This is a genomic window from Deinococcus psychrotolerans, assembly GCF_003860465.1.
Taxonomy (GTDB): domain Bacteria; phylum Deinococcota; class Deinococci; order Deinococcales; family Deinococcaceae; genus Deinococcus; species Deinococcus psychrotolerans.
In genome coordinates this window covers 334,540-380,000 of the sequence record NZ_CP034183.1, presented here as the reverse complement: position 1 = coordinate 380,000, position 45,461 = coordinate 334,540, and the positions used below count along the sequence as shown (strand labels likewise).

At 61.9% G+C, this 45,461-nt stretch carries 44 protein-coding genes and 2 tRNA genes (2 of these 46 only partly in view); 18 read left to right on the top strand and 28 right to left on the bottom strand.

The window, feature by feature from the left end:
• Both EHF33_RS01880 and EHF33_RS01875 read left to right on the top strand, forming a co-directional pair.
• Positions 1-317 carry the end of a DEAD/DEAH box helicase gene (locus EHF33_RS01880; protein ID WP_124867382.1) on the top strand. Its footprint begins 2,317 nt before the window's first position, so 317 of the gene's 2,634 nt are visible here — the last part of the coding sequence; its start codon lies beyond the left edge, outside the window; its stop codon occupies positions 315-317.
• Between the two features lie 17 nt (positions 318-334).
• On the top strand, positions 335-1,522 hold the full coding sequence (locus EHF33_RS01875) for a WD40 repeat domain-containing protein (RefSeq protein WP_124867380.1): 1,188 nt from the start codon (positions 335-337) through the stop codon (positions 1,520-1,522).
• A 127-nt stretch (positions 1,523-1,649) separates the two neighbouring features.
• On the opposite strand, the gene EHF33_RS01870 is transcribed toward EHF33_RS01875, so the two are convergent.
• The 4 genes from EHF33_RS01870 to EHF33_RS01855 form a co-directional block, all read right to left on the bottom strand.
• Positions 1,650-2,372: a 50S ribosomal protein L25/general stress protein Ctc gene (locus tag EHF33_RS01870; RefSeq protein WP_124867378.1), complete on the bottom strand. Its 723-nt coding sequence runs from the start codon at positions 2,370-2,372 to the stop codon at positions 1,650-1,652.
• Between the two features lie 198 nt (positions 2,373-2,570).
• Complete coding sequence (locus EHF33_RS01865; RefSeq protein WP_124867376.1) at positions 2,571-3,149, bottom strand: 3'-5' exonuclease; 579 nt, start codon at positions 3,147-3,149, stop codon at positions 2,571-2,573.
• Between the two features lie 61 nt (positions 3,150-3,210).
• Positions 3,211-4,092, bottom strand: a complete 882-nt coding sequence (locus EHF33_RS01860; RefSeq protein WP_124872712.1) for a DMT family transporter — start codon at positions 4,090-4,092, stop codon at positions 3,211-3,213.
• Positions 4,093-4,103: 11 nt separating this feature from the next.
• Positions 4,104-4,913, bottom strand: a complete 810-nt coding sequence (locus EHF33_RS01855) for a glucodextranase DOMON-like domain-containing protein (protein ID WP_241191211.1) — start codon at positions 4,911-4,913, stop codon at positions 4,104-4,106.
• A 124-nt stretch (positions 4,914-5,037) separates the two neighbouring features.
• Here EHF33_RS01855 and recD2 point away from each other — a divergent pair, with 124 nt between their 5' ends.
• The 3 genes from recD2 to EHF33_RS01840 all read left to right on the top strand — a co-directional run bounded on the left by recD2 (position 5,038) and on the right by EHF33_RS01840 (position 10,595).
• On the top strand, positions 5,038-7,152 hold the full coding sequence (gene recD2, locus EHF33_RS01850) for an SF1B family DNA helicase RecD2 (protein WP_124867374.1): 2,115 nt from the start codon (positions 5,038-5,040) through the stop codon (positions 7,150-7,152).
• A 208-nt stretch (positions 7,153-7,360) separates the two neighbouring features.
• Positions 7,361-8,983: an HD domain-containing phosphohydrolase gene (locus tag EHF33_RS01845; RefSeq protein ID WP_124867372.1), complete on the top strand. Its 1,623-nt coding sequence runs from the start codon at positions 7,361-7,363 to the stop codon at positions 8,981-8,983.
• Positions 8,984-9,026: 43 nt separating this feature from the next.
• Entirely contained in the window at positions 9,027-10,595 is a 1,569-nt protein-coding gene (locus EHF33_RS01840; protein ID WP_241191210.1) for a GGDEF domain-containing protein, read from the top strand.
• A 50-nt stretch (positions 10,596-10,645) separates the two neighbouring features.
• Here EHF33_RS01840 and EHF33_RS01835 read toward each other — a convergent pair whose 3' ends face one another.
• Positions 10,646-11,317 (bottom strand): hypothetical protein, encoded by a 672-nt coding sequence (locus EHF33_RS01835; RefSeq protein ID WP_124867370.1) that lies wholly within the window; start codon positions 11,315-11,317, stop codon positions 10,646-10,648.
• 187 nt (positions 11,318-11,504) lie between these two features.
• Between EHF33_RS01835 and EHF33_RS01830 the strand changes: the two genes are divergently transcribed.
• Together EHF33_RS01830 and sthA are read left to right on the top strand one after the other, a co-directional pair.
• Positions 11,505-11,807 (top strand): putative quinol monooxygenase, encoded by a 303-nt coding sequence (locus EHF33_RS01830; RefSeq protein WP_124867368.1) that lies wholly within the window; start codon positions 11,505-11,507, stop codon positions 11,805-11,807.
• Between the two features lie 165 nt (positions 11,808-11,972).
• Positions 11,973-13,502, top strand: a complete 1,530-nt coding sequence (gene sthA, locus EHF33_RS01825; RefSeq protein WP_241191209.1) for a Si-specific NAD(P)(+) transhydrogenase — start codon at positions 11,973-11,975, stop codon at positions 13,500-13,502.
• On the opposite strand, the gene EHF33_RS01820 is transcribed toward sthA, so the two are convergent.
• The 6 genes from EHF33_RS01820 to EHF33_RS01795 form a co-directional block, all read right to left on the bottom strand.
• The gene (locus tag EHF33_RS01820) at positions 13,499-14,671 is read right to left on the bottom strand and encodes an amidohydrolase family protein (protein ID WP_124867366.1); all 1,173 of its coding nucleotides are present in this window, start codon (positions 14,669-14,671) and stop codon (positions 13,499-13,501) included. The two genes, sthA and EHF33_RS01820, sit on opposite strands and share 4 nt — an antisense overlap.
• Positions 14,668-15,078 carry a globin domain-containing protein gene (locus tag EHF33_RS01815; RefSeq protein WP_124867364.1) on the bottom strand — a complete coding sequence of 137 codons (411 nt, stop codon included), beginning with the start codon at positions 15,076-15,078 and terminating at the stop codon, positions 14,668-14,670. Before EHF33_RS01815 ends, EHF33_RS01820 begins: the two co-directional genes overlap by 4 nt.
• A gap of 58 nt (positions 15,079-15,136) precedes the next feature.
• On the bottom strand, positions 15,137-15,922 hold the full coding sequence (locus tag EHF33_RS01810; RefSeq protein ID WP_124867362.1) for an ABC transporter permease: 786 nt from the start codon (positions 15,920-15,922) through the stop codon (positions 15,137-15,139).
• A gap of 43 nt (positions 15,923-15,965) precedes the next feature.
• Positions 15,966-16,784, bottom strand: coding sequence for an ABC transporter permease (locus tag EHF33_RS01805; protein ID WP_241191208.1), 819 nt, complete (start codon positions 16,782-16,784; stop codon positions 15,966-15,968).
• Entirely contained in the window at positions 16,781-17,809 is a 1,029-nt protein-coding gene (locus EHF33_RS01800) for an ABC transporter ATP-binding protein (RefSeq protein ID WP_124867360.1), read from the bottom strand. Before EHF33_RS01800 ends, EHF33_RS01805 begins: the two co-directional genes overlap by 4 nt.
• A 106-nt stretch (positions 17,810-17,915) precedes the next feature.
• The gene (locus tag EHF33_RS01795) at positions 17,916-18,671 is read right to left on the bottom strand and encodes an alpha/beta hydrolase family protein (RefSeq protein WP_124867358.1); all 756 of its coding nucleotides are present in this window, start codon (positions 18,669-18,671) and stop codon (positions 17,916-17,918) included.
• Positions 18,672-18,782: 111 nt separating this feature from the next.
• Between EHF33_RS01795 and EHF33_RS01790 the strand changes: the two genes are divergently transcribed.
• Positions 18,783-19,121: a c-type cytochrome gene (locus tag EHF33_RS01790; RefSeq protein ID WP_164473380.1), complete on the top strand. Its 339-nt coding sequence runs from the start codon at positions 18,783-18,785 to the stop codon at positions 19,119-19,121.
• A 22-nt stretch (positions 19,122-19,143) separates the two neighbouring features.
• Here the strand turns inward: EHF33_RS01790 and EHF33_RS01785 are convergent, their stop codons facing one another.
• The 6 genes from EHF33_RS01785 to EHF33_RS20985 all read right to left on the bottom strand — a co-directional run bounded on the left by EHF33_RS01785 (position 19,144) and on the right by EHF33_RS20985 (position 24,372).
• Positions 19,144-20,322 (bottom strand): class I SAM-dependent methyltransferase, encoded by a 1,179-nt coding sequence (locus tag EHF33_RS01785; RefSeq protein ID WP_124867354.1) that lies wholly within the window; start codon positions 20,320-20,322, stop codon positions 19,144-19,146.
• Between the two features lie 34 nt (positions 20,323-20,356).
• Positions 20,357-21,667, bottom strand: coding sequence for a Na+/H+ antiporter NhaA (gene nhaA / locus EHF33_RS01780; RefSeq protein WP_124867352.1), 1,311 nt, complete (start codon positions 21,665-21,667; stop codon positions 20,357-20,359).
• Between the two features lie 93 nt (positions 21,668-21,760).
• Positions 21,761-22,285 carry a hypothetical protein gene (locus EHF33_RS01775; protein WP_124867351.1) on the bottom strand — a complete coding sequence of 175 codons (525 nt, stop codon included), beginning with the start codon at positions 22,283-22,285 and terminating at the stop codon, positions 21,761-21,763.
• 113 nt (positions 22,286-22,398) lie between these two features.
• Entirely contained in the window at positions 22,399-24,063 is a 1,665-nt protein-coding gene (rsr, locus tag EHF33_RS01770; RefSeq protein ID WP_241191207.1) for an RNA-binding protein Rsr, read from the bottom strand.
• Positions 24,064-24,137: 74 nt separating this feature from the next.
• Positions 24,138-24,268, bottom strand: a tRNA-OTHER gene (locus tag EHF33_RS20990).
• A 31-nt stretch (positions 24,269-24,299) separates the two neighbouring features.
• Positions 24,300-24,372: transfer RNA gene (locus tag EHF33_RS20985), tRNA-OTHER, on the bottom strand.
• A gap of 426 nt (positions 24,373-24,798) precedes the next feature.
• On the opposite strand from EHF33_RS20985, the gene EHF33_RS01760 reads away from it, so the two are divergent.
• From EHF33_RS01760 to EHF33_RS01750, 3 genes are read left to right on the top strand one after another with little or no spacing between them, the layout of a single operon-like run.
• The gene (locus tag EHF33_RS01760) at positions 24,799-25,278 is read left to right on the top strand and encodes a GNAT family N-acetyltransferase (RefSeq protein ID WP_124867350.1); all 480 of its coding nucleotides are present in this window, start codon (positions 24,799-24,801) and stop codon (positions 25,276-25,278) included.
• 40 nt (positions 25,279-25,318) lie between these two features.
• On the top strand, positions 25,319-26,122 hold the full coding sequence (locus tag EHF33_RS01755) for a DNA/RNA non-specific endonuclease (protein ID WP_124867349.1): 804 nt from the start codon (positions 25,319-25,321) through the stop codon (positions 26,120-26,122).
• Between the two features lie 9 nt (positions 26,123-26,131).
• Positions 26,132-26,437: a YkgJ family cysteine cluster protein gene (locus tag EHF33_RS01750; RefSeq protein ID WP_124867348.1), complete on the top strand. Its 306-nt coding sequence runs from the start codon at positions 26,132-26,134 to the stop codon at positions 26,435-26,437.
• Here EHF33_RS01750 and EHF33_RS01745 read toward each other — a convergent pair.
• Together EHF33_RS01745 and EHF33_RS21705 are read right to left on the bottom strand one after the other, a co-directional pair.
• Entirely contained in the window at positions 26,413-26,625 is a 213-nt protein-coding gene (locus tag EHF33_RS01745; RefSeq protein ID WP_124867347.1) for a hypothetical protein, read from the bottom strand. The genes EHF33_RS01750 and EHF33_RS01745 overlap by 25 nt on opposite strands.
• 3 nt (positions 26,626-26,628) lie before the next feature.
• Entirely contained in the window at positions 26,629-26,763 is a 135-nt protein-coding gene (locus EHF33_RS21705; protein ID WP_277425526.1) for a hypothetical protein, read from the bottom strand.
• A 113-nt stretch (positions 26,764-26,876) separates the two neighbouring features.
• Here EHF33_RS21705 and EHF33_RS01740 point away from each other — a divergent pair, with 113 nt between their 5' ends.
• Positions 26,877-27,800, top strand: coding sequence for a LysR family transcriptional regulator (locus EHF33_RS01740; protein WP_124867346.1), 924 nt, complete (start codon positions 26,877-26,879; stop codon positions 27,798-27,800).
• Between the two features lie 16 nt (positions 27,801-27,816).
• Here EHF33_RS01740 and coaE read toward each other — a convergent pair whose 3' ends face one another.
• From coaE to EHF33_RS01720, 4 genes are all read right to left on the bottom strand, one after another.
• Positions 27,817-28,419 carry a dephospho-CoA kinase gene (gene coaE, locus EHF33_RS01735; RefSeq protein ID WP_124867345.1) on the bottom strand — a complete coding sequence of 201 codons (603 nt, stop codon included), beginning with the start codon at positions 28,417-28,419 and terminating at the stop codon, positions 27,817-27,819.
• A gap of 22 nt (positions 28,420-28,441) precedes the next feature.
• A complete protein-coding gene (locus tag EHF33_RS01730) occupies positions 28,442-29,983 on the bottom strand; it encodes a hypothetical protein (RefSeq protein WP_124867344.1) in 1,542 nt (513 codons plus the stop codon).
• Positions 29,980-31,587: a DUF3492 domain-containing protein gene (locus EHF33_RS01725; protein ID WP_124867343.1), complete on the bottom strand. Its 1,608-nt coding sequence runs from the start codon at positions 31,585-31,587 to the stop codon at positions 29,980-29,982. The genes EHF33_RS01730 and EHF33_RS01725 overlap by 4 nt, the downstream gene beginning before the upstream one ends.
• A gap of 157 nt (positions 31,588-31,744) precedes the next feature.
• Positions 31,745-32,284: a DoxX family membrane protein gene (locus EHF33_RS01720; RefSeq protein WP_241191206.1), complete on the bottom strand. Its 540-nt coding sequence runs from the start codon at positions 32,282-32,284 to the stop codon at positions 31,745-31,747.
• A gap of 240 nt (positions 32,285-32,524) precedes the next feature.
• Between EHF33_RS01720 and truB the strand changes: the two genes are divergently transcribed.
• Positions 32,525-33,484, top strand: coding sequence for a tRNA pseudouridine(55) synthase TruB (truB, locus tag EHF33_RS01715; protein ID WP_124867342.1), 960 nt, complete (start codon positions 32,525-32,527; stop codon positions 33,482-33,484).
• A gap of 84 nt (positions 33,485-33,568) precedes the next feature.
• Here the strand turns inward: truB and EHF33_RS01710 are convergent, their stop codons facing one another.
• Together EHF33_RS01710 and EHF33_RS01705 are read right to left on the bottom strand one after the other, a co-directional pair.
• Positions 33,569-34,342 (bottom strand): anti-sigma factor, encoded by a 774-nt coding sequence (locus tag EHF33_RS01710; protein WP_124867341.1) that lies wholly within the window; start codon positions 34,340-34,342, stop codon positions 33,569-33,571.
• Positions 34,332-34,931, bottom strand: a complete 600-nt coding sequence (locus EHF33_RS01705) for an RNA polymerase sigma factor (protein ID WP_241191205.1) — start codon at positions 34,929-34,931, stop codon at positions 34,332-34,334. Before EHF33_RS01705 ends, EHF33_RS01710 begins: the two co-directional genes overlap by 11 nt.
• Before the next feature lie 500 nt (positions 34,932-35,431).
• Between EHF33_RS01705 and EHF33_RS01700 the strand changes: the two genes are divergently transcribed.
• The 5 genes from EHF33_RS01700 to EHF33_RS01680 all read left to right on the top strand — a co-directional run bounded on the left by EHF33_RS01700 (position 35,432) and on the right by EHF33_RS01680 (position 41,405).
• On the top strand, positions 35,432-36,139 hold the full coding sequence (locus EHF33_RS01700; RefSeq protein ID WP_206431595.1) for a SinI family restriction endonuclease: 708 nt from the start codon (positions 35,432-35,434) through the stop codon (positions 36,137-36,139).
• On the top strand, positions 36,136-37,281 hold the full coding sequence (locus EHF33_RS01695) for a DNA cytosine methyltransferase (protein WP_124867340.1): 1,146 nt from the start codon (positions 36,136-36,138) through the stop codon (positions 37,279-37,281). The genes EHF33_RS01700 and EHF33_RS01695 overlap by 4 nt, the downstream gene beginning before the upstream one ends.
• 215 nt (positions 37,282-37,496) lie before the next feature.
• Positions 37,497-39,959 carry a DNA gyrase subunit A gene (gene gyrA, locus EHF33_RS01690; RefSeq protein WP_124867339.1) on the top strand — a complete coding sequence of 821 codons (2,463 nt, stop codon included), beginning with the start codon at positions 37,497-37,499 and terminating at the stop codon, positions 39,957-39,959.
• Positions 39,960-40,307: 348 nt separating this feature from the next.
• Complete coding sequence (locus tag EHF33_RS01685) at positions 40,308-40,907, top strand: helix-turn-helix domain-containing protein (RefSeq protein WP_143719945.1); 600 nt, start codon at positions 40,308-40,310, stop codon at positions 40,905-40,907.
• Positions 40,908-41,078: 171 nt separating this feature from the next.
• Positions 41,079-41,405, top strand: coding sequence for an HNH endonuclease (locus tag EHF33_RS01680; RefSeq protein WP_164473379.1), 327 nt, complete (start codon positions 41,079-41,081; stop codon positions 41,403-41,405).
• Positions 41,406-41,456: 51 nt separating this feature from the next.
• Here the strand turns inward: EHF33_RS01680 and EHF33_RS01675 are convergent, their stop codons facing one another.
• The 3 genes from EHF33_RS01675 to EHF33_RS01665 form a co-directional block, all read right to left on the bottom strand.
• Complete coding sequence (locus EHF33_RS01675; RefSeq protein ID WP_124867338.1) at positions 41,457-42,536, bottom strand: quinone-dependent dihydroorotate dehydrogenase; 1,080 nt, start codon at positions 42,534-42,536, stop codon at positions 41,457-41,459.
• Between the two features lie 48 nt (positions 42,537-42,584).
• Entirely contained in the window at positions 42,585-43,040 is a 456-nt protein-coding gene (locus EHF33_RS01670) for an RrF2 family transcriptional regulator (RefSeq protein WP_124867337.1), read from the bottom strand.
• 81 nt (positions 43,041-43,121) lie between these two features.
• A protein-coding gene (locus tag EHF33_RS01665) for a heterodisulfide reductase-related iron-sulfur binding cluster (RefSeq protein WP_124867336.1) crosses the window boundary here: on the bottom strand, positions 43,122-45,461 show its 3' portion. It continues 768 nt past the right edge of the window; 2,340 of the gene's 3,108 nt are visible here — the last part of the coding sequence; its start codon lies beyond the right edge, outside the window — the gene reads right to left on this strand; its stop codon occupies positions 43,122-43,124.

The following is a 45,461-nucleotide window of genomic DNA, read 5'->3' as shown; positions in this document are numbered from 1 at the left end:
TCATTGCCACAAGCGAGACGCCAAACGCTGGGCCGATTTCCTGGGCAGCTCAGGCCCGCGAGTTGCTAGATTTGCAGGGCCTGTCACTGCCAGAAGTCAGCGCCCGCCTCGGCATTCCCAGCCGCGAGATTCAGAAGGTGGTGGCCAAAACCAAACCGCTGCGGCTGAGGCACGCCAAATTTGGCGATGGGGTGTTCACTCAGGGCTTTCACCAGGGCGACAAGCGCGAAGTGCTGGTGTACTTTCCGGGCGTGGGGCAAAAACGCCTGATTTTGAAATACGCGGGGCTGACGGTGCTGGAAGAAGTGGCGGGTTGATTCTTTTAAACTTAGGGATGCATCAAATCCTACGCAAAATCTTTTGCGGATGTTTGTCATTGACATTGGGAGCGGGCGAAGCGGAGAAGATCGTTTCTCTCCATGCTCCCATCTCGGCACTTTCACCTGACGGTCATAGTGTTTACAGTTATGTTTACAGTGCGCTTGGCAGAGGATTCAGGTACTTAGATATCTACGATTTTAGAGATTTTTCTTTAAGAACCTTGGAATTGAGCTCTGACGGCAGAATCGGCGAAGTGCATCATTTAGATTTTCTCGACGAGGCGCGATTAAATTTAATGACTGATAGATCTTCGCTATCCCCTGTCACTTTTGATAAGAGTGGCAGATTCGCCATAATAAACTCCAGACTGTACAGTATCGGCACAGACGAAAAGATTATGCCCAATCCTATTTCGAATAGACGCCTCAGTGGAAATTTTACTGGGGACAGTCGCTATTTGGTCATCAGCGGCTTGTGTGAGATAGAATTTCTTAAACTAGAGAATCTAAAATTCAATGACAAGCTACAAATCTGCAACCCGAAAAACGTATCAATTGGTTGGGAGTCTGCTGATGCGAGACTCACAAAAAATGGAAAAATATTTGTCTTTTCAGTAGATGATGTAAAAGTCTATAGATCGGGAATTACAGAATCGCCAACTAGATCGATAAATTTCACGCGAAAACCAATCTACAAGACAATTGATGAGCGAGATAATAGTATTGGAGCAGCCTTATATCAAGGCGATTTTGTCTCAAGTTCAACGTCAGTCAGTCCAGATGAAAGATTGGTCGCCGGGGGTCTAGTCATTTATCTTCAGCCTAGACCTGTCAAGGTTAACAGGCTGTCATCGGCTGGCTGGGTGCGAGACTTCGATACGGGAAAAATTCAGTACCAACTCACAGGTCAGAAACTTGGCATCTTCCAGACTGTCTTCAGCCCAGATGGACAGTACCTGGCTACACGCGGAGATGTGACAGGAGACGCGGTTGGAACCAGCCGTTGTTCGGCTTCCGATAAACCAGACGATCTACCAGAATCAAAATTCGGCGACGGCACAATCGCACTCAGAGACTCAAAAACAGGTAAGATCCTAAAGAAATATCCAAATGCCTGTTATGGGCCGATATTCAGCAAAGACGGCAAGAAACTGATATACAGCGATTATCAGTTGAGAATGCATGTCATAAAAGTGCCATGAAGATTTAGAACGGCATCTAAATTCCACCATACCGCAGAGTGACATTCATCCTTTCGCCTACAAACTGTCACCCAAATCAAAGAGCGCGGCCCCCGAAGGAACCGCGCTCTTGGTTCGAAAGTAAGGCTTACTCTTCGCTGGCTTTGCTGGAGTCGTCTTCGCTTTCTTCCTTGGCCACTTCCTCGCTGCTCTCGGCTTTGGCTTCTTCCAAGCTGGTTTCGCCTTCCAGAACAGCTTCGGCGGCGGCTTCGCTGAGTTCGCCGGACGCGACCATGCCCGCAACCTGCGCGGCCTGGGTTTCGGCTTCGGCTTCCTCGGCAGTCAGGCGCGGCGGCAAGACGCTGATGATCATGATGCTCTCGTCGACGGCCAGTTTGACACCTTCAGGCAACTTGAGATCGCCTGCGGTGATGTGATCGCCGATGTTGAGCTTGCTGACATCCACCACGATTTCTTGGGGAATCCGGCGCGGGCCGGGGGCAATGATGCTGAGGCTGTGGGTGACGATGTCCACCAAGCCGCCCATGACTTCGCCCTGGCTCTTGCCTTTGATGTGAACCGGCACGCTGGCTTCAATCGGCTGGCCGTACGTGACCATGAAAAAGTCGACGTGCTGCGCGACGCGCTTGCGCTTGTCCATCTGCACGGCTTTGACCAGTGCGGGGAAGGTTTCGCCGCCTTCGATGGTGATATCGAACAAGCCCGCCGTGCCCTGAGCACGGAAAGCCCGGTCAAAGGCTTTGAGGTCAATGGTAAACGAGACATTGTGCTCTTTGTTGTAAGCGACGGCGGGGATCATGCCCACCGGCAGCTTGTCTTGGGTGTTTCTGGGGGTGGCTTTCAGTTCCATAGTGTATTTCTCCCTCTGGGACGGGTTTGCCGCTCGCGTTCTTGCTTCCTGCGCTTGGTGAGTTGGGTTCAAGCTGGCAGGGCGAGGCGGCAACCGTGCAACTTTAGCAGTGTAGCAAAGAGGGGGCGGGTTCTGGAAGGGGTAAACAGGGGGCAGCATGAACAGCCTTGAACGTGCCCGGCTCCACCAAACTCCGCCTCACCAGGATTTGAGCTTTTCTCTCTCCCCTGTTCCCACCGTCTCCAGCATCTGCATGAGTTGCACGAACGCCTGAGCCGTCAGCTGCACGTCCCCGAAGCTGCGGTGGCGGCCTCCGGGAGCAAATTCGAGATTGAGGCGCTGGGCCAGCACCCCCAGGTTATGCGCCCGCTCACGGGGAAAGGCGCGGCGCGAGAGCTGCACCGTACACAGCTCACGCGCAGGTGTCCAGCTCAGGCCGTGCCGACGGGTCGCCACCCGCATGAAGCCGCCGTCAAAGGAGATGTTGTGGGCCACCACCGCTGCGCCGCCCACGAAAGCCAGAAAGTCGGGCAGCACCGCGCCCAGCAGCGGCGATTGCGCCACCATCTGGTCGCTGATGCCGTGAACGCGCTGGGCCTGCCAGGGAATCGGCATGGCCGAGCCGTCGGCCCGCTGGGGACGAACGAGTGACTCGAAACGCTCGCTTTCCCGAACTTGGCCGTCTCTGATTTTGAGTGCGCCGATTTCTACGATGGCGTCTTTTTCGGGACTCAGGCCCGTGGTTTCGAGGTCAAAGACCACATATTCGTTTAACACCCCTGTATTTAACACCACCGCGCCCGCTTCTTCCTGTCGCCGCTTACCTTGCCCCAACCTTTTATCCCGCCGCCGGGTGCTGCACTTTGGAAGCGGTGCTGAACAGCAAAGCCGCGCCGATCACCAGCGCCGCACCGAAGAGGGCCGGAGGGCTGAGGCGCTCGGCAAACAGCAGGGCGGCCAGCACAGACGCCACCACCGGCTCCAAGCTGGCGATCACGCTGGCGCGAGTGGGATTGAGCCGCCGGAGGCCCAAGCTGTAAGCGGTATAAGCGGCGAAGGTACACAGCAGGGCAATGCAGCCCAGGTTAAACCAGGCGACGGACGTTTTGGCAGCAAAAGGCACGAACGGCAGCAGACCCAGCGCCCCCACGGGCAGCGCCACCGCGTAAAGGGCTTGCGGATCGTAACGCTCAAAAAAGACCCGCCCGTAGAGGTAATACAAACTGTAGGTCAGGCCAGCCGTGAGGCCCCACCCCAGCGAGAGCGCCGACACCTGCACGCCCGAGCCGCCACCCAGCGAAATCAGCGCCACGCCGCCCAGCGTCAGAACCACTGCGCCGAGTTCACGCGGCCCGAGGCGCTCTTTCCAGAACAGCCAACCGGACAGCGCCACGAACGCGGGAGCGGTGTAGAGCAGCACTGAGGCCAGACTCGCCCCGCCTGCCCGCACCGCCAGTTGGTAACTGCCGTAAAAAATGCTGACGCCCGCCAAGCCGAACAGAATCGTCAGAAGCAGATCGCGGCCACGCGGTAGGCGGGAGCGGCGAAGCCCGGCGCTGAGGGCAAAGCAGGCCCCGCCCAGCAGCGCCCGCCAGAAGGCCACTTCCAGCGGCCCGAGGCCCTGAGCCTGCGCGAACTTACCGAAGATACCCAGCAGCCCCCACAAAAAAGCCGCCAGCAGCACCCAGCCCGCGCCGTTTTGAGCACTTTTGAAACTCAGCTTGCCAAGCCTCAAGCGCCGCGCCGCCACGCCAGGACACTCAGCACAGCCGCCGCCAGAAGTCCGGCAATCGCCAGCCCCAGCAAAATCACGGAGCGGGTGTCACGGATTTGACCGACAGCGGGCAAAACACCAGTCGCGTAGACCTGTTTTTGATCGCCGCTCAGCAGCACATCCACTGGAACAGGCGTGCCTTCGCGGGCGCTCCGAAGGCCGCTGGCCGAAGTGTCGCCGCCGGGCCGCAAAAGTCCGTCGGGACTGAAGGGGCTGTAGACGCTGCTGGTTACCCAGTAGCTGTACTCGCCCGCTTTGAGGCCAGTGTCCAAGGTCAGCTCAGTGCCTTGCAGCGTGACTCGCGGCGCGTCGGGAGCGAGGACGGGGCGCAGGGGTTGGGCGGCAGCTTGGTCAGTTTGCGGCGGAGCGCTGAAATGCTGCACCTGAAAACCGTCGAGGCGGTAATGTTCCTGCCAGCCCGACGACCCCGCCACCCGCAGGCCCAGACCCGTCAAGTCACTGACACCGCCCGGAGCCGTTTTGACAAAAATATCCAGCACCGCGCCGGAGTAGCCAGCGGGCGCGTTCCAGGGATTGCCAACGGCCCCGAACGACACACTCAGGCGCAGTTTGCCGCCGATGTTTTCAGCCTTAAACAAGCGCAGATCAAGTGTCGAAGCGCTGAGGGCTGGGCGAGTGGGCAACTGATAACTGCCGTCGCCGCTGGCGTCCCCTGCCGGATCAGGCACGCTCAGCAGCAAGGCCGGCGGCGGAGCAACGGCCGCAGCGGGAAGAGGCAGGAGGAGGGCGGCAAGCAGCGAAAACACGCCGGTCAGTATAGCGGCGCGAGCTGAGGCGGCGGCTAGCCAGCAGATGAGCGGGCGGCAGCGACCTTGGCGACCCCAATCGGTTGACTCTGAGATCGGTTGACTCTGATATGCTGACAACAGAATGAACGCCGCCGACCCCACCCAGCAACACCTGACTCCCCAAGCTCAGCATCTGCGGGTGTCGGGCAGCGTCAACAAAGTCCGTTACCGCGCCGACAGCGGCTTTACCGTGCTATCGGCGACCCTCAAAAACGAGGAAGGCGAGGACGACGACGCCACTGTGGTGGGCTTGATGCCGCCGCTGGACGTGGGCGACAGCTTCACCGCCGAAGTGAGCATGGAAGAGCACCGCGAGTACGGCTATCAGTACAAGGTGCTGAACATGGTGCTGGAAGCCGCACCCAGCGACCTCACCGAAGAAGGCGTGGCGGCCTACTTGGAAGCCCGGGTGGGTGGCGTCGGCAAGGTGCTGGCCAAGCGAATCGCCTCGCACTTTGGTTCCGCCACCTTCGAAGTGCTCTCGGAGACGCCAGAAAAAATGCTGCAAGTGCCGGGGATTACCCAGGCCACTCTCTTCAAGATGACCCAGAGCTGGAGCGTTCAGGGCGGCGAGCGGCGCTCTCTGGCGGCGTTGCAGGGGCTGGGCCTGAGCATCTCGCAGGCGCAGCGGGCCACCAAGCACTTTGGCGAAGCGGCAGCCGAGCGCCTCAGCGCCGATATCTACGCCCTGACCGAAGTAGAGGGCATCGGCTTTTTGACCGCCGACAAACTGGCGCAGGAGCAGGGCATCACCAGCGACGACCCGCGCCGCCTGACCGCCGCCGCCGTGTACGCCATTCAGCAGGCCGCTCAGCAGGGTGGGCACAGCTTTTTGCCGCGCACCCGGGCTGAAAAAGGCGTCGGCCACTACGCCCGCGTCTCACCGGAACAAGCCATGCTGGCGCTCGACAACGCCATAGAGCTGGGCCGTCTCAAAGACGACGAGGGCCGGATTTATCTGCCGCCGGTGCTGCGGGCCGAGCGGCGGCTGGCGGGCGTGATCCGCACCCTGATCGCCACGCCGCCCACCGGCGAATGGAATGTGCCGGGAGGCGCGGACAAGGGGCTGTCCGAGGAGCAGGCCACCGTGCTACACCTCTTAGAAGATAACCGGCTGGTGGTGCTGACCGGCGGCCCCGGCACCGGCAAAAGCACCACCACGCGGGCAGTGGCCGACCTCGCCGAATCGCTCGACCTGGAAGTGGGATTGTGCGCCCCCACCGGCAAAGCGGCGCGGCGGCTGGGCGAGGTCACGGGCCGGAGTGCGAGCACCATTCACCGCTTGCTCGGTTACGGGCCGGAGGGCTTCAGGCACAACCACCTCGAACCTGCGCCCTACGACCTGATTATCGTGGACGAGGTGAGCATGTGCGGCGACGCTCTGATGCTGAGCCTCCTCAATGCCGTGTCGCCGGGAGCGCGGGTGCTGCTGGTGGGCGACACCGACCAGTTGCCCCCAGTGGACGCCGGATTGCCGCTGCACGCCATCACGCAGGTTGCGCCCACTATTCGGCTCTCACAGGTCTACCGGCAGGCCGCCAAAAATCCGATTATTCAGGCAGCGCACGGCCTACTCAGTGGCAAAGCGCCGGAGTGGGGGCCAGCCGAATTGCACTTTGTGGCCACCGACGCCGACGTGGGGGCACGGCGGGTAGCCCTGCTGGTGCGCGAACTCGGCGGCCCCGGCAAGGTGCAGGTGCTGACCCCGATGCGCAAAGGGCCGCTGGGAGTGGAGACGCTCAACCACCATTTGCAGGGCATTTTTAATCCTGGAGTGGGCGGCGTCCGGATTGCCGACGGCGAAGCGCGGGCGGGCGACATCGTGGTGCAGACCAAAAACGATTATCAGAATGAGGTTTTTAACGGCACGCTGGGCACCGTCTTGCGCGAAGACCGGGGCAAGTTACAGGTGGACTTTGACGGCAACGTGGTGGAACTCGCCGGGGCCGAACTGTTCAATTTGCAACTCGGCTACGCGCTCACCGTCCACCGCGCTCAGGGCAGCGAGTGGGACACGGTGCTGGGTGTGCTGCACGAAGCCCACATGCCGATGCTCTCACGCAACCTCGCCTACACCGCCCTGACGCGGGCCAAAGAAAGATTTGTCAGCGTAGGGTCGCAGAGCGCCTGGGTGAGAGCAGCGAGCAAGCAAAAAGACGAGCGGTATACAGCCCTGCTGGAGCGGATTCGCGGGTAAAGTCGCTCCAGCACAAGACAAACTTCATTTTCTGGGGAGAGAGACAAATCACCTGTTTGTTTTTCGGCCCACCCTTCCGAGTGAATTGACCTGTCTTCACAATGAGAAGCCTGTAAGATGGCACACGTATACTGGGGCCAATGCCTCGCCGCTTTTTCTTCTTTTGTGTGGGTCAACGGCTCTGCCGGACACGGCAAGGGAGGCGGACTTGAAATCTACCCTCGTCAAGTCTGCCGCCCCGAATCGGCACCGCTCCTCCGGGCCGCACCGTCCCAAGCCCGGTGTGGAGGCGCAGACAGTGGTGCTGCTGGCCCAGTCTTCCGAGGATGTCTTTCGGCGCTGCGTCAGTCTGGCGCTGGAGATCACGCGGGCTACCACCTCGATGGTGCTGCTGCACCGGCCCGGGCTGGACGTGTTGGAAGTGGTCGCCGCCAGCGGTCATCTGGCCGAGGAGGCCACCGGACGGCAGTTGAGGCGCGGTGAGGCGCTGGGCTGGCGGGTCTTTGACTCGGGCGAGGTGCAGAGCGTTGAGCGGGCGCAGGACATAGCCGAGGCGTATTTCGTCTCTGGGCGTGCTCAGGCGGGTATGTACCTGGGAGTGCCGCTGCTCGACCCGGAAGGTCAGGTGCTGGGCGTGCTGTCTGCCGATACCACCGACAGCCCAGAGCGGCTGGACGCGGCAGACGCTCTGGCGCTGCTGCTGCTGGGACAGGCGGCTGGAGTGGCCTACAGCCGCTGGCTGGCGCTCGAACACGCTCAGGTCACCGCGCGGCAATTCGAGCGCCTCGCCACCCTGACGCCGGAGCTCGACCGCCTGACCCGGCCTGAAGAGATTGCCCGGCTGGCTTTGCAAGCGCTTATTGAAGTGAGTGGGTTTACTTCCGGAGCGGTGTTCGGCATCGATTCCCAGGGGCAAGCCACCTTGACGGTGCTGGAGGGTGAAGAGTATGAGGGCCCACCCAGCGCTGCCCAGTTACGCGAGCCGCATCCACCGGCGGGCCTGGTGGCGGAGGTGTTGCGAACCGGCAGCCCGCAGTTGGTGCCCGATTACATGAGCTGGAGCGGCGCACGTGTTCACAGCATTTACACCGCCGCCGCCGCGCCGCTGCGTTCACGCGGGCAGGTCGTGGGCGTGATCGGCCTGATGCATACCCGTCACCGTCACGAAGCCCCCGGCGAAATCATGACCCTGCTCGGCATGGTCGCGGCCCGCATCGATCAAGCGCTGGAACGCGCCGCCGGACTTGAATATCTGCATCAGACGCGCGAAGCGGCTTTACGGGCGCTGGGCCGGGTGCTCGAAGGCCGTGACGGCGATACCTTCGGCCACACCGACCGTGTCACCACGCTGGCGCTGCAACTGGGGGAAGCGCTGGGGCAGTCGCCAGAAGACTTGCAGCATCTGCGCTGGGGTGCTTACCTGCACGACATCGGCAAGGTGGCGGTGGGTGACGACGTACTGCGTAAGCCCGGTGAATTGACGGCGGCGGAGCGGCGGCTGATGCAGCGCCATGTGGTGGTCGGAGACGACATGCTCCGGGACGAGGTGTTTGTGCCGCGTGCGGTCAGGGAAGTGGTGCGCCATCACCATGAGCGCTGGGACGGCTCTGGGTATCCAGATCGGCTGGCAGGTGAGGCGATTCCGCTGCTGGCCCGCATCTTCAGCGTGGTGGACGTTTACGACGCGCTGGTCAGCGAGCGGCCCTACAAACGGGCCTGGCCCCAGTCGGAAGCGCTGGCCGAGCTTGAACGCTGCGCGGGCAGCCAGTTCGATCCGCAGATCGTGGAGGTGTTCGTGAATTTGGAGCAAGCATGTTCGGTGTTTCTGTGATGCAGCGGCGTTGCGGCGTTGCGGGGCGGCTGGCGTGAACGGCATGTCGACCCGCTTAATGACCTTGTCCCGGCGCACAGCCCTGCAAGAGGTGGAGAAGAAGCTCACCCAATCGGAAATCAGTGCTGCCGAGCGTACTCTGCTTCACCGCGACGCCGTTTACATCGCTATCGATCTGGGAGAAGCCGCCTGCGCCATGACGCACGCCCTGAGTGCGCTGGAGCTGGCCCGTGCCTGCCAGGACGGTCCCTTGCAGGTCAAGGCGCACGTGGCTCTGGCGCTGGTGCAGGCCGAATCCTACGACGACCTGGGGGCGAGCGTGCAATTTGCGCTGGCGGATGAGCTGGCCCGCGAACATCACGATGACCGTGGAGTGGCATTGGTCGCCGTGAATACCTCGCACTACGAACTTGAGCGCCGCAACTACGTCGAGGCCGTGCTGGTGCTGATCCGGCTGCTGCGCTCCGAGCATGTCCGGGGACTGGCGCTGCCCGAGTCGGTCGGTCTGCTCAACACCTTCCACATCAACTTTGTGGTGGGAGCTGCCGAGGCGCTGCTGAGCGCTCAGATTCCGCTCGCCGAGCAACCAGAAGCGGCGGAGCAACTGCGGCTCTCGGTGGCGTTCCTGCGCGGCATGGAGCGTGAGGGCAATGACGTACCTTCACTGGAAGCCACCGCCGTTCTGGACGCCCTGACCCGCTACGCGCTGTGGCAGGGCGATTTGAAGGCGGCTCAGCAACTCGCTGACGAACATGTGCGCCTGACCGGGCAGGCCGACGTGCCGGTGCTCTATGGCCGTGCCTTGCTGGATCGCAGCCGGGTGCGCGGGCAGATCGGCGATTTGGAGGCGGCGATTGATGACGCTCAGCAGGCCATTGAGCACTTCAAGGCGGCGGCCAACGGCCTGTGGGAGACACGCGCCCGCGAAACACTGGCCGAGGCTTACGCCCACGCCGGACGCTTTGAGCAGGCGTTCGAGACGCAGCGGGCAGTGACGCGCGGGGTGGAGCGGCTGTTTCGCGATTACCACCAGCAGCGTGCCTTGGTCGGTCAGATCGCGCAGCAGGCCCGTGAGGCTAAGGTTCATGCTCAGGCGATGGCGCAGGCGGCCCTGAGCGATCCCCTGACCGGCATTCCGAACCGCACCCAGGCGATGCAGGTAATGGCCCGACTGCGTGACCGTGCGGCGAGCGGCGGCCCGGTCAGTGCTATCGCGCTGATGGACCTCGACCACTTCAAGCGTGTCAATGACCTGTACGGGCACATCACCGGAGACGCCGTGCTGACCGAGGTCACTCGCCTGCTCACGGCGGAATTGCGAAGTGACGACATGCTGGCCCGGCTGGGCGGTGAGGAGTTCGTGGTGATCCTCACCGGAGCGCCGCTCGACGAGGCCGTGCGCCTGTGCGAGCATCTGCGCGACACCCTGCACCGCGCCAACTGGGAACACATCGCGCCGGGGCTGAACATGACCGGCAGTTTCGGAATCACCGTACTGAGCGGCGAGCTTGATTTGACAGCCACACTACAGGCCGCAGACCATGCCCTCTACGCGGCCAAGGCGGTTGGGCGCAACGCCGTGCAGGTGGCCCCTCAACTGCAATGCGTATGAGACGAAGTGTAAAGTGCTCGCTGCCGGAATGACAAACGCTCTGGTTGCACTCAGGGGGCAAGCTGCGCCCGCAGACTGTCCACATCTGTCCACAAGCTGCCTGGCAAGGCCGCGCCGTTGCCCACCGTGCCGCCGACGCTGATGCCGCCAAAACCCAGCGAGCCGGTGATGTTGATGGCCAGCGTGTTCCAACCCGCCAAAGCGTCGATACTGACCTGCACGGTGGTCGGGTAGCCGGTGGCCGCCGAGCAGTTGAGCGGCCCCTCCAGCGTAGTGGCTTTATCGGCGTAGAGGTAGGCCCGGCCTTTCAGGGTGCGGGTGGTCAGGGTTTTGGTTACGGTAGCATCGGCGTATTCCTTACCGTTGCCGGCGGTCAGGGTGGCAAAGGCGTACCCTTTGGCGCTGGGATCACCGAGCGTCAGTACCCCTGTGCAGCCCAGATCGGCCAGCAAGCCCGCTGTCAGCGAGGTCTTGTCACCCGAAAGCTGCGCGGAAGTCGGCAGCGTCAGGGTGAAGTTGCCCCCCGCGTCCACCGAGGTCACGGCCAGCGTTTTGCTGTTGCCACTCAAGCTGGCGGTGGTGTTGCCTATCCCCACCAATTGCCCACTCAGCACAGGCGTCACTTCGGGAGTGGGGGCAGGCTTGGGCGGAGTTGCGCTGTTACAAGCACTCAGCAGTGCGGCGGAAAAGCCCAGCACAGTCAACGAACGAAGCGAAATCATAACTTAGGGTATGACTCCAGACCAATCTCAATCTGATGACGGCCTGATGGCAAGCGGGGCGCTCTGAACTCACGCAACCGCCTTCACAGACTCCAGAGGGAAGCCGCGCCTTAACCACTTCTGCGTATCAGACCAGCTAAACTGGAGGTCAGCAACTCAGCCACAACCTATCCTCGGAGGTTTCAGCATGATTCTTTCACACGGCACTTTGACGTTTCCGGCAGCCCCCCTGGACACTGCCCGCAGCATGATGCGCGACCTCGCCGCCCAGACCCGCACCGAGCCGGGCTGCCTGCTTTATCAAGTTTCGGAGAATCTCGAAACGCCCGGCGGATTTATCATCAGCGAGCAGTGGGAGAGCATGGACGCCATGCAAGTTCACCTGAATCAGCCAGAAGTTGGTGAGTTGGTGGAAAAGGTCAAGGGAATGGGCGTCAACGATCTGAGCATTACTGCTTGGTCGGCGGGTGAAGCGACAAAAATCATGTAAGTGCCGACTCTCACAAGCAACCGCCCTCAGCGGCACTCGGCACGACACAATAAAAGACGGTGTGCTGCTGGGCGGCTTTTGTATGGCTGACCTTTGCGTGAAGTTGTTCGTGTAAGCTCAGCTCCGTCTGCTTCGTCTCCTCCACTCACCTGCCAAGAGGTCGCCATGACGCCAGTGCCTACTCACCCTTCGCCTGCCAACACCCCACTGCCGCCCCACACCGCCCACCCGGAAGAGTTCACTTACGATCTGCTGGTGATCGGCTCTGGCCCCGGCGGGCAGCGGGCGGCTATTCAGGCAGCCAAACTCGGCAAAAAAGTGGCGGTGGTCGAGCGCAAGGCGGTCATCGGCGGGGTGTGCATCAACACCGGCACCATCCCTTCAAAGACCTTCCGCGAGGCGATCATGCACCTGAGCGGTTACAACGAGCGCGGTCTGTACGGCTCCGCCTACGCCGTCAAAGATGACATCACCGTGCAAGACCTGCTGCTCAGAACCAGTAGCGTGATGTCACACGAGCTGGACGTGGTTCGCAATCAACTGCACCGCAATCGGGTGGAGAGCATCAACGCCGAGGCTTCATTCATGGGGCCGAACACCGTGCGGCTGCGCGACGTGCGCGGCCACGGCGACGGCTGGCGTGACGTGACGGCCCACACCATTGTCGTCGCGGTGGGTACCAAAGCGGCCCGCGACCCCAAAATTCCCTTCGACGGCCAGAAGATCATTATCAGCGACGACATTTTGGATTTGCAGAACTTGCCGCGCACGGTGACCGTTATCGGTGGCGGCGTCATCGGCTGCGAGTATGCCAGCATGTTCGCCGCGCTGGGGGTGCGCGTCACTTTGATCGACAAGCGCCCACGCCTGCTGGAGTTCGTGGATCACGAGATCACCGACGTGCTGGCCTACCAGATGCGCCAGAACCGCATGACCTTGCGGCTGGGCGAAGCGGTGAAAGTGGTGGAAAAAGTCCAAGACCGCCTCGGCGAGCGGGTCAAGGTGACGCTGGCCAGCGGCAAGGAAATTCTGAGCGATATGGTGCTGTACGCGATTGGCCGGGTGGGAGCCACCGAGCGCCTCAACCTGGAAGCAGCGGGCCTCAGCGCCGACGAGCGGGGCCGCATCAGCGTCAACGGGCATTACCAGACCAGCGTGAATCATATCTACGCGGTGGGCGACGTGATCGGCTTTCCCAGCCTGGCCAGCGTCAGCATGGAGCAGGGGCGCTTGGCGACCTGTCACGCTTTCGGCGTCCCGACTCAGAGCGTGCCGGAGCTGTTTCCCTACGGCATCTACACCATTCCTGAGATCAGCACCGTCGGCAAGAACGAGGAAGAACTGACCTCGGCGGGCGTACCCTACGAGATCGGCAAGGCCCAGTACCGCGAAATTGCGCGGGGCCAGATCATCGGCGACGAGCAGGGCACCCTCAAGCTGATCTTCCACCTGGATACGCGGGAACTGCTGGGCGTGCATATCATCGGCACCGGGGCCAGCGAACTGATTCACATCGGGCAGGCGGTGATGGCGTTTGGCGGCACGGTGGATTACTTCGTCAACACGGTTTTCAACTATCCCACGCTGGCCGAGTGTTACAAGACCGCCGCCTTTGACGGCATCAACCGCCTGGGCAGTGCGCCCTTGCTGGAGCCGAAACTGGAACCAGCTAAAGAAGTGGGGGAAGTGATCTAGGCTTCCGGCCAGATAAACCCTTCGCTCCACGCTTCGCCCCGCCGCAGAAACGGCACTTTCGTTCCCAGCACCCGGCTGCCTCCCTTGACTGCTGCCCGCACGATCAGGCGGGGGTCTAAGTTGGCGTGAATGCGCCGCGCCGCCGCGATTTCGTCAAAGATATTCAGCGTTTCGCCGCTCGCCACGCTATCGGTGCCCAGCGCCACGTCCACGCCCGCCGCCACGAAAGCCGTCCAGCGGAAAGTGCCGCATTCCAGATTGGCATTGCTGCGCGGACAGGTCACGACATTGGCTCCAGCCTGCGCCACCGTGCGGATGTCCTCGTCGGTGACGTTGACCATATGGATCAGGGTGGGCTTGGCGTCCAGCACGCCCAATTCGGCCAGATACGAGACGGGCGTCAGGTCGGGACTGGGAGCGCGGCCCAGCACTTCGGGCAAGGTCAGGTCGGGCGAGGTAAACGAAATCATGCGGGCAAAGCTTTGGGCAAGCGGGCCAGTGCCACTTTGAACCAGCTCCACTTCACTCGGATGCTCGGCCACGTGGATTTGCAGCGGCAGGTGTTCACGCCTCGCAAAGTTGGCCAAGAGGCGGTGCAGCTTGGATGAAACGGTGTGGGTGGCGTGCGGCGACAGGCCCAGCCGCATCCCGCCGGGGCGCTCCAGCTTGCGGAAACGCTGCACGTCTTGCATCACCTGAGCGAAGGTGGCGTCAGCGGTGGCCGGGTCGGGGTCGAGCACTTCCCAGTAAGCCACGCCGCTGAGTTCAGCTTCGCTCAGCAACCACTCCATCACTTCCGGCGCTCCGGGCCAGACGATGTCCCCCAACGCCGCCACGCCGCTGTGTTGGACTTGGGCCAGACCCTTTTTGGCTCCGGCTAGACCGCGTGAGAGCCGCCCAGCGATCACCACTTCAGGAATCCACTGGAAATACGGCAGCGCCTGAAAAGCATAGTCGGACATATCCAAATGCGCATGGGCGTTGATTGGCGGCGGGGCAATTACGCCCACTGTACGGCGCAGATCGGCTTGCGGGTACTGTCGGCGCAGCGTCTCCAAGTCGCCCGCTGCTGCGATGGTTTGGCCTCCCGTGACCACCGCGCCGTCCCGAATAGGAAGGCCCATGCCGGTATAGAGAATGTCGGCGTGAATCAGTTCCAACTCGCTCATGCGGGTTCCGGCGTGTTGACCATCGCGGCGGCGGTGCGACTCAGGGCGGCGAACAGTTCGGCGGCAGCGTCGGGCGCGAGGTCGGGAGTTTCGTGTATAGCCGTATTCATGCAGGCCAGCCACGCTCGCGCCCGCGTCGGGGTGATTTCAAACGGCAAGTGCCGTGCCCGTAAGCGGGGGTGTCCAAACTCCTGATGGTAAAGCGGCGGCCCACCCAGAAAGCCGCTCAGGAAGGCCTCCTGTTTGCGGGCGGTGAGGCTCAGGTCAGCGGGGAAAATGGGAATCAGGTCGGGGTGCTGGGCGACGTGGCCGTAAAATCGGGTCACCAGATCGTGAAGCACCTCGGGGCCGATACGCTTGTACAGCGTGTCCTCGGGCGAGGCGGCCAGTTGGAGGGGAGCGGTCATACTCTGAGGGTAGCGCAGGCAGCGGAAGTCGTTTGAGAATGTTCCAACCAACAGAGCCTCAGCTGCTGGCACTGGTGTAGCTGCCCAGCGCCCGCAGCCAGAACACCCGGCACAACACCAGCAGCACCAGCGCCACCAGCGGGCTGAACAGCGCCGCCTGTCCCAACTCGCCGCGCAGAGCCTGAGCCGGAATGGTCGTGATGAAGGCCACCGGAATCACGAAGGTCAGCACCGGACGAATCCACAGCGGCAGCGCTTGCAGCGGGTAGCGGCCTGCGCTGAAGACCCCCTGAAACAGCTCGGTGACGTTCTGAACGTTGACCAGCCAGAAGGCCGAGGTGTTGAGAATAAACCAGATCGCGTAGACCATCGCCACCGCGCTGAGATAGAGCACGGCAGCCAGTAACGCCCCGCCGAGTGTGACCGTACCCAGCGCCGCCGCCGACCAGACGATCAGGCCGAAGCCCAGCAGCATATCCGGCAGCCGCAGCAAATTGAGGTTGCGGGCCGAGAGCTGAAACTGCGCGTCCACCGGCTTGAGCAGCAAAAAGTCCAGCGTGCCGGTGCGGATACCTTCAGAGAGCTGAGTCAGGTTGGGCCGCAGCCAGACACTGATCAGTCCCTCGGTGAGTGTGAAGAAGCCCACCACCATCAGCGCTGCCTCCAAGTTCCAGCCGCCAAGCTCCTTGATTTCGGGGCGGCTGTAAAACAGATACACGCCCAGCAAACCGGTGGCGAGGTTGGCAAAGCTGCTCAGTAGAGCCGCGAAGAAGTTGGCGCGGTAAGCCAGTTGCACGCTGAGACTGGCAGAAAGGTAGATTTGCAGGAGGCGGAAGAATCTCACTTCATAGCCCTGATGAGAGGAACTTTGCTGCCCTCACCGCGCCTCACGCGCCCACCGCTCCGTATTTCCGCACGCCACGCCGCCACAGCACCGCCCGCAAAGCCGCGAATGTTAGCGTCCAGCCCAGCAAAATCAGCCAGCCGCGCAGAGCGTCGCCCAGATCGGCTTTGCCAGTCAGCAGGTTGCAGGGCAAGCTCAGCATGTACGGAAACGGTGTGGCGTAGGCGATCGTCTGCACCGCTGCCGGATACAAGCTGATCGGGGCCAGCAGCCCGCCCAGCGCGGCGTAGAGCACCCAGATGAGTTCCTGAAAGTTTTCGGCGGCCTCAAACCAGAAGGCCAGCAGGCCAATGGAATATTCCAGCAAAAAACGCAGGGTGAAGGCCAGCGGCACCAGCATCAGGTACGCCAGCCAGTGCGAAACGTCGGTGGTGTAATGCGCTCCGGTCAGCAGGGCGAAGATGACCAGCAGCACGAACATCAGCGGCAGACGGACGATGCGCTCGGCCCAGTGACCGACGTAGTGCATCCAGAACGGATCAATCGGGCGCAGCAGCTTGGGCGAGAGCGTGCCCTGCCGCACGTCGAAACTGAGTTCCCAGGCCACCCACACCACCAGAATCTGCGCCGTGCCCCAGGTGGCGATGAAGTAGGAAGCAAAGTCCTGGGCTGTGTAGCCGCCGATTTCACCCTTTGGCGACGACGACGCCTGCTGCATCCAGATCAGGCCCATAATCAGGCTGAGCGTGCCCGACAACATCCAGATCACGATTTCGGCGCGGTAGACGGTCATGTGGGCAAACTGCACCGCCATCAGCACCTTGAATTTTCGCCAGATATGGTGCGCTGAAGAAGAGTTCACGCCAGTTCCTTCACGAGTTCAGGCTTCTTCTCGCTTCTGAACAGTTGCCCGATCACCTGCTCAATCGGCGGGTCTTCCACAGTCAGGTCGGCCACTTCAAAGTGGGTCAGCAGGGCGGCGGCGCGGGCGCTGACTTCGCTTCGGGGCACGGTCAGTTCAGCGTCCAAGCCGTCCAAGCGCACCACCTCACCGTAGCGGGCCAGTTCCTCGGCGGTGGCTGGTCTGCTGAGTTGCAGGCGCACAGTTTTGCGGGCGTCGGGGCCGGTGGTCAGGCCCGCCAGATCGCCGTCAAAGACCAATTCGCCGCCGTCGATCACCAGAATGCGCTGACAGAGGGCAGTCACGTCAGCCATGTAGTGACTGGTCAGCATCACGGTGGCCCCAAAGCGGGCGTTGTACTCACGCACAAACTCGCGGATGCGCTCCTGCATGTTCACGTCCAAGCCAATGGTGGGTTCGTCCAGAAACAGGACTTTGGGGCGGTGCAGCAGCGCGGCGGCCAGCTCGCATTTCATCCGTTCGCCGAGACTGAGTTTGCGAACCTGCTTGCTGAGAATGCCCGACAAGTCCAGCACCTCGTCGAACTCACGCATGGTGGCTTTGTAATCGCTGTCAGAGATTTCGTAGATCGCTTGATTGACCAGGAAGCTGTCCTGAGCGGGCAAGTCCCAGATAAGTTGCTGCTTCTGGCCCATCACCAGCGTGATCTGTTTGAGGAAGGCCGCCTCACGCTTTTGCGGCGTGTGGCCCTGCACGCTGGCCGCGCCGCCAGACGGGTGCAGCAGGCCCGAGAGCATCTTGAGGGTGGTGGTTTTGCCCGCGCCGTTGGGGCCGAGAAAGCCCACCATCTCGCCGCCGGTCAGCTCGAAGCTGACGCCCCTGACCGCTTCCACCGTGCGCGTTTTGGGCCGAACGAAGGCCCGCAGGCTGCCCAGAAAGCCCGCTTCCTTTTCAGTGACGGTGTACGCCTTGCGGAGATGGTCGGCCCGCACGGTTATGTCTGGGTCGGAGCGATTAGACATCATGGTGCGTTACAGCTTAGCGGGTCGGGGCAGGGAGGTCAGTAGGCATGATGGCGGAGACGGACAACGGCAACAAAGTGGTCGCCACCCTACACCGTCTGGCCAAAACTCACCCTCCCAGCAAAAACGCCGCCGTTGCCTTATACAGCGTCTCGGTGCTTTCCAAGCTCTCGAAGGTGTGGGTGCCGCCCGGAATGGCAATGCAGTCGCAGCCGAGCGCCTCGGCGTAGCGAACACCGTACTCCGGCGGACAGGTTTTATCGGCGTCCCCGTGAAAGACGCGGGCCTGCCCACCGAATTGCCCGGCGGCTTTGAGCGGATTCAGGCGCGGCATTTCCAAAAAGAACTCGCGGCTAATCGGCCAGCCGCCCTGATCCATGATGGCGGGCGGCACAAACCCACCGGGTAGCATTTTGAGCCACAGCTCGGGCAAAGCCGGTGCCCACAGCGCCAGCCGGTGCGGACGCACTTGCGGCGCAGCCAGCGCGGCGACCAATCCGCCCATCGAGAAGCCCAGCAACATCACCCGCTCGGGGTCAATTTCGGGCAGGTCTTTGAAGTACTCAAAAGCGGCTACTGCGTCTTCCACTTCGCGGCTGACGGTCATTTCTGAGAAGTCGCCCTCGGATTCGCCGCTGCCCCGAAAGTCAAAGCGCAGCGAGGCGATTCCGCGCTCGGCCAAGTAGCGCGAAAGCAGCGGCAGCAAACGGTGATCGCCGCCCCGGTTGCCGGTAAAGCCGTGCAAAATGACCACGCCAGCAAAGCCGTGCTGAGGTTTGGGAGTGCCGGTCAGATCGGGTTCGGGCAAGTGAACCATGCCGTAGATTTTTTGTCCGCCGACTTTGAAGGACGCGAAGGTTTCCATAGCCAGAATTCTAAGCAAGAAAGCGGGGCCGGAAGCGGGACAGATCAACCGGGCGGCCCGTTCACGCTGCTCCTTTCATCTGAGTGTTATCTTTGGCGCATGAGCTTAAGTATGCGACTTCCCATTCTTGCCGCCGCCGCGCTGCTCAGCGCCGCTTCCGCCGCTTCTGCCGATCTCAAACAGGGCCAGAGCATTTATCAAACCAACTGCGCGGCCTGCCACGGAGCCAAAGCGCAGGGCGGCCTCGGCCCCAAGCTGTCGGGCGAGGTGGCCAACTGGAGCGCGGCGATCTTCCAGCGGGCACTGCTCAAAAATGTAGATGACCACGGCAAAATGCTCAAAGCGCCGATGCCGTTTTGGGGCAAGGTCGGCTTCGCGGGCGACAAGGGCAAAGCGCCAACCAAAACTGAGCTGGTGGCGCTCCAGGCTTACTTAAAAACCTTCAAGTAAGCGTCCGGCTCAGAGCACCAAATTACTTGCGCACCGCCCTGAGCACTTTGAAGCCGCCCTCCCGCACCACCTCTTCTACGGTGGCCCAACTGGAGAGCGGCTTTTCGTAGGGCAAGAAGTCGTTGGCGACAAAGTAAGCTGTGCCCCCGGCATTTAAGCGGCGCTGGGCGGTGGCCAGAAATTCGGCGGCCACGTCCAGCACCACGCCGCGCCCCACGTGAAAGGGCGGGTTAGACAAAATCAAATCGAAGCGGCGTTCACCCAAATCGGCGTCCACGTCGCTGTGAATGACGTCGCCCGTGAGTTCGTTAGCCGCCAGCGTTTGCTCGGCGCTCCTGACGCTGCTCAAATCGGCGTCGGCCAGCGTCACGGCAGCGCCCTGCTTGGCCGCCCACGCGCCGATCACGCCCGCGCCGCAGCCCAAATCCAGCACGGTTTTGCCGCTCAGTTCTAGGTCAGCCAGCGTTCTGAGCAGCAGCGCAGTGGCCTTGTCTATTTTCGCCGCGCTGAACACGCCGGGCAGGGCAACCACTTTAAGGCCGTCATGATCGTAGGTTTCGGGTGCGGGCTGCGGCGGCGTGGGGCCGGGACGGCGCACCAGTTTGGCGACCCGTAGTCCGCCGTCCTTGGCGATGGTTTCGCCAATGCCAAAGACGGCCGACGCCGCCCGAACGTAGCGGTCAAAGCCTTTGTCTTTATCGCCGGCCAAGTACAGGATGCCGCCCGGTGGCGTGCAGGCGTGCGCCCAGGCCACTTGCGCCTGAATATAAGCGTTGCCCCTGTCACCAGCCAAAATCAGGGTGACGGTGGGCGAGCGCTCCAACGTGTCACCGGGAGCGGCCACTTGCGGGCTCAGGTTGGCTGCGCTCAAAGCGGCCAGCGCGGGGGCCGAACCCTCCACCGCCCGCAAGGTCACGCCGGTCAAGCTGGCGAGCAGGCCGCCCAGCGCCGTCAAATCCAGCACCTCGCCTTTGACCCGCTGGCGCATCAGAGTTTCAGTCAGGAGCGCCTGAGCGCCGTCAATACCCGGAGCGCCGCGCACGCCGGATTTGGTCAGGGCCGTCAGGCGGTCTAAGCGCGGCGGCAATTCGGCGGGGGTAATCTCAAAGTAACCCGCTTTGGGAGCCGCCGGAGCTTGCGGCTCGGGGCGGCGCAACTTAAGTTTTCGGGTTGGGTTGGACGTTTTGCGGGGGCCGGTCATGCGCCGAGTGTACGGGATTGAGGCGGCGCTTGGCCTACTCCGCGCTCACTGCCCCGTCCAGCGCTTCGCCTTCCACGCCGGATTTGCTGACCACCAGCAGCCAGCCCGCGCCCAGCACCGCCGCCAGCACCGAGGCCAGCAGCACACCGAGTTTGGCCTGGGTCAGCAATGCCTCATTGCCAAAGGCCAGATTGGAGACAAACAAGCTCATGGTAAAGCCGATGCCTGCCAGCAGCCCCGCGCCGACCATGTGGCCCCAGTGGACGCGGTCAGGCAAAGAAGCCAGCTTAAAGCGCACCGCCAGCCACGCGAAGCCCACCACACCCAGCGGTTTGCCGAGCAGAAGCCCCAGCAGCACGCCCAGTGACACCACACCCAGCCCCGCGCCGCCACCAATGGCGACCCCAGCATTCATCAGGGCAAAGGCGGGCAGCACCGCGTAAGTCACGAACGGGTGAATGGCGTGTTCGAGTCGGTGCAGCGGGCTTTGGGAGCGCTCCAACAGGTCTTCGAGGTCGAGCAGGCGGGCTTCTTCTTCCTCGCCTTCGGTGGGCCTCGGCGCGGCATTCAGCGAGGCCAAGTAACCAGCCGGATCGGGCCTGCGAATCGGCACCGCCAGCGCCAGCAGCACCCCAGCGAGAGTGGCATGTAGGCCAGATTCCAGCACAAAAAACCACAGGAACGCGCCCAGCACCGCATAGATTTTGAGGCTGAACAACCCGCGCCAGCCTGCAAAGAGGGCCAGCCCCCAGGTCAGGGCGGCCAGCGCTAAAAAAGCCAGATTGAGGCCAGCAGTATAAAAAAAGGCGATGACCAGCACTGCGCCCAGATCATCTACGATAGCCAGCGCCGTCAAAAAGATTTTGAGGCCCAGCGGCACCCGTGAGCCCAACAGCGCCAGAACGCCCAGCGCGAAGGCGATGTCGGTGGCCATCGGCACGCCCCAGCCCGACGCGCCCACGCCGCCACCGTTGACGAGCGCATAAAGGCCCGCCGGAAGCAGCATTCCGCCTGCGGCGGCGGCCACTGCCAGGGTCGCTTTCCGGCGCGAGGCCAACTCACCGATCAAGAGTTCGCGCTTGATCTCTAAGCCCACCAACAAGAAAAACACCGCCATCAAACCGTCGTTGGCCCAGTGTTCCAAGGAAAGTTTGAGTTCTGAGCTGCCCAGCGTCAATTTGAAGTAGGTGGAGCGCAGATCGAAATAATTGGCGGCCCAGGGCGAATTGGCCCAAGCAAAGGCGAAGATGGCCACGCAAACCAGCAGTACGCCTGCGAACGCTTCATTTTGCACGAACCGAATAAAGGGTGTCAGCGCGGGTTTAAGGACGGACGGTAAACTCATCAAATCTCCAGAAGAGGCAACACCAAATTAAGAAATCCCGCGTTGATTGCTGGTTGGGGCAATGCAGACGCGGGACTTGGGGCAAGTCAGTAATTACTTGGTCGGCAGCGGCGGCGGATTGGTGGGCGTGGCGGTGCAGGTGCCGACCAAAACTGTGGATTCGCTTTGCCGCTTGAGGGTCAGCACGCCGGTCAGCGGCAAGCTCTCCACGTTCTTGGACAAGCACTCGTAGCGGTTGACGCCGCCGCCAGCCGCCGCTTCATTCCACACGAAGCTGGCTTTTTTGAGCTGGTCGCTGTTGGTGTACGACACGTACTGGTAACTTCCGCTCGGCACCTGCGCGGCGGTGGCCTGGTCAGCCACGCTGAGGGTGCCGCTGCCGTCCTGAACTTCGACCAGCGTCGGCACCGAGAGCGTTTTGCTCAGCGAAGTGCCGGAGAGCTGCCCGCTGATGGCCCACGTCTGACCGACGATCAGCGGCCCGGCGCTCTTGCGCGAAGGCGAGGTATCGATCACATTGCCCAGAACGGGCGCACAGGAGCTGAGCATCAGGCCGCCCAGCAAAGCGGGCAGACCCAAACGGGCGACGTTCTTATTCAAGCTGTTCTGGCTAGACATACGCTCAGCATACGGGGATTTGGTGAGGAGCGGCGCACGTCGGTCAATGACGCCCGATGAGGAGGTGGGCCGCCCGGACGAGTCTCCAAGCGGCCCAGCTCTGTTTAGCGAAATTAAACCTCGCCCCGCGCAAACGCGCTCATCAGGGTGGGAGCAGCGGTATCGAAGCCCACCACGTCGAGCATGTCGCTGCGCTGCGGATCGGCGATGCTGAACTCGGTGGCGGTCAGGCCCACGACGATCAAGCGGGCGGCGGTGCCGGTTTTCTGGCGGTAGCGGTCTAAAGCGACTTTGGGGTGAACCTGGCCCGCCCACGTTTCGTTGTCGGTGTAGATGACAAAGGTGTCCACGTCCACGCCTGCCCCCGCCGCCCACAACATAGGCTGGGCGCAGTCGGTGGCCCCAAAGCTGGCAGACTGCGCCTTTTTCATGGCCGCTTCCAGCGTGTCGCGGGGAGTGATGCCCAGCGCCCGAAACTGATCCGCAAAGCCCATCGTCAGCGCTTCAGGCTCGCTCCGCAGGGCCAACATGCTCATGGCCGCCGCCGCCATGTTGGGCGTCAGGTTCGGCACGCCCGCGACCTGGCCGCCGGTCATCGATCCGCTGATGTCCAGCGCCAGCAAATGACGGGTTCCGGCAGGCTGCACCGCACCGAAGGAAGTATAAAAGGCGTCTTCCAGCGCGTCCACGATGCGGGGAACTGGCAACCAGGTGCCGCTGCCGCGCACGCCCTGACCCGCCGAGTAGACCAAACGGGCCTTGAGCGCGTCAAGCGGGTGAATGCGGCCACGCTTGAGCGCGGCGGGGTCGGTCAAGCGGGCAATCAGCGCGTCGATCAGGGCGCGGTCGTTGACGGTCAGCACCCCCACGCGGCTGAGGTTGCCGAGGTTACGCAGCAGCCAGGTCAAACCGCCGGTCTGGGTGGCTGCCCGGTAAACTTCTGCGCCGCGCAGGTGGGTCGGCACGCCCTCCATCGGCAGACCGTACTCCAGCATCAGTGCGGCCGCCTCGGCGTCGCTGGTGGCTGATTGGGCCAGCACATGCCCCTCGATGACGCGCAGGGCTGGAGCCGTATCGCTGTCCACTCGGTCGCCTTCCATTTTGTCGCCTTCTATTTTGTCGCCCTTCACTTTCAGTTCACCGCTCACCATGAACTTCAGCACGGCGTTGCGAATGGGATCGGCGGTTTTTGGGTGGGCCAGCCGCAGAGCGTCAGCCTGCGCCCAACCGTCGCGGCTCTTGTACTTGACCGCCCACAGCGCCAGCTTCTCTACGCTCAGTGTTTCGTAGACATTGGCCACGCCGCGGCGGGTCAGCCGTCCCCAGCCGCCCAGCGCCCGCGTGAACGCCAAAAAGTGCAGCAGCATGGTGCCGGTGCGGGCCAGTTCCGGCAGCGCGTTCCAAGCCGCTTGCCGGTCGGCCACGTTGGGCGCAGTCTTGGCGATGAGCGCCAGCACCAGCAGCGCCGGGTCAGGCTTGGGTGCGCGGCCAGCGCGGGCCACCTCCAACGTTAAGCGCAGGGCCAAAGCCGCGTCGCGCTGCACCAAGTCGCGCACGAAGTCGGTGGCCTGCACGGTGTGGGCCTTTGCTCCGGCGTAGAAGGTGCCGCCCTCGGTGCCCAGCACCAAAAAGCGGGTCAGGCGGGAGGCGTCGCTGAGGGCGTAGACAAAGCCGCCCGCGTTGTTTTGCACCTGAGAGGCGTCCAGCTTCTGGCGCTGGTGGCGCTGGAGGGGGTTGACGGCGCTGAGCAGGGTTTTCATGGCGGATGGGTTTTTCATGGTTGCGGCCCTCCTTATCAGGGCAAAAGGGTGAGGCGGGCGCGGGGTTCAGGTCGCACCGAGATGCAGGGAAGTGGTGGGGCGGGTGGGATTCGAACCCACGACCGTGTCATTAAAAGTGATAATCCTCGCGGCTTCGGCCCAGTTCGTAAGCAGGGCAAGGAAATGCCAGAGGAACATGCTCTACCAACTGAGCTACCGTCCCAGGTGTTGTGCTTGAAGCACGCAGAAAATAAAGCAGGCTGAGCGGAGTTGCACCGCCGTCTCCCGACGGGTTGCCGGGCGTCTTGACTGCTGGACTAAACCTGCACGCCGCACCAAACCCAAAAGGAAAGATGCTGAGGACAAGGGGTTTGGGCCACGGTAAAGGGCCATTTCAAGCCAGGAATCGAACCTAGAGCAGTTGAACGTTCTGCTTCCGCCCCAAAAGTGCCAACGTGGCGATCAAAAAAGGGGGTGTGGGTGAAATAACCGTGACCGCTTCGGCCCTCAGCGCCAGTTCACAGAAAAATTGGCCGGACAAGGAATGGAGCAGGGGGGATTCTTTTCATGAAGATAACCCTGAACCTTCGGCCCGACCAACTTGGTTTAGGTTTGAATCAGGGGCCATTTCGGAGTGTCTACACCGCGCTTTGCCCCTGACTGCTTACTCAGTCTAGGGGCTGTTGGCGAGCTTGCCTATCGGCTGTCTGGCGCAGGAGCAGGCTAAGCCAAACGGCGCACTAGACTGCGCTCATGCCGCTGCTTACGCTTTCCATTGACGATACACGCGCCCACGCTTTGATGCTTCAGCAGCAGCGCGAACTCCGAGTCCTCTACGACGACACCGACGAGCGCACCGAGCCGTTTGATCCGGCAGCGCTGGCGGGCGGCGTGCTGCTCGGGTACGAGGAGAACGGCGAACTCCTGGCCATTGGCGGCCTCAAACCCTTGGGCGACGATTTCTTGTTCAAGACAGCAGAGATTAAACGGATGTACACCCTGCCGAGCGCCAGAGGCCGCCAGTTGGGCCGCGCCGTGTTGAACGGACTACTCGGGTGGGCACGCGAAAGTGGCCTGAGCCGCTTGGTGCTGGAAACCGGCGACCTCCAAAAGGAAGCGCTGGGCCTCTATGAAAGCGCCGGATTTACACGGATTGCCAACTTCGGTTATTACGCCGGGATGGAAAACAGTTTGTGTTACGGGCTGGATTTCTCAGCCGATGCCCCCGCCTAAAGCGACACCTCAGGGTCTGAGCCGCTAAACTGGCCAGTACATGAAGCCTCCCCTATCCAAACCTACGGCCAAGCAGCTTTGGAGCGCTGCTGGACTCGTTTTGCTCAGCGCCTTATTGGTCGGCTGCCCCAAAAAAACGGCGTCGGGCGGCGGCGACAACTGCACCGACGAGTTTGCCGCCGGACAGCCGCAGGCCAATGTCGATGTCATCAAGCTGTGCCGCAACGAATACATCAGCGTCTACGACCCGCAGCGCAAAGTCCCGTTGGTGGTGGCCGAGAAGTTGCAGCCCAATGAGTTTGACGGCTCAGTCAGCCGCGCCGATAACTTCAAGCCTGATCCCGACCTCAGCGCCCCGCAGAGTGCGTCGCTCAACGACTACCGGAAATCTGGCTACGCACGCGGCCACATGGCCCCCGCCGCCGACTTCACCAGCAGCGACGAGGCCATGAACCAGTCGTTTTATCTGTCCAACATGGTGCCGCAGGACTCGGGAATGAACAGCGGCATTTGGGCCAGCTTGGAGAGTGCCACCCGCTCGTGCGCCAAGCAGCTCGGCAGCCTTTATGTGATGACCGGCCCCATTTTTGAAGGCAAACCCAAGACCATTGGTGACGACCAAGTGGCGGTGCCGAGTTCCATTTACAAAATCGTGGTGTCCGGCAATGGAGCGCGGGCGTTTATTTTGCCCAACCGCAAATTGCCGCCCGCCCGCAGCAACTTCCTGCGCTACGCCGTCACGGTGGACGAAGTGCAGCGGGCCACCGGCCTGACCTTTTTCCCGAATGGCGGCGTCAATTTGCAGGCGCACGCCAGTTTTTGCGGCGGCAGCTACGGCAGCTAAACCGGCGAAATGACCCGCGCCCACGACCTTTTTACCGCTCCGAGTGACTTCGCACCGCGCAGCGCTTGGCAGCGGGAGTGCAGCGGCTGCGGCGCTTGCTGCGCGGCCCCCGACATCGCCGCCCTCAGCAAGCCGCTGGGCGTGCCTTGCCAGCATCTCGGCGCGGGCTGCTTGTGCCAGATTTACCTGGATCGCCCCCCGGTTTGCCGCAACTACGCGCCGGACTGGGTCTGCGGCGAAGTCTCGGCGCTGCCGACCTTAGCAGCGCGGGTGGCGAGGTTTTTGGCGGTTTATGGATTGGGGAAAGGCGAGTGAGCTGGGCAGCGCAAGGCGGGCGCTTGAGGCGTGGCCGCTACAGGCAGACCTGCTGACAGCAAATCAGGCCGCAGACGCACACCCAGTGGGGTCAGGCCCGCCGCCCGCAAGCCGGCCAAGAGTTCGGCAACCCGCAGCGGGCCAGCGCTGGGCCGCGCTTCCAAAGTTTGGTCGCCGAGGCGGGCCACCGACTACAACCGAGTGGTAAACCCTGTCAGGCACACCGCCGAGCCGCTGGGGTTGAGGATTTCTACAAAGGCGCTGCCAAAAATCGCTGCACCCGCCGAGGCCCGCTGATCTAAAACCTGATGGTCTAAAGTTGTCATGCCCAAAGTCTGCGCCCAGCCGCCGTGGGAGGCCATCGGCAAACAAGGCGGCGCAATGAGGTGGCCTTCGGCATTTCCGATAGGGCCAGCGGCGCACCCCCTAAACTGCTGCTATGGCCGGTCCTTCCCTCTCACAACTGCGGGTCTTTTTGAGTGTTGCCGAGCAGGGCAGCTTTTCCAGCGCTGCTGCCGAACTGGGCATGTCGCAAAGCAGCCTCAGCGAAGCGGTGCGCTCGCTTGAAAAAGCACTGGGCAAAACCTTGTTTAAGCGCGGACCACACGGCACTTTGCTGAGCGAGGCTGGAGAAAAATTCTTTGAACACGCCCTGAGAAGCGTGCAAGCCGCCGACGATTTGGAAAAAGCCTTGCAGGGCGGTGAACACGGCAATAAGCTGAGCGGGGAGTTAAAACTGGCGACCTTTCGCAGCATCGGCACCTACGTTTTGCCCGCCATACTGGCCCGCCTCAAACAGCTTTACCCAGCGGTCAACGTCACTGTGCTGGCCGTTTCCAGCGATTCGCACGCCCAGCAACTTTTGCAACGTGGCCAAGCCGACGCCGTGCTGACCTCGCTGCCGCTCTCGGGCCCGCTGCTGAGCTGGCCGCTGCTCAGCGATCCATATGTGCTGCTGACTTCCAAACAACGCGGCCCTCACCCCTTTCAGTTTGCCGAGCTAAGGCATACGCCGCTTCTGCTCCCATCTGAGCACGATTCGTGTGCTGTCAAAGTCTTTCAGTATTTGCAGGCGCAGAGCGTCAGCCCATCGGCAGTGCAGCACATCGATGAAGACAGCGTGGTGTTGGGGATGGTACAGCACGGGCTGGGCGTCAGCATCATGTCGGTGCTGACTGCCCAGCCGCTGTTGCCCGGCATTCAGGTGCTGGCTTTACCCGCGCCACTTGAACGCTCCCTGGGGTTATCGGTATTGGCCACGCGGGCCAGCTTGCCGCTGCTGCAAGCACTGGTGAAGGTGGCAGGCGAAACAGCTGAGCGCACGTTTAATGTGCCTGCCGGTCAGCTTTATCCGGCGGTGTAATCAAGGTTCTAACCGCTCACGGCCTCAACGCCAGCCGCGCCAGCACTTCGTCCAGTTGCGCGGCGAGAGCGGCCTCGTCTCCCCCGTTGTCGAGCACCGCGTCGGCCAGCTCACGCTTTTGCGCGGCGGGCATTTGGGCCGCGTCTCGGGCCAGGGCCGCCTCGCGGCTGAGGTTGTCTCGGGCCAGCACACGCTCTAGGCGAACTTCAAGCGGCGCGTCGACCAGCAGCACCACGTCAAACAGGTGCTGGCTGCCGCCCTCGAACAGCAGCGGCACGTCTTGAAAGATGGTGCCTGCGCCTGCTGCGGCGGCGGCTTGTTCCAGCGCGGCCATTCTTGCCCTGACACGGGGATGAACGATGGCGTTGAGCTTGGCAAGTTCTTCAGGATGGCCGAACACCCGGGCCGAGAGGGCGGGGCGGTCAAGTTCTGCGTCCACCACCACGCCCGCAAACGCGGCTTCAATTTCGCGGAGGGTCTCCGGCTCACGGGTCACCAAGCGGGCCTGCTCGTCGGCGTCCAGTACCGTAAAGCCGCGCTGACGCAGCAAGCGGGCCAGGGTACTTTTGCCCGCGCCAATAGAGCCAGTCAAACCGATGCGCCGAGGGGAAGGGGACATCCCTTGAGTGTAGCGGCCAAGCTCAGCGGTAGGTGCTCAAGTCACTTAAAGCGTCGTCGCACAGCAGCGTGAGCGTCAGCGTGAGCAGCAAAAGAGGCACCCACCAATTGACCGACGAGGTGGCCAGCAGGCCCGCGCCGGTCAGCCACATCGCCGCCAAGCGGGGCCACTGATGCGGCTGCCGGGCCAGCCAAGTACTTTGCAGCAGGGCCGCGCTCAGCACCGCCGCACCCCAGAGGTGTACTGGCTGCGTCTCAGCGCTGATCAAGCCCAGCCAGCGCAGGGCCGTGCCGAGGAGGCCGCTGAGCAGCAGCAGCAGCAGCGGCGCACCGAACGCGGGCCAAAGTGCGCCGCGCCGGAGCTTGGACGGATCTTGGTGACGCTGAGCCAGTTGGCGCAGACGGGCCTGCATCAGCGCCGAGAGCCATTCCAAAGCGCCGAACAAGAGCAGCGGCAGCACCAGCACGCCGCTCCCCACCCGCCACGCCAGCGCCACGAAAGCCAGCGCACAGGCCCAGCCGTAGCTGATCAGCGGCCAAGCGCTGAGGCCAGAGAACTGATTTTGCAACTCGGCCCAGCGGGCACCCAGCGGCAAGGGGAGCGCGGCGGCCTGCACCGGAGCGCCGCCTGCTTGGTCGGCTGGCCGGCCGCCCCACTGCGCCGGATTCCACTGTACTGAACCTCCCTGTGCCGAACCCTGCTGTGCCGAACTCGGTTGAGTGGCCCACAACGCCGCTCCCACTGCCGCGCCCACCAGGGCCAGCAGGAGGACGACCCCCCAGTCCATACTCCCCCAACCGCTGCCGCCGAGAGCGGGCGAAGACAGCACCGAGGCCAGCACCCAAGCTGCGCCGAACACCACGACCACCAACGGCCAACGCGCCAGCGCCAGTAGTACGCCCGCCGAAATGAGAGCGGCGCTGTAGCCGCCGCCCAGCAGCGCTCCCAACACGGCACTGGGCAGCGCGGGCGTCTCCGGCGAGGCTCGGCCCAACAGCAGCGTCGCCAGCGCCCCCAAAGCGCCGCCCGCCAGCGTTCCCCACAGTAAGCGGGGGCGTAGCCGCTGGGGAGCGAGCTGCGAGACTTGCCGCAGCCACGAGAGCCGCAGGCCGGTGCCCCAAGCCGCCACCCCTGCAGCGGCCAAAGCGCTCAGCGCTTCCCGCAGACCCAAAAGGTGAGCGCTGCCCAGCGCCGCGCCGCCGATCAGCAGCAGCAGCGGCCCGCGCCACAGCCAGCGACGAGACGGCAGCGAAAGAGCGATTAAACTCGCCGCCCGGCGCGGGCCGATTTTGAGGGCGTACAACTGCTCGGCGGTGTCGAACAGTCCGCCGAGGTTGTAGCGTCCGCGCAAAATTTCGTCGCTGTAGCCTTCTTCTTCCAAAACGGCCGCCAATTCCTCGGGGTCGGCGGCTTGGCGGCGCTCAAGGCGAAGCTGCTTTGCCAGCGCCCGCAGCAAGTCGTTGGGCGGCGGCTGGTCAAGATGCAGCGGCTCAGCTTCCTGAGGTGATTCGGGCAGCGGCGAGGTTTCCAGGGTATCGGGCCCGCGCCGGCTAAACAAACTCACGAATTTCTTCCGAAGTCAAAATCGCCGAGCTCAAGGTCGTCGGGAAAACCGAGATCGAGTTTCGTCTCCGCCCAGGGCTTGTGGCCCCAATCGGTTTCGGCGGCGCTGCCAAAGATCTGTTCGCACAGTTCCCGCTGCAAATCCAGCCAGCCGTCGGAGGAAAAGAGCACTGAGCGGGCGCGGGCCGCTTCCCCCAGCGTGCGCCGCAGCGGAGGGTTTTCCAGCAGCCGCAAGATGTGCGACGACAGCGCCAGCAAGTCCTGCGCCGCGCACAGCACGCCCGCTTCGCCCAGCACTTCCGCCGAGCTTTCCTCACGCGGAGCGATGATGGCCCGGCCCAGCGTCATGGCTTCCAAGAGTGCTGAGGGCACTTCATAAGCCGAGCCCGTCAGCACCACCAGTTGTCCGGCGCGGTAGACCTCGGCCCGGTCGGTGGGTAGCGCTTCCAGCGTGACGCAGCGCTCAAGGCGCAAGCTGGTAATCAACTCCCCAACCCAGGCCCGGTAAGCGGGAAAGCCCGCCACCGGCTGACCAAACAACTTCAGGCGGGCGTCCAGCCGCTGACGGCGCACCAGATCAAAAGCCCTCAGCAGCGTCTCGAGCTGCTCTTCGGGCCGCCACTCGCCGCACCACACCACCGCCGCTTGTTCCGGCTCAGGGCTGATGGGCTGGGTTGCCCAAGCCGCGCGGGTCAGTTGCAAGCCGCCGCTCCTGAGCAGCGTGCGGGCTGGAGGCGCACCCAGATGCTCTTGCCAGCGCCTCACCCGCGCCGAACCGGCCACCACCTTGCTGGCCTGCCGGTACACCGCCCGCGAAAGCAAGCGCTCAAAGCGCAGTTGCATGATTTTTTGGCCCAGCGGCACGCGGCGGCGGCGAAATTCGAGGTAATGCTGGCGCAAAGTGGCCTGCGGCTCCAGCAAGATAAACGGCGTGCCGCGCCGCCACAGGCCGTGCAGCGCCGCCAAACCTGCCGCGCCGCTGCCCTGCGCCTGCGCCAGCTCGGCGGCGGGCGGCGAATACGCCAGAGGCCGCAGCGCTCCGCAGAGCCACTCGGCGAGGGCCAAGGCGTCGGTGATGCTGGGCACCGGCAAGCGCGGGCGCAAATTGGGGCGGGCCACCTGCTGCCAGGCCCACAAAATTTGCCGCGCCGCTTGACCGCTCAGCAACATGGCCGTCAGTGAACCTGAACCGGCCAGCTCGCTCAGAGCCTGCAAACTCTCGGTGAAGGCGGTGGCGTCCGGCACACACAGGCCCGTGACCAAACTGGCCAGGGCATCTTCGACTTCACTTTTTTCGGCGGCTGAAAAAGTGGGGCGCTGCGGTTCCGGCGCAAAAAGTGACCAGATTTGAGCTTCGGCTGCGTGTGGCAGCGGCTGGTTGAGCAGAACAGGCAAGGGCGCAGCCGTGTGGCCCGGGGCAGTGCGGGCCAGCAGCCGCACTTGAAAATGCATCTCCGGCATTCCTGTCAGAAGCTGACGGAGCCAGCCGCCTTCATCGGTGAGCGCGGCGGCCTCCTCGGTGTAGAGGGTGATGACGCGGCGCTGCGCCCCGAGGAGCGGTGCAGGCTCGGTTTGAAAAGCAAGTGGCGCTCGGCTCAGCGGCACAGCGCCGCCAGACTCCAAGATCCTATGCAAAAATTTACCCGCGCCACAGCGTTATCTTTTCATGCCTCACCGAATTCTAAAAGCCAGTTTCTACACATAATTTGCTTGGGAAGCCCCTGGGCATCCGCCTTTGGGTGCAGGCACCTTCGCCTCTTCTTTAGGGATCGCGGTGAAAGCGGCGGCGGTAGCGCCCGCGCAGACTTTGGAGGCGCTCGGCCACTGCCAGCGCCCCCGGGTCATAAATGATGCGGCCGCCCCGCGACGCCGCGCCGATGACGAGTCCGGCCGACACCAACACCAGATTTTTGATGATGTACTGGCCTTCGAGGGTGGGCACCAAGGGAAAGACATTGAACGTCTCGCGCTGAAAAAAAAGCAGTGGCAAAAAAGTTCCGGCCATCTGCGCAAGCAGCAGCAGCAAGGTGAGGCGCAAAAATCGTCCGGTCAGCAGACCAAGCCCAATGGCGCACTCCCACGTCGCAAGCAGCGGCAAACTCACCGCAGGCGGCATTAAGCCGAAGGTCAGCACCGAAATAGTGTGGGTGGCAAGGTTCTGCGCCACACTGATACCCGGGAAGAACTTAAGCACGCCGAACCAGAAAAACACCAATCCCAGCGAAATCCTCAGCAGCATGATGCCGTGCAGCGCCCACCAATGAATCAGGCGTTCTTCCAGTGCATTGATCTTCCAAGTCAAGCTGTTTCCTGCCGGGGCAGGTGAAGTGTTAGCGGCTTCTGTGTTGACAGATTCTAGGTTGAGATGGAGCGAACCCTCAATTTTTTCTAGGCTTTTTATAGATGGTTTCACGTTACTCTCCAAGAGCGCAGAGGAGTTCAAATTCGTTTGGGCTTGCGGTAAAAAGACATAAGCGCCTCCTCAGCATTTAGATGTGCTGCCGCGCTGAGACGAAGCATGCACTGTGCTAGCCTGACGCCGATGCCGATTTACGTCGTTGACAAACCGCTGGGCCTGACCTCGCACGATGTGGTGGGGCGGGCGCGGCGCATCCTGAACACCAAGCAGGTCGGGCACACCGGCACACTCGACCCACTGGCCACCGGCGTGCTGGTGCTGTGCGTGGGCGGCAGCACCAAGCTGGTGCAGTTCATGGAGCGCGACAGCAAGGATTATCTGGCCTTTATCAGTCTGGGCGCAGCCACCCCGACGCTGGACGCCGAGGGGCCAGTCACCGAGACGGCTTTCGTGCCCGAATTAGACGCCCAAGCCATCGAAGCCGTCTTACAGGGCTTCACCGGCCCGCAGCAGCAAATTCCGCCACAGTACAGCGCTCTGCACGTCGGCGGCGTGCGGGCTTATGCGGTGGCCCGCGCTGGAGGGCAAATCGAGTTGCCCGCCCGCAGCGTGACACTACACGAACTCAAGTTGCTCGGCATTTACGGCAGCCTCAGCGCCGCGCCACGCACCTTTTGCCCCGCACCAGATGGACGCTGGAACGCCAGCCCGGTAGGGATCACGATTCATTTGCCGCCGCCACTGGGCGACTTTCCCACGCTGCTGGTCTGGGCGCGGGTCGGCAGCGGCACGTATTTGCGCTCACTGGCCCGCGATGTGGGCGCGGCGCTGGGCGTTCCGGCGCACCTGTCGGGCCTGATCCGCACTAGGGCAGGAAGGTTCGAGCTGTCTCAGGCCGCGCCACTTGAGCAACTTGGTGAGGCGGCGGGGCTGCCTGATCTCAGCGCCATCGACTTGCCGATTCTGGAAGCCACGCCCGAGATGGCCCTGCACCTGCGCCAAGGCAAGCGGCCCACCGACGCGCGGGTGGGCCGCTTTACGGTGCTGCTCAGCGGCGCACTGGTGGCCGTCGTGGACGGCGACGGGCAACACCTGAAAGTGGTGCGGGCTTGGAGCGAAGAAGCGGGAGAGAGCGGAACGTAAAGTATTGGAAAAAGCGCAAGCGCGGGCTTCCTGCTCTCTGCCTGCGCCTTGGGTTAGTGTCCGCTTTTTCTGTGAACGTTCAGCTCAAAGCACCTGCGCCAAAATGGGCGTGGTTGTCGGCTGAGCGCTGCCAGAAGGCGGCTCCACGCTGACTGCAAATGTCACTTTGCCACTCAGCGGCGCGGTCAGGAAGCTGCGGCCATTGAAGACACCCAGCGACTCGGGGGCCGCGCCCAAAACTTGCCACGCTTGGTAAGCCTTGCCCTCCGGAGCGCCCTTGGCCAGCAGCACAAAGGCGCGGCCATCTTGGAGCCTGACGGCTGTACCCAGCTTCTGCCCGTCTTTAGTGTTCAGTTGGGTGGTCACGGCCCCAGCTTGGGTTTGGTAATTGGCGAGTTGCTGTTCGGGTGAGGAGCTGAGGCGCGGCAGCAGCAGCACGGCGGCCACAGCGGCGGCCAGCCCCAAAGCGAGCAGCGGGCCGAGGTAAGCGGGGCGCGGTCTGGTGACAAGCAGTTCGGTGTCAGACGGCTCAGAGAGCGGCGGCTGGGGCATCGGCAGGTTGGCAGAGATACTGGCGGGCTGCGGGTGTTGCTGCTGCGGTGCATGTTGCTGGGCCTCAGCCTGCACCCGCTTGAGCAGCCGCTCAGCGCTGCCCGCAGGCACAGGAGCCGGGTCAGCCAGCGCTGAAAGCGTATCTTGAAAGGCCCGCAACTCGCTTTGCCAGCGTGGTTCAGAGGTCAGTCGACGCTCGACTTGGGCGGCGTCGCCTGCGTCAAGCAAGCCGAAGGCATACAAGCTGAGCATCTCTTCAAATTCGCTCTCCGACTCTGATGGTTCTGACTGTACGTTATTCGGCATCTTGCTGACCTCCTTTGGCCGGATTGATAGACGGAACGCTCGGGGAAAGGGGCGGTACGGAGGCGGGTGAAGCCACCGGCGTTTCTAAAAAGACCCGCATTTGCGCCAGGGCGCGGCGCAAGTAGGTTTTGATGCTGCCCAGTGGTAGACCGGTGCGCTCATTGAGTTCGCTGTGCGAAAAGCCCTGATAAAACGCCAAAATCACTAGCGTTTTTTCCGGTTCACCGAGAATATCCACTGCCCGCTGAGCGATGACTTGCTCGATGCGGTCTGGCGAGGCCGTCGGCGCGTCCCACTCTTCGAGGTCTAGACCCGTTTCGGGCCGGTCTCGGAGCGCTTGAAGCATTCGGTTATGGGCAATCGTGACCAGCCACGTCTTGACGCTGGCCCGACTGGGATCAAAGCGGCCTGCTGCCTTCCAAGCATTGAAAAAAGCGTCTTGTACACAGGTTTCCACGTCGTCTTGCTGACGCAGCATCCGGCGGCCCAGGCCGTAAAGATACGGAGCGTAGCGCCCATACAGCGCCGTCAAGGCCGCTTCGTCGCCGCCAGCCATTCGGTTCATCAGCACTTCGTCAGTGTCTTCCACGCACTTTCAGCGTATCACCTTGCTTCCTCTGTGCACCTCAGCCGCTCGCTCCTGTTGGAGCGGGACTTTAAAATCCACCGGATCGGGCGGCACGACTTCCACTTCCGGGAGTCTGACCCGCCGAACGGGCCGAGCAGATTTGCTTTTTTGCCACCACATCAACGACAATCCCAGCACCGCAGCACCTCCAATAACAAGCTTCAGCATCCGCTTTGTCCTTATGACGAGTTGACCGGTGGAGTCCAATAGGTCAGTGAAAAGTGAAAGAGCGGGGGCCACCCCAAAAGGGGTGACTCCGCCCTTGCTTGAGCGCCCAAGGGGGTGAGCGGCTCATTATGTTTTAAGCGGGAGACGCGGGTTTGGATGTGGCGGGGCGTGAGCTGAGCTGGGGGTACACGTACGCCCACCGCAAAGTTGCCGCTTCCATCTGCCGGGCCAGCCCGAATTTGTCCGTTTCACTGGAGAAATCGCGTAAGCAGCGAGGGCGCTAGACTCCTGACGTGCTTCCACAACAACATCTCCTCAAGGTGGCTCAGGCTGCCGCACATGACGCCGCGTTGGCTTGGACGCCGCAGCTCCAAGCATTGATCTCCTACGGCCTTCAGAGCACAGCCTTGAGTGCTTTTCCCAGGTTTGGCAAGAAAGAACTCACGTTCAGCAGCACCGATGAGGAGGCAGCCGCATTTTTTCGCACCTTGATCGGCAGTTACGCTGCTGAACGTCAGAAGAAACTGATCTTGCGTGAAAGTGCCACCACCGCCGACCCTGCCGTAGACATCATTCTGAGTGCTTTTGCTGCCGGCTTCACCGATCAAAACCGTTTGAAGCTGGCGAGCAGATTTCACCGTCAATCGATGGCGGCTGAAAACCTGCTTGGCGCACTGCTAGAGCGGTACTTGGCACAGGAACTCGAAGCCCACGACTGGATTTGGTGCGCGGGCAATAGTCTACGGGCCGTGGATTTTATTCGGAGCGATCTATCTACCGCTCTGCAAATCAAAAATCGCAGCAACAGCGAGAACAGTTCCTCGGCGGCCATCCGAACCGGCACCACTATTCAGAAATGGTACAGGGTCAACGCAGCAAGTGGCGCGACCAAATGGGCTGATTTTCCAGCAAGTTTGCCGCAACCTCTGAGCGAAGCAGGCTTTCACCAATTTATCCGTGACTACGCTGCCGCTTCGCCAAACGCTAAACTCTCAATATGAAAGACGCCCTCACCCATATTTCGCTTTTTTCGGGGGCGATGGGGCTTGATTTGGGGCTGGCGGCAGCAGGCTTTGACACTTTGACCGCCGTTGAACTTGACCGCGCCGCCAGAGCCACCATCCGTCAAAACACACAAGCTGCGCTTCCCGTTTTTAGCGACATTCAGCAGGTCAGCGCAGGTGACTTGCTGAGCGCCACGGGTCTTCAGCGCGGTGAGGTCACTCTTGTTTCTGGCGGGCCACCTTGTCAGCCATTCAGCACTGCTGGGCGGCGTGAAGCGCTCAACGATCCGCGTGGCAGCCTCTTCAGAGATTATTTGCGGCTGGTCAACGACCTGCAACCACGCTTTTTCGTAATGGAAAATGTGCGCGGTCTGTTGTCGGCCACCCTTCAGCACCGGCCCATTTCAGAGCGCGGCCCTGCTTCTAAAACGCTCAGTCCCGAAGAGCAGCGCGGTTCGGCGTTTGAAGTGATTTTGAGCGAGTTTCAGCGAATTGGCTACAGCTTTGTTTACGGCCTGCTCAACGCGGCAGATTACGGCGTGCCCCAGAGCCGCCAGCGGGTTATCTTGCTCGGCTCACGCGATCATGAAGCGCTGGCTTTGCCGCCCGCCACTCACGCTCAGCACGGGGGTTCGCTGCCGAGGTGGCGCACCTTGCGCGACGCGCTGAGTAACCTCGACGACCCTCATCCCCACTTCCAACCGTACAGCGAAGCCCGGCTCCAGTATTTGCGTTTGGTTCCTGAAGGTGGCAACTGGCGCAGCCTGCCGCCTGAACTTCAGCAAGCGGCGATGGGCGGCGCGTACCATTCGGGCGGCGGCAAAGTCGGCTTTTACCGCCGTCTGAGTTGGGACAAGCCTGCACCCACCGTGACCACCAGTCCGGCCCAGAAAGCCACCGATATGTGTCATCCCACCGAGCACCGGCCCATCAGTGTCAGAGAAGCGGCCAGACTTCAGGGCTTTCCTGATGAATGGCTGTTTTGCGGCAGCCTCAGCGATCAGTACCGCCAGATTGGCAACGCTGTACCGGTAGGACTGGGGTTGGCTATCGGCAGGCAATTTGTTGGTGGAGCAGAGCGTGAGCAGGGCAGCCAACTCTCCAGTCAACAACCTCGGCTGTTTGAAGTTCCGGCCTAAGAGCCTGCTCAATTCCTCAAAAGTCGCCAAATCCCCGCGCCCAGACGAGCAAACCGACAAGCAAAGTCTGGGATTTTGCGCTATACTGGACAGGTTGCCAAGCTGCTTCCCTATTCTGCTCACAGCATAATTTGTGGTAGACTTCGCTGACGGCTCACCTCACCCGCATGGACTGCTCACAAAGCTGCTCCTGCGCGGCCCCAACTGGAGTATGCATGACTGGAATCCTACCTGTTGACATCACCACCGAAGTCAAGACCAATTTTATCAATTACGCCATGAACGTTATCGTTGACCGTGCTCTGCCGGACGTACGCGACGGCATGAAGCCGGTGCAGCGCCGGATCATGTACGCCATGTTGCAAGAAGGCCTGTTGAGCAACCACAAGCACGCCAAATCGGCGGCCGTGGTCGGCGAAGTGATGAAGAAGTACCATCCGCACGGCGACAGTTCTATTTATGACGCGATGGTGCGCCTCGGGCAGTGGTGGAACATGCGCTACACCTTGGTTGATCCGCAGGGCAACTTCGGCAGCATGGACGGCGACGCGGCGGCGGCCATGCGCTATACCGAGGCCCGCATGACCAAACTGGCCGAGGAAGTGCTGGCCGACTTGGAAAAAGAAACCGTGATCTCCAAGCCCAATTACGACGAGACCACCGAAGAACCCAGCGTGCTGCCCGCCGCCTTCCCGAATCTGCTGGTCAACGGCGCGTCGGGCATTGCTGTGGGCATGGCCACCAACATCCCGCCGCACAACCTGACTGAGATCATCAACGGCCTGCTGGCCATTACCGAAAAGCCCGGCGACACCGCGCAGGAAAAAGCCGCGCTGATGACGCTCGACGAAATGATGACGCACGTCACCGGCCCCGACTTTCCGACCGGCGGCCGCCTTTCCAAAAGCGGGATCCGGGAAGCGTACCTGACCGGACACTCCGGCCTCAAGGTGCGCGGCAAGGCCCGCATCGAAGAGAAAAACGGGCGGCACCAAATCATCATTTCCGAGATTCCTTATCAGGTCAACAAAACCAACTTGATTCAGACCATCTCGGCCATGTACAAAGCCGGCAAGATTCCTGATATCTCGGCTCTGCGCGACGAATCAGACCGCAAAGACCCCGTCCGCATCGTGGTGGAACTCAAACGCAGCGCCATGCCGACGTTGGTGCTCAATCAGCTGTATAAATACACCCAACTGCAAACCACCTTCACGGTGATGAACCTCAGCATCGTGGACGGCCAGCCGCGCGTGTTGCCGCTGATCGACACCATGATGTACTTCCTGGCCCACCGCGCCGACGTGGTGACGCGCCGCACCGTCTACGAGCTCAAGCAGGCCAAAGCGCGGGCGCACGTCCTGAACGGGCTGCTTAAAGCGCTCGATCACATCGACGAAGTCATCGCCTTGATTCGCCGCAGCAACACCGGCAGCGAGGCCAAAGACGGTTTGATGCTGCGCTTTGCCCTCGACGACATTCAGGCGCAGGCGATTTTGGATATGCGCCTTCAACGCCTGACCGGCCTGGAGCGCGAGCGGTTGCAAGGCGAGTACAACGAACTGATGACCATCGTGACCCGTTTGGAGAGCATCCTCGGCGACAAAAAGCTGCTGTGGCGCGAGATTCGCAAGGAGCTGCGCGAGTTGCGCGAAAAGTACGGCGACGAGCGGCGCACCGTGGTCACCGAAGACGAAGAGGACATCAACCGCGAAGACTTGATCGCCGTGGAAGATATGGTCATTACCATGACGCGGGCGGGCTACCTCAAGCGCACCAATCTGGACGCTTACCGTGAACAAAAACGCGGCGGGCGCGGCTCGTCGGGCGGCAAACTGCGCGAGGAAGACATCAACACCCGCGTCTTTGTCGGCAGCACCCACGATTACCTGCTGTTCTTCACCGATAAGGGCCGCGTCTTCCACGAAAAGATTTACGATCTGCCGGAAGCCGGGCGCGATGCCAAGGGTTCGCACATCCGCAACCTGTTGCCGGGCCTGCGCGAGGAAGAAAATATCGCCTCGGTGCTGAGCGTGGGCGGCTTTGATGAAGCGGGCTGCTTCGTGTTCGCCACTAAGAACGGCATCATCAAGAAAACCCTGATCACCGAGTATTCCAACATCTCCTCGGCGGGTTTGATCGCCATCAACTTACAAGACAACGACGAGCTGATCGGCGTGGGCATCGTGCAAGACGGCGACCATGTGGTGCTGGCCACCAAGAACGGCAAGGCCATGCGCTTCGACTCTGCCGAAGTGCGCGACACCGGACGCGCCACCCAGGGCGTCATCGGCATTCGCCTGCGCGAGGGCGAAAGCGACCAAGTGGTCAGCATGACGCTGGTACCGGGCGGCGACGAGAACAGTGAACTGTTGGCCGTCTCGGAATACGGTCTGGGCAAGCGCACTCCTGTCGGTGATTATCCCAGCAAAGGGCGCGGCGGCTTGGGCGTCATCACATTGGACGTGACCGAAAAAACCGGCAGCCTGGTGGCGCTCACCCGCGTGGGTGGCAACGAGGAACTGATGGTGCTGACCGAGAAAGGCACCGTGATTCGCACCCGCGTGGACGACATCCGCGTGACGGGCCGCAATGCGCAGGGCGTCAAGGTCATCAATATTCAGGACAAAGACCGTGTCATCAGCGCCTTCTCGGTGCGCCGCGAAGACGAATTGTAAGTGCCGTAAAAGTCTACAAAAAGAGCAAAGGCCATTCGCAGCCTTTGCTCTTTTTTATGGGTCTGTCGGCCACGTACTCTCTGACTCACCAACTACACATCATCTGGAGCTTTGCTCACGTTTCACTTTAGGAATCACTCATCAAACTTGAGCGCCCAGCGCTGCTTTTTCTGAGTATTGCCAAATCAGAAGGCAAAGAATGTGAGTCATGTCAGACTTCTTACATTTGTGATCTAAACATTGATTAAAGAAACAAAACTGTTTACAAAATTGTGACTTAAGTGTAGACTGTGTTCATCGCCAGGATTGACTTGGCTCCGCAACCACTCAGCCTCAGGAGGCACAACCATGCTCCTCGAAAAAACTTTTGTCGACACCATCACCTACCGCCCCGGCGTCGTGATCCTCTATCCCGGCAAGTCCGAAATGCTTTACCGGGTGGCCAGCGGCCTCGTCCGAATCCACACCATGGACGACGACGGCAATGGCCTGACCCTGCGCTACGTCAAGCCCGGTCAGTATTTTGGTGAAGAAGCCCTGGCCGGTTCAGACCGCCAGTATTTCGCTGAAGCCGTGACCGACAGCACCGTGGACGTGATCAACCCCGCGCTGATGAGCAACGAGGACAACCTCGAAGTCACCACCCACCTCGTCCGCACGCTCGAACGCGCTTACGAAAGCATTTACCGCCTCGTGGGCAAGCGTCTGCGGGCACGCATCGCCGGCGAACTGCTGGAACTCAAAGACACGGCACTGGCCAGCCAGCTCGACAGCGGCGAAACCATGATCTACGCCACCCATGACGAACTGGCCGCCGCCGTGGGCAGCGTGCGCGAAACCGTCACCAAAGTGGTCGGCGAACTCAGCCGCGACGGTGTGATCAGCGCGGGCTACGGCAAGATCACCCTGCGCGACGAAAAAGCGCTGGCCCGCATCTCCGCCGAGTAATCGGCAAGCCATAAAAATCAATAAGAAAACCGCCTCCCAATGTGGGGCGGTTTTTTTGTCATTACCGTAAAGGGCGTAGACTCCGCCACCGCCCGCTTCCGAAAGACGTTTCCCAATACGCATTTTAGAAAAAGCCACCATTCCCCGCTGCGTACTGCGCCATCCTGAAGAGTGCCTCGCCGTCTACCCCACTCGGATTGGCCGCCGCCGCCCACCGACGCGCCGCGCTGCGGCCTGTGCCAGCGGCAGACCCCCAGCCTGACCGAGCACCACCTGATTCCCAAATCGCAGGGCCGGCGGCGCGGCGTCAAAATCCACGCCCTGCCCACCGTGATGCTGTGCGGAGCTTGCCACAAATTCCTACACAAGACCTTCAGCAACGCCGAGCTGGCCGGAGAACTCAACTCAGTAGACGCCCTGCTGGAACAGGAAAGCGTGCAAAGGTTCGTGGCGTGGCTGAGCAAGCAGCCAGCGACGAAAGGAGTGAAGGTGCGCTGAGCGGCCCATTAATGAAGGCGGCCAGTAATTCCAGCCCACTCCCCACCTCTCCTAGGCGTCCACTCCCACCGCTTCGCTGATATGCGTCAAGCCGTCGCGGCGCAGCAGCTCCAGCAACCCAGCATTCAGGCGGCTGGGCAGTGCTGGCCCTTCGTAGATCAGGGCGGTGTAAACCTCTACCAAGCTGGCTCCAGCACGGATTTTGGCGTAGGCATCCTCAGCCGTGAACACGCCGCCCACGCCGACAATCGGCAAAGTTCCACCCGTTTGGCGGTAAGCCTGTTTGACGAGTTCGGTGCTGCGCCGGGTCAGCGGTTTGCCGCTCAGGCCGCCGCTTTCGCTTTTGCTGGAATGGTTCAGTCCCTCACGGCTCAGGGTGGTGTTGGAGAGGATCAGGCCCGAGGCTCCCGCCCGCGCTACGGCGTCCACACTGGCTTCAAAGTCGCGCTCATCCAAATCGGGGGACAACTTGACCAAAATAGGCAACTTGGGTTTTAAGGTTTTGAGACGCTGCTCCTCGGCCATGTCCAGCACCGCCGACACCAAAGTGTGAAGCTCGCTGGCGTGTTGCAGGGCCCGCAGGCCCGGTGTGTTGGGACTGCTGACATTGATGACAAAGCCGTCTGTCACACCGTAGAGGACACGCACGGCGGCGCGGTAATCGTCCGCCGCCTGTTCGTTGAGCGTGTCTTTGTTCTTGCCGATATTGGCCCAGATCGGCACGGCATGGCGGCCTCGCAGGCGGCGCTCCAGCATCTCCAGACCGAGATTGTTAAAGCCCATCCGGTTGATCAGCGCCTCATCGCTCGGCAAACGGAACAGGCGTGGCTGCTTGTTGCCCGTCTGAGGGCGCGGGGTCACGGTTCCGACTTCCAAAAAGCCAAAGCCCAGATTGGAAAACACGCCCACTGCCTCAGCGTTTTTGTCTAGCCCCGCCGCCAAGCCGATGGGCGAGGCGAAGGGTAGGCCCCACAGGTTTTGGCTCAGCTGACCCGCAACAGGGCGGGTCAGTGCGCCGAGCAGCGTCGGCAAGGCCGGAACGTGCCCCGCCACCGCGCAGGCGGTCATGGTCAGGTGGTGGGCTTGTTCAGCGTCTAATTGAAAAAGAAGCGGTTTGAGGCGAGCGTACATACCGAGCAGGATAACGCGGCGCGGCTGCCTACTTTGCCCTTCAGTTCCCTACAGGTGTGGCGGCAACGCCCCGAACTGCACCAGTTGCCCGTGCTGAGCCTGCACTTCTTCGGCCATCAAATCGGCCAAGCTGGCATTGCCGAGCACGCCGCGAATGGCGTTGTCGACTCGCCGCCACAGCCCTTCGGTGGAGCAGCCGCCAGTGCGGTCACACGAATGCTCGTCTTCCACGCAGGCCACCGGCGCGATACTGCCCTCCATCGCCACCACCACGTCCCAAGCGCTGATCTGCTGCGGCGGGCGCGACAGGATGTACCCGCCGTGAGCGCCGCGCACGCTGCGAATAAATCCGGCGCGGCGCAAGTTGGCGGCGATTTGCTCAAGGTAATGCTGGCTGATGCCCTGGCGATCCGAGACATCTTTGAGCGGCACGGCTGCCCCTGGCCGCTGACCGATGTCAATGAGTGCGCGGAGGCCGTACTGAGCTTTGGTCGAAACCCACATGCGACCATTCTACTCCCGAAACCCGTACAGGTAATGTGGGATTAGAAAGGAGAACGGGATAAACGAAAGCGAAACCCAAAATTACTTCTTAGGCGTCCACTTTTTGCGCCCTGTTTCAGGCTGGGTGACGGCGTCGGGCTGGGCCAAATCTTCGGTGGGTTTCTCTTGAACGGGTTCGAGGTTCACCGTCTGCGTTGGCGCTGATGTGGCCTCCACTTTGGCTTTGGGCTGCCACTTGGGGCGCTCAGCGGGAGGAGTCTCCGGGCTAGGCTGAACAGATTCCGCTTGAACGGCTGGCGTGGGAACGGCTTTCAGTTCGCTGGCCTCGGGCGCGGGCGCTTTGGCAGCGGCGGGCTTCCATTTGGGGCGCTCTGCATTTTGGGCAGTTGCTTCCGCTTGGAGAGCCGTTTCGATTGGAGTAGACTCAACCTCTTTCGTGTCTGCCTCGGCTTTAGGTTTACCGGCTTGCCATTTGGGGCGCTCGGTGGCAGTAGGTACTGGTTCGCTCACCGCTTGCTCCCCAGTTTGAGCAGGCTCGGCTTTGGCCTGAGCAGGTTTCCATTTGGGACGCTCGGCAGTAGGCGAAGTCAGTTCAGGCGTAGGGGTTTCGACCACAGGCGCGGCGCTTACGTCATCCTGTGCGGCCTTGCCCCACTTTTTGCGAACGGGAGCCGCTTCGGTGCTGAGTGCAGCGGTTTCACTGGGCGGCAACTCAACGCTGATGTCATCTTGCTGGCCCCATTTTTTGCGGGTCGGCGCAGGCTCGGCACTGCCCACCGGCTGAGCTTCAATGGGCGCGACTTCAGCGCTCACGTCGTCCTTTTTGCTCCATTTCTTGCGAACAGGCTCGGCTTCGGCTGGCGGTACGTCCCCCACAGGCGCGATGCTGACCTCATCCTTCTGGCCCCATTTCTTGCGGGTGGGTGCGGGCTGGGCCGGTTCTTCCGGCTGCTCGTTGATCACTTCGGAAGCTGTCTCGCCCACCACCGCGTCCGGCGCGTCGGCGCTAATTTCGCCGTGTCCGTCAGCGACGGGAAGCTCGGCAATCGGCACGGCCACCGGCTCAGCGGCGGGGGCAGGCGCGGCTTCTTGCCACTCGCCCGCCGCCCGTTGCACGCTTTCCAGCAGGAGTTCGGCCACATCCTTGATCACGATGTCGTCACGGCCCTGCTTGGTGGGTGTGCTCGCCAGCATGGATTTGCAAAAGGGGCAGCCCACCGCCAACACCTTGCCTTCCTTGGCAGCGGCAGTAGCAGAGTCCAAGCGGCTCTGAATTTCCTCAAAGCGGTTGTCGGAGATGCGCTGCTCGCCTGCTTCCTCTTCCTTCCAAAACTGTGCTCCGCCCGCACCGCAGCAAAACGAATTCTCGCGGCTGCGCTCCAATTCCAAAATTTCGATGCCCATACTCTGAATGACGTGGCGCGGCGCGTCATAGACCCCGTTGTGGCGGCCCAGATAGCAAGGATCGTGGTACGTCACCGAAGCCGAGAGCGGCGCGGTTTGGAGCTGCCCGCCCGCCACCAGTGTTTCCAAATACTCGGTGTGGTGCATGGTCTGGTAATGCCCGCCGAGCTGCGGATACTCGTTGCCGATGATGTTCATGCAGTGCGGGCAAGTCGCCACGATCAGTTTGGGCCGCACCTGATTGAGCGTCTGAATATTCTCTTCAGCCAGCGTCTGATACAAAAATTCGTTTCCGGCGCGGCGGGCGCTGTCTCCGGTACAGGCTTCTTTTTTGCCCAGCACCGCGTAATTCACCCCAGCTTTGTCGAGCAGTTGCACAAAGCTGCGGGCCACTTTCTGAGCGCCCGGATCGTAGCTGGCCGCGCAGCCCACCCAGTAGATGATGTCGGGTTCGGGGTTTTCGTCGATGGTCGGCACTTTCAGGCCGTCGGCCCACTCGAACCGCTTGTCCCGCGACAGGCCCCAGGGGTTTTGCGCCCGCTCCATACCCCGGAAAGCACTTTGAAGCTGCGGCGGAAATTCGCCCGCGACCATCACCTGATGGCGGCGAATATCGATGATGTCGAGCATCTGTTCATCTTGAACCGGGCAGACTTGCATACAAGCGCCGCAAGTCGTGCAGGCCCAGACCGCTTCCTCGCTGATGGCAAACTCCAGCATCGGCAGTTCAGTCAGGCCACCCTGTTCAAAGCTGGCTGTTTTCATCGTAAAGGGGCTGGGATGCGAGGCAATTTCATTGAGCTGCATCCGTTTGTTGATTTCCAATGCCGCCGGACTCAGCGCCTTGCCTGTGGCATTGGCCGGACAAACATCCTGACAGCGGTTGCACTGAATACAGGCGTAAGCATCTAACAAACGCGGCCATTCCAAGTCTTCCAGCTTTTCTACGCCGATTTTGGGATCTTCACTTTCCATTGCCGCTTCTAGACCTTTCATCGGCGGCAAGGTGCCGGAGTT

Excerpts from the sequence above, each read along its gene's own strand:
- EHF33_RS01760 (WP_124867350.1), top strand. The coding sequence starts at position 24,799 with ATGCCGCTGCTTACGCTTTCCATTGACGATACACGCGCCCACGCTTTG.
- EHF33_RS01820 (WP_124867366.1), bottom strand. The coding sequence starts at position 14,671 with ATGAGCGAGTTGGAACTGATTCACGCCGACATTCTCTATACCGGCATG.
- rsr (WP_241191207.1), bottom strand. The coding sequence starts at position 24,063 with ATGAAAAACCCATCCGCCATGAAAACCCTGCTCAGCGCCGTCAACCCC.
- EHF33_RS01790 (WP_164473380.1), top strand. The coding sequence starts at position 18,783 with ATGCGACTTCCCATTCTTGCCGCCGCCGCGCTGCTCAGCGCCGCTTCC.
- EHF33_RS01685 (WP_143719945.1), top strand. The coding sequence starts at position 40,308 with ATGCTCCTCGAAAAAACTTTTGTCGACACCATCACCTACCGCCCCGGC.
- EHF33_RS01740 (WP_124867346.1), top strand. The coding sequence starts at position 26,877 with ATGGCCGGTCCTTCCCTCTCACAACTGCGGGTCTTTTTGAGTGTTGCC.
- recD2 (WP_124867374.1), top strand. The coding sequence starts at position 5,038 with ATGAACGCCGCCGACCCCACCCAGCAACACCTGACTCCCCAAGCTCAG.
- EHF33_RS01775 (WP_124867351.1), bottom strand. The coding sequence starts at position 22,285 with ATGTCTAGCCAGAACAGCTTGAATAAGAACGTCGCCCGTTTGGGTCTG.
- sthA (WP_241191209.1), top strand. The coding sequence starts at position 11,973 with ATGACGCCAGTGCCTACTCACCCTTCGCCTGCCAACACCCCACTGCCG.
- EHF33_RS01755 (WP_124867349.1), top strand. The coding sequence starts at position 25,319 with ATGAAGCCTCCCCTATCCAAACCTACGGCCAAGCAGCTTTGGAGCGCT.
- EHF33_RS01795 (WP_124867358.1), bottom strand. The coding sequence starts at position 18,671 with ATGGAAACCTTCGCGTCCTTCAAAGTCGGCGGACAAAAAATCTACGGC.
- EHF33_RS01835 (WP_124867370.1), bottom strand. The coding sequence starts at position 11,317 with ATGATTTCGCTTCGTTCGTTGACTGTGCTGGGCTTTTCCGCCGCACTG.
- EHF33_RS01830 (WP_124867368.1), top strand. The coding sequence starts at position 11,505 with ATGATTCTTTCACACGGCACTTTGACGTTTCCGGCAGCCCCCCTGGAC.
- EHF33_RS01815 (WP_124867364.1), bottom strand. The coding sequence starts at position 15,078 with ATGACCGCTCCCCTCCAACTGGCCGCCTCGCCCGAGGACACGCTGTAC.
- gyrA (WP_124867339.1), top strand. The coding sequence starts at position 37,497 with ATGACTGGAATCCTACCTGTTGACATCACCACCGAAGTCAAGACCAAT.
- truB (WP_124867342.1), top strand. The coding sequence starts at position 32,525 with ATGCCGATTTACGTCGTTGACAAACCGCTGGGCCTGACCTCGCACGAT.
- EHF33_RS01695 (WP_124867340.1), top strand. The coding sequence starts at position 36,136 with ATGAAAGACGCCCTCACCCATATTTCGCTTTTTTCGGGGGCGATGGGG.
- EHF33_RS01840 (WP_241191210.1), top strand. The coding sequence starts at position 9,027 with ATGTCGACCCGCTTAATGACCTTGTCCCGGCGCACAGCCCTGCAAGAG.
- EHF33_RS01785 (WP_124867354.1), bottom strand. The coding sequence starts at position 20,322 with ATGACCGGCCCCCGCAAAACGTCCAACCCAACCCGAAAACTTAAGTTG.
- EHF33_RS01670 (WP_124867337.1), bottom strand. The coding sequence starts at position 43,040 with ATGTGGGTTTCGACCAAAGCTCAGTACGGCCTCCGCGCACTCATTGAC.
- EHF33_RS01870 (WP_124867378.1), bottom strand. The coding sequence starts at position 2,372 with ATGGAACTGAAAGCCACCCCCAGAAACACCCAAGACAAGCTGCCGGTG.
- EHF33_RS21705 (WP_277425526.1), bottom strand. The coding sequence starts at position 26,763 with ATGACAACTTTAGACCATCAGGTTTTAGATCAGCGGGCCTCGGCGGGT.
- EHF33_RS01750 (WP_124867348.1), top strand. The coding sequence starts at position 26,132 with ATGACCCGCGCCCACGACCTTTTTACCGCTCCGAGTGACTTCGCACCG.
- EHF33_RS01875 (WP_124867380.1), top strand. The coding sequence starts at position 335 with ATGCATCAAATCCTACGCAAAATCTTTTGCGGATGTTTGTCATTGACA.
- EHF33_RS01675 (WP_124867338.1), bottom strand. The coding sequence starts at position 42,536 with ATGTACGCTCGCCTCAAACCGCTTCTTTTTCAATTAGACGCTGAACAA.
- EHF33_RS01800 (WP_124867360.1), bottom strand. The coding sequence starts at position 17,809 with ATGATGTCTAATCGCTCCGACCCAGACATAACCGTGCGGGCCGACCAT.
- EHF33_RS01710 (WP_124867341.1), bottom strand. The coding sequence starts at position 34,342 with ATGCCGAATAACGTACAGTCAGAACCATCAGAGTCGGAGAGCGAATTT.
- coaE (WP_124867345.1), bottom strand. The coding sequence starts at position 28,419 with ATGTCCCCTTCCCCTCGGCGCATCGGTTTGACTGGCTCTATTGGCGCG.
- nhaA (WP_124867352.1), bottom strand. The coding sequence starts at position 21,667 with ATGAGTTTACCGTCCGTCCTTAAACCCGCGCTGACACCCTTTATTCGG.